The sequence below is a fragment of the Thalassotalea mangrovi genome (assembly GCF_005116735.1).
In the GTDB taxonomy this organism is placed as follows: Bacteria; Pseudomonadota; Gammaproteobacteria; order Enterobacterales; family Alteromonadaceae; genus Thalassotalea_A; species Thalassotalea_A mangrovi.
In genome coordinates this window covers 1-57,671 of sequence record NZ_SWDB01000029.1, presented here as the reverse complement: position 1 = coordinate 57,671, position 57,671 = coordinate 1, and the positions used below count along the sequence as shown (strand labels likewise).

The 57,671-nt window shown below is 45.6% G+C and carries 56 protein-coding genes (1 of these 56 running past the window's edge); 34 read left to right on the top strand and 22 right to left on the bottom strand.

The features are described from left to right. From E8M12_RS12080 to E8M12_RS12055, 6 genes are all read left to right on the top strand, one after another. On the top strand, positions 1-1,881 hold the 3' portion of the coding sequence (locus E8M12_RS12080; RefSeq protein WP_136736402.1) for a 2-oxoglutarate dehydrogenase E1 component. Its footprint begins 927 nt before the window's first position; the window shows 1,881 of its 2,808 coding nt (coding positions 928-2,808); its start codon lies beyond the left edge, outside the window; its stop codon occupies positions 1,879-1,881. A 25-nt stretch (positions 1,882-1,906) separates the two neighbouring features. Beyond that, positions 1,907-3,439 (top strand): 2-oxoglutarate dehydrogenase complex dihydrolipoyllysine-residue succinyltransferase, encoded by a 1,533-nt coding sequence (odhB, locus tag E8M12_RS12075; RefSeq protein WP_136736401.1) that lies wholly within the window; start codon positions 1,907-1,909, stop codon positions 3,437-3,439. A 134-nt stretch (positions 3,440-3,573) separates the two neighbouring features. Beyond that, on the top strand, positions 3,574-4,740 hold the full coding sequence (gene sucC / locus E8M12_RS12070) for an ADP-forming succinate--CoA ligase subunit beta (RefSeq protein ID WP_136736400.1): 1,167 nt from the start codon (positions 3,574-3,576) through the stop codon (positions 4,738-4,740). Beyond that, the gene (gene sucD, locus E8M12_RS12065) at positions 4,740-5,612 is read left to right on the top strand and encodes a succinate--CoA ligase subunit alpha (RefSeq protein ID WP_136736399.1); all 873 of its coding nucleotides are present in this window, start codon (positions 4,740-4,742) and stop codon (positions 5,610-5,612) included. Before sucC ends, sucD begins: the two co-directional genes overlap by 1 nt. A gap of 553 nt (positions 5,613-6,165) precedes the next feature. Continuing rightward, positions 6,166-6,522, top strand: a complete 357-nt coding sequence (locus E8M12_RS12060; RefSeq protein ID WP_136736398.1) for a VOC family protein — start codon at positions 6,166-6,168, stop codon at positions 6,520-6,522. Between the two features lie 87 nt (positions 6,523-6,609). Continuing rightward, positions 6,610-6,978, top strand: a complete 369-nt coding sequence (locus tag E8M12_RS12055) for an iron chaperone (RefSeq protein ID WP_368665695.1) — start codon at positions 6,610-6,612, stop codon at positions 6,976-6,978. Positions 6,979-7,095: 117 nt separating this feature from the next. Here the strand turns inward: E8M12_RS12055 and E8M12_RS12050 are convergent, their stop codons facing one another. After that, the gene (locus tag E8M12_RS12050; RefSeq protein ID WP_211245036.1) at positions 7,096-8,094 is read right to left on the bottom strand and encodes a D-cysteine desulfhydrase family protein; all 999 of its coding nucleotides are present in this window, start codon (positions 8,092-8,094) and stop codon (positions 7,096-7,098) included. Between the two features lie 165 nt (positions 8,095-8,259). Here E8M12_RS12050 and E8M12_RS12045 point away from each other — a divergent pair, with 165 nt between their 5' ends. Together E8M12_RS12045 and E8M12_RS12040 are read left to right on the top strand one after the other, a co-directional pair. Further along, positions 8,260-9,090, top strand: coding sequence for a class I SAM-dependent methyltransferase (locus E8M12_RS12045; RefSeq protein ID WP_136736395.1), 831 nt, complete (start codon positions 8,260-8,262; stop codon positions 9,088-9,090). Positions 9,091-9,173: 83 nt separating this feature from the next. Further along, positions 9,174-9,614, top strand: coding sequence for an SRPBCC family protein (locus tag E8M12_RS12040; RefSeq protein ID WP_136736394.1), 441 nt, complete (start codon positions 9,174-9,176; stop codon positions 9,612-9,614). 115 nt (positions 9,615-9,729) lie between these two features. On the opposite strand, the gene E8M12_RS12035 is transcribed toward E8M12_RS12040, so the two are convergent. Further along, positions 9,730-10,110: a hypothetical protein gene (locus E8M12_RS12035; RefSeq protein WP_136736393.1), complete on the bottom strand. Its 381-nt coding sequence runs from the start codon at positions 10,108-10,110 to the stop codon at positions 9,730-9,732. A gap of 148 nt (positions 10,111-10,258) precedes the next feature. Next, positions 10,259-12,727 (bottom strand): acyl-CoA dehydrogenase FadE, encoded by a 2,469-nt coding sequence (gene fadE / locus E8M12_RS12030; protein ID WP_136736392.1) that lies wholly within the window; start codon positions 12,725-12,727, stop codon positions 10,259-10,261. Positions 12,728-12,903: 176 nt separating this feature from the next. On the opposite strand from fadE, the gene E8M12_RS12025 reads away from it, so the two are divergent. Beyond that, positions 12,904-13,689, top strand: coding sequence for a class II glutamine amidotransferase (locus tag E8M12_RS12025; protein ID WP_136736391.1), 786 nt, complete (start codon positions 12,904-12,906; stop codon positions 13,687-13,689). Between the two features lie 38 nt (positions 13,690-13,727). Here the strand turns inward: E8M12_RS12025 and E8M12_RS12020 are convergent, their stop codons facing one another. The 3 genes from E8M12_RS12020 to purM all read right to left on the bottom strand — a co-directional run bounded on the left by E8M12_RS12020 (position 13,728) and on the right by purM (position 16,308). Continuing rightward, positions 13,728-14,531, bottom strand: a complete 804-nt coding sequence (locus E8M12_RS12020) for a DUF3108 domain-containing protein (protein WP_136736390.1) — start codon at positions 14,529-14,531, stop codon at positions 13,728-13,730. Positions 14,532-14,616: 85 nt separating this feature from the next. Continuing rightward, positions 14,617-15,267, bottom strand: a complete 651-nt coding sequence (gene purN / locus E8M12_RS12015; RefSeq protein WP_136736389.1) for a phosphoribosylglycinamide formyltransferase — start codon at positions 15,265-15,267, stop codon at positions 14,617-14,619. Beyond that, the gene (gene purM / locus E8M12_RS12010) at positions 15,268-16,308 is read right to left on the bottom strand and encodes a phosphoribosylformylglycinamidine cyclo-ligase (protein ID WP_136736388.1); all 1,041 of its coding nucleotides are present in this window, start codon (positions 16,306-16,308) and stop codon (positions 15,268-15,270) included. A 338-nt stretch (positions 16,309-16,646) separates the two neighbouring features. Between purM and E8M12_RS12005 the strand changes: the two genes are divergently transcribed. Both E8M12_RS12005 and hda read left to right on the top strand, forming a co-directional pair. After that, on the top strand, positions 16,647-17,741 hold the full coding sequence (locus E8M12_RS12005; RefSeq protein ID WP_136736387.1) for a DUF2066 domain-containing protein: 1,095 nt from the start codon (positions 16,647-16,649) through the stop codon (positions 17,739-17,741). After that, positions 17,741-18,445 (top strand): DnaA regulatory inactivator Hda, encoded by a 705-nt coding sequence (hda, locus tag E8M12_RS12000; protein ID WP_136736386.1) that lies wholly within the window; start codon positions 17,741-17,743, stop codon positions 18,443-18,445. Before E8M12_RS12005 ends, hda begins: the two co-directional genes overlap by 1 nt. A gap of 328 nt (positions 18,446-18,773) precedes the next feature. Here the strand turns inward: hda and E8M12_RS11995 are convergent, their stop codons facing one another. The 4 genes from E8M12_RS11995 to bepA form a co-directional block, all read right to left on the bottom strand. Beyond that, positions 18,774-20,663, bottom strand: coding sequence for a hypothetical protein (locus E8M12_RS11995; protein ID WP_136736385.1), 1,890 nt, complete (start codon positions 20,661-20,663; stop codon positions 18,774-18,776). Positions 20,664-20,680: 17 nt separating this feature from the next. Beyond that, the gene (locus E8M12_RS11990) at positions 20,681-21,079 is read right to left on the bottom strand and encodes a DUF2069 domain-containing protein (protein ID WP_136736384.1); all 399 of its coding nucleotides are present in this window, start codon (positions 21,077-21,079) and stop codon (positions 20,681-20,683) included. After that, complete coding sequence (gene arsC, locus E8M12_RS11985) at positions 21,079-21,438, bottom strand: arsenate reductase (glutaredoxin) (protein ID WP_136736383.1); 360 nt, start codon at positions 21,436-21,438, stop codon at positions 21,079-21,081. The genes E8M12_RS11990 and arsC overlap by 1 nt, the downstream gene beginning before the upstream one ends. Positions 21,439-21,562: 124 nt before the next feature. Next, the gene (gene bepA / locus E8M12_RS11980) at positions 21,563-23,029 is read right to left on the bottom strand and encodes a beta-barrel assembly-enhancing protease (protein WP_136736382.1); all 1,467 of its coding nucleotides are present in this window, start codon (positions 23,027-23,029) and stop codon (positions 21,563-21,565) included. Between the two features lie 160 nt (positions 23,030-23,189). Between bepA and E8M12_RS11975 the strand changes: the two genes are divergently transcribed. Together E8M12_RS11975 and E8M12_RS11970 are read left to right on the top strand one after the other, a co-directional pair. Next, complete coding sequence (locus tag E8M12_RS11975) at positions 23,190-23,513, top strand: sulfurtransferase TusA family protein (RefSeq protein ID WP_136736381.1); 324 nt, start codon at positions 23,190-23,192, stop codon at positions 23,511-23,513. Further along, positions 23,506-24,579: an AI-2E family transporter gene (locus tag E8M12_RS11970; RefSeq protein ID WP_136736380.1), complete on the top strand. Its 1,074-nt coding sequence runs from the start codon at positions 23,506-23,508 to the stop codon at positions 24,577-24,579. Before E8M12_RS11975 ends, E8M12_RS11970 begins: the two co-directional genes overlap by 8 nt. A gap of 85 nt (positions 24,580-24,664) precedes the next feature. Here the strand turns inward: E8M12_RS11970 and bcp are convergent, their stop codons facing one another. Together bcp and E8M12_RS11960 are read right to left on the bottom strand one after the other, a co-directional pair. Then, positions 24,665-25,135 (bottom strand): thioredoxin-dependent thiol peroxidase, encoded by a 471-nt coding sequence (gene bcp / locus E8M12_RS11965; RefSeq protein ID WP_136736379.1) that lies wholly within the window; start codon positions 25,133-25,135, stop codon positions 24,665-24,667. A gap of 24 nt (positions 25,136-25,159) precedes the next feature. Continuing rightward, positions 25,160-25,672: a glycine cleavage system transcriptional repressor gene (locus E8M12_RS11960; RefSeq protein WP_136736378.1), complete on the bottom strand. Its 513-nt coding sequence runs from the start codon at positions 25,670-25,672 to the stop codon at positions 25,160-25,162. A gap of 645 nt (positions 25,673-26,317) precedes the next feature. Here E8M12_RS11960 and bamC point away from each other — a divergent pair. After that, positions 26,318-27,382 (top strand): NlpB/DapX family lipoprotein, encoded by a 1,065-nt coding sequence (bamC, locus tag E8M12_RS11955; protein ID WP_136736377.1) that lies wholly within the window; start codon positions 26,318-26,320, stop codon positions 27,380-27,382. A gap of 98 nt (positions 27,383-27,480) precedes the next feature. Here the strand turns inward: bamC and E8M12_RS11950 are convergent, their stop codons facing one another. The 4 genes from E8M12_RS11950 to E8M12_RS11935 are packed head-to-tail and all read right to left on the bottom strand — an operon-like array spanning position 27,481 to position 29,831. Beyond that, entirely contained in the window at positions 27,481-27,657 is a 177-nt protein-coding gene (locus E8M12_RS11950; RefSeq protein ID WP_136736376.1) for a DUF2897 family protein, read from the bottom strand. A 21-nt stretch (positions 27,658-27,678) separates the two neighbouring features. After that, positions 27,679-28,341 carry a M15 family metallopeptidase gene (locus tag E8M12_RS11945; RefSeq protein ID WP_136736375.1) on the bottom strand — a complete coding sequence of 221 codons (663 nt, stop codon included), beginning with the start codon at positions 28,339-28,341 and terminating at the stop codon, positions 27,679-27,681. 1 nt (position 28,342) lies between these two features. Continuing rightward, on the bottom strand, positions 28,343-29,482 hold the full coding sequence (gene dapE, locus E8M12_RS11940) for a succinyl-diaminopimelate desuccinylase (RefSeq protein WP_136736374.1): 1,140 nt from the start codon (positions 29,480-29,482) through the stop codon (positions 28,343-28,345). Beyond that, complete coding sequence (locus tag E8M12_RS11935; RefSeq protein WP_136736373.1) at positions 29,475-29,831, bottom strand: ArsC family reductase; 357 nt, start codon at positions 29,829-29,831, stop codon at positions 29,475-29,477. The genes dapE and E8M12_RS11935 overlap by 8 nt, the downstream gene beginning before the upstream one ends. 246 nt (positions 29,832-30,077) lie before the next feature. Between E8M12_RS11935 and E8M12_RS11930 the strand changes: the two genes are divergently transcribed. Continuing rightward, entirely contained in the window at positions 30,078-31,094 is a 1,017-nt protein-coding gene (locus tag E8M12_RS11930; RefSeq protein ID WP_136736372.1) for a putative porin, read from the top strand. Between the two features lie 6 nt (positions 31,095-31,100). Here the strand turns inward: E8M12_RS11930 and E8M12_RS11925 are convergent, their stop codons facing one another. After that, positions 31,101-31,487 carry an ACT domain-containing protein gene (locus E8M12_RS11925; protein ID WP_136736371.1) on the bottom strand — a complete coding sequence of 129 codons (387 nt, stop codon included), beginning with the start codon at positions 31,485-31,487 and terminating at the stop codon, positions 31,101-31,103. Positions 31,488-31,885: 398 nt separating this feature from the next. Here E8M12_RS11925 and yfbV point away from each other — a divergent pair, with 398 nt between their 5' ends. After that, positions 31,886-32,320, top strand: a complete 435-nt coding sequence (gene yfbV, locus E8M12_RS11920; protein ID WP_136736370.1) for a terminus macrodomain insulation protein YfbV — start codon at positions 31,886-31,888, stop codon at positions 32,318-32,320. 45 nt (positions 32,321-32,365) lie between these two features. On the opposite strand, the gene rlmA is transcribed toward yfbV, so the two are convergent. Further along, positions 32,366-33,181: a 23S rRNA (guanine(745)-N(1))-methyltransferase gene (gene rlmA / locus E8M12_RS11915; RefSeq protein WP_136736369.1), complete on the bottom strand. Its 816-nt coding sequence runs from the start codon at positions 33,179-33,181 to the stop codon at positions 32,366-32,368. Between the two features lie 11 nt (positions 33,182-33,192). Continuing rightward, complete coding sequence (gene xthA / locus E8M12_RS11910; RefSeq protein WP_136736368.1) at positions 33,193-34,002, bottom strand: exodeoxyribonuclease III; 810 nt, start codon at positions 34,000-34,002, stop codon at positions 33,193-33,195. A 255-nt stretch (positions 34,003-34,257) separates the two neighbouring features. Here xthA and E8M12_RS11905 point away from each other — a divergent pair, with 255 nt between their 5' ends. The 15 genes from E8M12_RS11905 (at position 34,258) to E8M12_RS11835 (ending at position 53,010) form a co-directional block, all read left to right on the top strand. Continuing rightward, positions 34,258-35,886 carry a TldD/PmbA family protein gene (locus E8M12_RS11905; protein WP_136736367.1) on the top strand — a complete coding sequence of 543 codons (1,629 nt, stop codon included), beginning with the start codon at positions 34,258-34,260 and terminating at the stop codon, positions 35,884-35,886. 38 nt (positions 35,887-35,924) lie between these two features. Beyond that, positions 35,925-37,259, top strand: coding sequence for a TldD/PmbA family protein (locus tag E8M12_RS11900; RefSeq protein ID WP_136736366.1), 1,335 nt, complete (start codon positions 35,925-35,927; stop codon positions 37,257-37,259). Between the two features lie 59 nt (positions 37,260-37,318). Beyond that, positions 37,319-38,023, top strand: a complete 705-nt coding sequence (locus E8M12_RS11895; protein WP_136736365.1) for a DUF4159 domain-containing protein — start codon at positions 37,319-37,321, stop codon at positions 38,021-38,023. 31 nt (positions 38,024-38,054) lie between these two features. Beyond that, positions 38,055-39,083: an AAA family ATPase gene (locus E8M12_RS11890; RefSeq protein ID WP_136736364.1), complete on the top strand. Its 1,029-nt coding sequence runs from the start codon at positions 38,055-38,057 to the stop codon at positions 39,081-39,083. Positions 39,084-39,102: 19 nt separating this feature from the next. Beyond that, positions 39,103-39,999, top strand: a complete 897-nt coding sequence (locus E8M12_RS11885; protein WP_136736363.1) for a DUF58 domain-containing protein — start codon at positions 39,103-39,105, stop codon at positions 39,997-39,999. 3 nt (positions 40,000-40,002) lie between these two features. Further along, positions 40,003-41,658, top strand: coding sequence for a BatA domain-containing protein (locus E8M12_RS11880; RefSeq protein ID WP_136736362.1), 1,656 nt, complete (start codon positions 40,003-40,005; stop codon positions 41,656-41,658). After that, the gene (locus tag E8M12_RS11875; protein WP_136736361.1) at positions 41,645-44,236 is read left to right on the top strand and encodes a hypothetical protein; all 2,592 of its coding nucleotides are present in this window, start codon (positions 41,645-41,647) and stop codon (positions 44,234-44,236) included. Before E8M12_RS11880 ends, E8M12_RS11875 begins: the two co-directional genes overlap by 14 nt. Then, on the top strand, positions 44,236-46,335 hold the full coding sequence (locus tag E8M12_RS11870) for a hypothetical protein (RefSeq protein ID WP_136736360.1): 2,100 nt from the start codon (positions 44,236-44,238) through the stop codon (positions 46,333-46,335). The genes E8M12_RS11875 and E8M12_RS11870 overlap by 1 nt, the downstream gene beginning before the upstream one ends. 134 nt (positions 46,336-46,469) lie before the next feature. Beyond that, positions 46,470-47,186, top strand: a complete 717-nt coding sequence (locus tag E8M12_RS11865) for a winged helix-turn-helix domain-containing protein (protein WP_136736359.1) — start codon at positions 46,470-46,472, stop codon at positions 47,184-47,186. Positions 47,187-47,189: 3 nt separating this feature from the next. Further along, on the top strand, positions 47,190-48,506 hold the full coding sequence (locus E8M12_RS11860) for an ATP-binding protein (protein ID WP_136736358.1): 1,317 nt from the start codon (positions 47,190-47,192) through the stop codon (positions 48,504-48,506). Between the two features lie 3 nt (positions 48,507-48,509). Continuing rightward, the gene (yegS, locus tag E8M12_RS11855) at positions 48,510-49,421 is read left to right on the top strand and encodes a lipid kinase YegS (RefSeq protein WP_136736357.1); all 912 of its coding nucleotides are present in this window, start codon (positions 48,510-48,512) and stop codon (positions 49,419-49,421) included. A 166-nt stretch (positions 49,422-49,587) separates the two neighbouring features. Continuing rightward, positions 49,588-50,529 carry an HlyD family secretion protein gene (locus tag E8M12_RS11850; RefSeq protein WP_136736356.1) on the top strand — a complete coding sequence of 314 codons (942 nt, stop codon included), beginning with the start codon at positions 49,588-49,590 and terminating at the stop codon, positions 50,527-50,529. After that, positions 50,526-51,473: an ABC transporter ATP-binding protein gene (locus E8M12_RS11845; protein ID WP_136736355.1), complete on the top strand. Its 948-nt coding sequence runs from the start codon at positions 50,526-50,528 to the stop codon at positions 51,471-51,473. The genes E8M12_RS11850 and E8M12_RS11845 overlap by 4 nt, the downstream gene beginning before the upstream one ends. Beyond that, the gene (locus E8M12_RS11840; RefSeq protein ID WP_136736354.1) at positions 51,470-52,615 is read left to right on the top strand and encodes an ABC transporter permease; all 1,146 of its coding nucleotides are present in this window, start codon (positions 51,470-51,472) and stop codon (positions 52,613-52,615) included. Before E8M12_RS11845 ends, E8M12_RS11840 begins: the two co-directional genes overlap by 4 nt. A 185-nt stretch (positions 52,616-52,800) precedes the next feature. After that, positions 52,801-53,010 (top strand): hypothetical protein, encoded by a 210-nt coding sequence (locus E8M12_RS11835; protein WP_136736353.1) that lies wholly within the window; start codon positions 52,801-52,803, stop codon positions 53,008-53,010. A 183-nt stretch (positions 53,011-53,193) separates the two neighbouring features. Here E8M12_RS11835 and E8M12_RS11830 read toward each other — a convergent pair whose 3' ends face one another. Continuing rightward, positions 53,194-53,676, bottom strand: a complete 483-nt coding sequence (locus E8M12_RS11830; RefSeq protein WP_136736352.1) for a YchJ family protein — start codon at positions 53,674-53,676, stop codon at positions 53,194-53,196. A 113-nt stretch (positions 53,677-53,789) separates the two neighbouring features. Between E8M12_RS11830 and E8M12_RS11825 the strand changes: the two genes are divergently transcribed. From E8M12_RS11825 to E8M12_RS11815, 3 genes are read left to right on the top strand one after another with little or no spacing between them, the layout of a single operon-like run. Then, positions 53,790-54,284, top strand: coding sequence for a nuclear transport factor 2 family protein (locus tag E8M12_RS11825; protein WP_169303130.1), 495 nt, complete (start codon positions 53,790-53,792; stop codon positions 54,282-54,284). Continuing rightward, positions 54,274-54,588 carry an antibiotic biosynthesis monooxygenase family protein gene (locus E8M12_RS11820; RefSeq protein WP_136736350.1) on the top strand — a complete coding sequence of 105 codons (315 nt, stop codon included), beginning with the start codon at positions 54,274-54,276 and terminating at the stop codon, positions 54,586-54,588. Before E8M12_RS11825 ends, E8M12_RS11820 begins: the two co-directional genes overlap by 11 nt. A gap of 3 nt (positions 54,589-54,591) precedes the next feature. After that, a complete protein-coding gene (locus tag E8M12_RS11815; RefSeq protein WP_136736349.1) occupies positions 54,592-54,999 on the top strand; it encodes a VOC family protein in 408 nt (135 codons plus the stop codon). Between the two features lie 153 nt (positions 55,000-55,152). Here E8M12_RS11815 and E8M12_RS11810 read toward each other — a convergent pair whose 3' ends face one another. Next, on the bottom strand, positions 55,153-56,718 hold the full coding sequence (locus E8M12_RS11810) for an arylsulfatase (RefSeq protein ID WP_246034125.1): 1,566 nt from the start codon (positions 56,716-56,718) through the stop codon (positions 55,153-55,155). A gap of 264 nt (positions 56,719-56,982) precedes the next feature. Beyond that, positions 56,983-57,528 carry a hypothetical protein gene (locus E8M12_RS11805; RefSeq protein WP_136736348.1) on the bottom strand — a complete coding sequence of 182 codons (546 nt, stop codon included), beginning with the start codon at positions 57,526-57,528 and terminating at the stop codon, positions 56,983-56,985. Positions 57,529-57,671 lie beyond the last annotated feature (143 nt).

The following is a 57,671-nucleotide window of genomic DNA, read 5'->3' as shown; positions in this document are numbered from 1 at the left end:
AATGTGCATCTGGCCCTTGCGTTCAACCCATCTCACCTTGAAATTGTAAACCCGGTAGTCATGGGCTCAGTGCGCGCTCGTCTTGATCGTCGTGACTGTGACAAGGGTGACCTGGTTCTTCCTATCACTATTCACGGTGATAGTGCAATTGCTGGCCAGGGTGTGGTTCAGGAGACATTTAATATGTCTCAGGCGCGTGCTTATAAAGTTGGCGGTACCATTCGTATCGTCGTGAATAACCAGGTTGGTTTCACCACATCAAACCCTGATGATACCCGCTCAACGGAATACTGTACCGATATCGCGAAAATGGTTCAGGCACCAATCTTCCACGTTAATGGTGATGATCCGGAAGCGGTGGTACTGGCCACGCAAATCGCTTTGGATTTCCGTAACAAGTTTAAGCGCGATGTGGTTATCGATCTGGTGTGTTATCGTCGCCACGGTCATAACGAGGCGGATGAGCCAAATGCAACTCAGCCGTTGATGTACCAGAAAATTAAAAAACATAAAACACCTCGTCAGTTATTTGCCGATAAGATGATTGCCCAAAACCGTCTTACTGAGAGCAAGAACAAAGACATGGTGGAATACTATCGTAAGTTATTGGATGAAGGTCAGTGTACTGTAGAACAGTGGCGTCCAATGACTGAGCACAGTGTTGACTGGACGCCATATCTTGGTCATGACTGGGATGATGCGTATGATCACAAAATTGACCTTGAACACCTGAAATCCCTGGCCAAGAAAATTACCAGTTACCCAGCGGACCATAAGCTACAATCGCGCGTGAAAAAGATTTATGACGATCGTGTGAAAATGGCTAATGGTGAAAAATTGCTGGATTGGGGCTTCGCGGAAAACCTGGCTTATGCAACGATAGTCGACCGTGGTGAGCGAGTTCGTATTACCGGTCAGGATTCTGGTCGTGGTACGTTCTTCCACCGTCATTCGGTACTGCATAACCAGGAAGATGCCAGCACTTATTTGCCATTGCAGCATATTCGTGAAGGTCAGGGCCCGTTCGAGGTTTATGACTCGGTACTTTCTGAAGTAGCAGTATTGGCGTTCGAATATGGTTATACCACCGCAGAGCCGAGTGGCCTGACGATTTGGGAAGCGCAGTTTGGTGATTTCGCCAACGGTGCCCAGGTGGTATTTGATCAGTTCTTATCATCCGGTGAGCAAAAATGGGGCCGCTTGTGTGGTCTGACTGTGTTGTTGCCTCACGGTTATGAAGGGCAGGGTCCGGAGCACTCATCAGCTCGCTTAGAACGTTTCCTGCAGTTGTGTGCCGATCACAATATGCAGGTATGTGTGCCATCTACACCGGCACAGGTATTTAATATGTTACGCCGTCAAGTAGTGCGTCCAATGCGTCGCCCTCTGATTGTGATGTCACCTAAATCATTATTACGTCATCCTCTTGCCGTTTCTTCGTTGGAAGAACTTGCGTCTGGTGTTTATCAGAACGTTATTGATGAAGTGGATGAGCTGGATAAAAAGGCTGTTGAGCGTATCGTGATGTGTAGTGGTAAGGTTTACTACGAATTACTTGAACAACGTCGTAAGCAAGAACTGAACAATGTTGCGATTGTCCGTATCGAACAACTGTATCCGTTCCCGGAGAAAGAGTTGAAATCGATCATTGCCGAATATCCGAATGTTAAAGATTTCGTCTGGTGTCAGGAAGAGCCGCAAAACCAGGGTGCCTGGTATTGCAGTCAACACCATTTCTGGAATTCAATTCCACAAGGTGCTTCTCTGACATACGCCGGCAGAAAAGCTTCCGCCGCACCTGCTGTGGGTTATATGTCACTGCATGTGAAAGAACAGCAGGCGTTGGTTAACGATGCGCTAACGATAAAATCAGCCAAGTAAAGAATTGTGAGTAAGGAATAAATTAATGACAACTGAAATTAAGGTTCCCGTATTACCAGAGTCAGTAGCCGATGCAAGTGTTGCGACCTGGCAAGTAGAAGTGGGTGAATCCGTAAGCCGTGATCAGGTATTGGTAGAAATTGAAACTGATAAAGTAGTTTTAGAAGTTCCTGCGCCAGCTGATGGTGTGGTCACGGAAATCCTTGAGCAGGAAGGTGCAACCGTTCTGGGTGAGCAATTACTGGCGATTTTATCTGACGGTGACAGCAAAGCTGCACCTGCAGCCAAAGAAGAAGCAAAAAGCGAAACAAAAGCTGACGCACCAGCGCAAGCTGATGCGCCAAAAGCAGCAACTGCTTCTGGCAAAGTCATCGATATTAAAGTTCCGGTTCTGCCTGAGTCCGTTGCCGATGCAACTATCTCCACCTGGCATGTCGCTGAAGGCGAATCGGTAAGCCGTGACCAGAACCTGGTAGATATCGAAACTGACAAGGTGGTTTTAGAAGTTGTGGCTGAAGAAGATGGTGTAATCGGTAAGATTATCCACGGCGAAGGCGATACGGTATTAGGTGAGCAATTGATTGGCCAGTTAAACGCTGGTGCTTCATCTGCTCCGGTTGCTGCTGCAGATACAGAAGAGTCGACAGATGCTTCTGGTGATGAAATTGCCAGCCCGTCAGTACGCCGCATGCTAACTGAAAATGGCTTAACCGCTGCTCAGGTAAAAGGCACAGGCAAAGGCGGTCGCATCTCGAAAGAAGACGTAGAAGCTCATCTTGCTAAAGCAAAAGCACCAGCTAAGGCTTCGGCGGCAAAAGCATCTGAGTCAGCTGCACCAGTTACGGCCATTCAGGGTGAGCGCAGCCAGAAACGCGTGCCAATGACACGTCTGCGTAAGACGATTGCTAACCGTCTTCTGGAAGCGAAGAATTCAACGGCTATGTTGACCACGTTTAACGAAGTTAACATGAAGCCAATTATGGATTTACGTAAGCAGTACAAAGACGTGTTTGAAGAGCGTCACGGTGCTCGTTTAGGCTTTATGTCTTTCTACGTAAAAGCGGTAACTGAAGCGCTTAAGCGTTTCCCTTCAGTAAATGCATCAATTGATGGCGACGACATTGTTTATCACAATTTCTTCGACGTTTCGATTGCTGTATCGACACCACGTGGCCTGGTAACGCCAGTATTACGTGATGCTGACCAGTTAGGTATGGCGGGTATCGAGAAGGGCATTCGTGATTTAGCGATCAAAGGCCGTGACGGTAAATTAACCATGGACGAAATGCAGGGTGGTAACTTCACCATTACTAATGGTGGTGTATTTGGTTCATTGCTTTCTACACCTATCCTTAACCTTCCGCAAACCGCGATTCTTGGTATGCACAAAATCCAGGATCGTCCAATGGCGGTAAATGGTAAGGTTGAAATCCTGCCTATGATGTATCTGGCGCTATCTTATGACCACCGTTTAATCGATGGTAAAGAATCGGTTGGTTTCCTGGTAACCATCAAAGAGTTACTGGAAGATCCAACGCGTCTGTTGCTAGACATCTAAAATTTAGCCAAGGTTTGTTGGAATATTCTCTGCAGGGGGCTTTCGTTAGCGCCCTGCAGTGTTTATAATCGCAACAAATTTTTTACAGGGCAGCTTTGGCTGCTATTTTTCTATATTGATAATTGGAAAACACCATGAATTTGCATGAGTATCAAGCGAAGCAATTATTCGCAGAATATGGTTTACCAGTTTCAGAGGGTTTTGCTTGCGATACCCCTCAGGAAGCTGCTGAAGCTGCTGATAAGATCGGCGGCGATATGTGGGTTGTTAAAGCTCAGGTTCACGCTGGTGGCCGTGGTAAGGCTGGCGGTGTAAAGCTGGTTAAATCCAAAGAAGAAATTAAAGAATTTGCTCAACACTGGTTAGGTAAGAACTTAGTGACTTATCAAACAGACGCTAACGGTCAACCAGTTGCAAAAATTTTAGTTGAGAGCTGTACTGATATCGCTAACGAGTTGTACTTAGGTGCAGTTGTAGACCGTGGTACACGTCGCGTTGTATTCATGGCTTCTACTGAAGGTGGTGTTGACATCGAGACAGTTGCAGAAGAAACTCCGCACCTGATCCACAAAGCTGCGATCGATCCACTAGTAGGCCCTCAGGCATACCAGGCTCGTGAGCTAGGCTTCAAACTGGGTCTTAACCCGGTACAAATGAAGCAGTTTGTAAAGATCTTCCTGGGTCTTGGCAACATGTTCATCGATCATGATTTCGCGTTACTTGAAATCAACCCTCTGGTTATCACCGAAGCGGGTAACCTACACTGTCTTGACGGCAAAATCGGCGTAGATTCAAACGCACTTTACCGTCAGCCAAAAATCCGTGCAATGCACGATCCTTCACAGGAAGACGAGCGTGAAGCGCACGCAGCCCAGTGGGAACTGAACTACGTAGCACTAGACGGTAACGTTGGTTGTATGGTTAACGGTGCTGGCCTTGCAATGGGTACCATGGACATCGTAAACCTGCACGGTGGTAAGCCTGCAAACTTCCTTGACGTAGGTGGTGGCGCAACCAAAGAACGTGTTGCAGAAGCATTCAAAATCATCTTGTCTGACGACAACGTAAAAGCCGTACTGGTAAACATTTTCGGTGGTATCGTTCGTTGTGACATGATCGCTGAAGGTATCATCGGTGCCGTTAAAGAAGTTGGCGTAAACGTTCCAGTCGTTGTTCGTTTAGAAGGTACTAACGCAGAAGCTGGTCGTGAAGTACTGGCGAACTCTGACGTTGACGTAATCGCAGCTGAGTCTTTAACTGACGCTGCTGAGAAAGTTGTTGCTGCTGCGGAGGGCAAATAATGTCTGTATTAATTAACAAAGATACCAAGGTAATCTGTCAGGGTTTCACTGGTGGCCAGGGTACTTTCCACTCCGAGCAAGCCATTGCCTATGGTACGCAAATGGTTGGTGGTGTATCGCCAGGTAAAGGCGGTCAGACTCACTTAGGCCTGCCAGTATTCAATACCGTTCGTGAAGCGGTTGAAGCAACTGGTGCTACTGCAACAGTTATCTACGTTCCTGCACCTTTCTGTAAAGATGCAATCTTAGAAGCTATCGATGCTGGTATCGAGCTAATCGTTACCATCACTGAAGGTATCCCAACGCTAGACATGCTTGACGTTAAAGTTAAGCTTGAAGAAACTGGCGTTCGCATGATTGGTCCTAACTGCCCAGGTGTTATCACTCCAGGCGAATGTAAGATTGGTATCATGCCAGGTCACATCCACAAGCCAGGTAAAGTTGGTATCGTATCTCGTTCAGGTACTCTGACTTACGAAGCCGTTAAGCAAACGACAGATGCTGGTTTTGGTCAGTCTTCTTGTGTTGGTATCGGTGGTGATCCAATCCCAGGTACTAACTTCATCGACGTTTTAGAAATGTTCCAAAACGATCCGCAAACTGAAGCTATCGTTATGATCGGTGAGATCGGTGGTACTGCAGAAGAAGAAGCTGCTGAGTACATCAAGGCGAACGTGACCAAGCCAGTTGTTTCTTACATCGCTGGCGTTACTGCTCCTCCAGGTAAGCGTATGGGCCATGCTGGTGCTATCATCGCTGGTGGTAAAGGTACTGCCGATGAGAAATTTGCTGCTCTAGAAGCTGCAGGTGTTAAAACCGTTCGTTCACTAGCTGACATCGGTAAAGCACTAAAAGAGAAAACTGGTTGGTAATTTACCGCTAGTTTGATGAAAACGCCTCGTTACTTCGGTATCGGGGCGTTTTTTTATACAGGGATGTATTTATCCTCCCGCACCATGGATGGTAGCAAGGGAGGGTTATTACAAGGATGTAAGTATGCCCGGTTAGCAGGATGCGGTACGGGTATTGCTGCATGGATGTACTTAGTCGAGATATTACCATCCATGATATCTCGACATTCAATACATCCATGTATCTTTCCTCCCGTACCATGGATGGTAGCAAGGGAGGGTTATTACAAGGATGTAAGTATGCCCGGTTAGCAGGATACGGTACGGGTATTGCTGCAGGGAAGTATTTAGTCGAGATATTACCATCCATGTATCTTGTCGAGATATTGTCATCCTTGATATCTAGACATACCGTAAATCCCTTTACATATCCTCCCGTACCATGGATGTTAGCAAGGGAGGGCTTGGCGGTTAAATTCATTGTATTTGATGTTCGTTAAAAAATTGCTGATTTAATTACTCAGGTAATAGAATTAACTGCATTCGTGAGATAAACCTATATGGAGAATATTAAGTGAATAAACTCCCCAGGAATGGCGTGATAATATACGCCAGAGAAATAAACAGCCTTAGCCGCTTTTATGCGGAAATGTTTGATATGAATGTGCTAAGGGAAACAGCTGAGTTCATCAGTATCGGTAGTCAAGAATTTAATATCGTTGTTCATATCCCGCCAACAGAGATGCCTGATTATACGTTTAATCGGGTTAAAATGTTTATCACCGTAGATAACCTAGATAAAGCAAGAGATAGAGTAGTTGAATTGGGTGGCTCAACACTGGAAGGTGAGTGGTCAAATCCAGTATTTAGCGTTTGCAATGTTGTTGATCCGGAAGGTAATCATATTCAACTTAGAGAATTTAAGCGCTAACGTTATGAGTTTCCGGGGATATTTTAAAATTCGATTCGAAGCTTGCAAGGTTAGAATCAGGAGGAGTTCATTCATCGGTTTTAAACAATGAGTAATAGAGCAAATTCACTAGACGACTATATAAGCGGAAAATCACCCCTGGCAAGGCAAAGGCTATCTGAGCTCAGGTGTTATCTTATGTCAGTAGACGAGAAAGCCATTGAAGTACTAAAGTGGAATAAACCGGCGTTGGTTAATGGCGGTATTTTATTTGTTTACGCCGCTTACAAGGATCATATCAGCCTGCACCCGACCCCATCAGTGCTCAGGCAGTTGTCTGATCAGGTAGCAGATTATAAAACGTTAGAAAATACCATCCAGTTCCCAATCTCAGAGCCTTTACCTAAAGCACTAATTTTAAAAATCGCGAAATTACGGCTATACGAAAAAAATCAATTAGGAATTGGCTGGAAATAAAAATAACTCCCTATTGTAACCCATTGGCTAAAGTTCACATTTGTATCGGAAAGACACTAGTTTTTCGGCAAACATAACCTGCTCATACGATAATGACGAACTGGCAGCTTTTTGGTTTTATTTCATGAACAAATCTTTATAAGCGAATAATCCGACACTACCGCCAGTATGCAGAAATGCTACGTTTTGCTCCGCTGAAAACTCATTATTTTTCAGCATATCCAACATGCCGGCCATTGCCTTACCCGTGTAAACCGGATCGAGCAAAATTGCCTCCTGTCTCGCCAGGGTTTTGACGGCTTCTACCATTGACTCCGTTGGGATCCCGTAACCCTCACCATAATACTGGTCTTTGATTTCAATGCGTTTTATCGCTGATTGCAAATTGAAACCAAGAGCTTCACTCATAGGTTCTAACAAATTGATGATTAATTCCCGTTGCGCAGCTTCAGACTTGCTCACGCACACGCCGATAACTCGCGTATCAGAGCCCAAAAGCTCCATGCCGGCAATTAACCCTGCTTGCGTGCCAGCACTGCCTGTTGCGTGTATCAAAGCATCCAGTTTTACTTGCCGCTGTTTACACTGTTCCATTAACTCAAAAGCACATTCAACATACCCACAGGCACCAATAGGATCAGAACCGCCGACGGTAATAAAGTAGGGCACTTCACCTTGTTGCTTTAGCTGTTCAACCAGAGCTAAGGCATAGGTCAGGCAATCTTCTCCGTCAGGAACAATATGGGAATCGGCGCCCATGATGTTATCGAGCAACATATTGCCACTTTGCATATAATCGTCGCCACCGGTACCCGATACCTTTTCCAATACAAGAGCACACTTTAAATTGAATTTGTTTGCGGCCGCCACCGTCTGGCGAGCATGGTTGGACTGAATTCCACCAATCGTAACTAACACAGTCGCACTTTTAGCGAGTGCGTCAGCCAGCAGATATTCAAGCTTGCGGGTTTTGTTACCGCCAGTGGCAAGGCCTGTGCAATCGTCGCGTTTGATAAACAAATTCGCACAGCCATGCATGCCGGAAAGGTTTGTCAGTGGTTCAAACGGTGTTGGACCGCTGAAAAGGTTAACCTTGTTTATATTTATGCTGTTCATTAAAACCTTGTAATCCATGTTGAATGACTGAAATACTATACTATCGCTAACGTTGTAACGATTCGTGTCTCATATTGGTTTGCGGGATAGGGGTTTGTCAAATGCATATACGTTTAATAGGTAAGTTGTAGCGATATTCGTCAAGGCATTACGGAGGAAAAATTGATGCCCGATAAACACAAGGTTACCAGCCACTACACACACGGTAGCTTGCTCGCTGCTATACAAGCAGGCGTGGCGGCATTGGGAAAGTCGGTAGACACTATAGGTGTTAATGACTTAGCTCCGGTCGATGAATTTCATATTGGTGGCAGAGCAGCAACCCAGTCATTTCTTGACCAGCTTGATATCAAAAGTGAGCATAAGGTGTTAGATGTAGGATGCGGTTTAGGCGGAAGCAGTCGTTATCTGAGTCAGCAGTACGGTTGTAATGTGGTCGGCATTGATTTAACTGAAGAGTACATTGAAACGGGAAATGTACTGTGCGAATGGGTCGGACTGGACAAAAACGTTCAGCTTAAAACGGGTAATGCACTGGCCCTGGCTGAAGCGGATGCGAGCTTTGATCGGATTATTCTCTTGCATGTTGGGATGAATATCGCCGATAAAGCGTTACTGATCCGTGAGCTCCATCGGGTGTTAAAACCGGGTGGCACGTTAGGGATTTATGATGTAATGAAAACGGGAAATGGTGAGCTGACATTTCCGGTGCCCTGGGCGAGTGATTCGAGTGGTAGTGCTGTTGCGGCTCCGGATGAATATCAGGTAGCGCTGCAATCGGCCGGATTTACTGTGACCGGTTTAAGAAATCGTCGAGAATTTGCACTCCAGTTCTTTGCCGAACTGCGGGCTCGGGTGGCCAACGCTTCAGGTCCACCGCCATTGGGGCTGCATATTCTGATGGGCGACTCAGCACCCGTAAAAGTTAACAATATGATTGAAAACATTTCATTGGATCGAATTGCACCGGTTGAAATTATTGCCAGCAAGAACTGACGCCATCAACACGACTGCTCGCCGATTTGCGCTTTAACAAGCCTCAATTATAGTTAAGTCTTAATACTGAAAGGCTTAAAGGAATGAAATACACCTTAGAAATAGACATCGCACTTCCCATTGACCGGGTAATCGAACTGTTCGATAACCCTCATAACCTGAAAAAGTGGCAGCCAGATCTAATTAGCTTTGAAACCATTAGCGGTGCTCCGGGAGAAGAGGGAACCGAGTCACGATTATTGTATCGTATGGGCAATAAAGAAATTGCCATGACTGAAACGATCACCGTAAGGCAGTTACCGGAACAGTTTAGTGGTGTGTATGAGACTGATAATGTCTGGAATCTGGTGGATAACTCGTTTATTGCACTGTCTGAAAATCAGACCCGCTGGATCGTAAAAAACGAATTCAAATGCAGTGGTTTTGTAAAGTTGATGATGATGCTAATGCCAGGCACGTTTAAAAAGCAATCAAATCGCTATATGCAGCAGTTCAAAGAATTTGCGGAAACTCAGGTTGGTTAGTGATAAGAAGATGGTAGGTGGAAGCCGGCAGTGGAAGAGGAGGTGAAATTTATTGATTCTGCTACCTCATTGAATCTGCCATGGTCGAAACCGCTAGTGCCTTTTCTATTCAGGCTTAAATTCCATCAAAGTCGATCACATATGCACTAGCCTGGCAGCGCAATAATGCTGTGCAGTTTTGATAATTACTCTGTTTCTCGCAAACATCAAAAACAATTGCATTACCACCCAGTTTTTGTGTTTCTGATTTTAAATTTCTTTCCAAATGTTTAAAGGAGGGAGCTGGTTCAAATTTGTCGGTATGGCAGTATTCTTCATTTAAAGAAGCTAAATACCTGTGGTTGTAGGCCATCAACTCTTCGAATGTGTAAGATTCAACATTATTTGCCCTAAAACTGGTACCTACCAAATCGCCGAGATTGCCGGAAACCCTGATATTGGAACAACCGGTCAAAATTAGGATGCTGGCTAAAATTTGAATTGATATACGGCGCATGCCTGGTTTTTTTTATGGCTAGATTAGGAAGTCATAGTAACTAATTAAAACTATTAAAGAAAGTTGTAAACTTCTGTTGAGGTGAGATTTTTAAATTAGCATAAAAAAAGGCGCATGAAGCGCCTTTTGCAAAGACATAATGAAATGATTATGCCGCTTTCACCGAACTTTTACCTTCTTTGATTTTCAGGTGACGTTCTTTGTCTACCACTAAATCAATTGGGTCGAAGTCATCAACATTGATGGTTTGCAGACGACCTTCTTCGGTAACGCGAAGCTGTTGTGCTTCGGTTTCATCAATCCAACCTTTTTCAAGGGCTTCTTCAGCAAGTTTATCCAGGTTGATAAGCGGAATACGTTTACCGGCTTGCTTCGAAACTTTAGCGATAATCGCTTCACTCTTGATCACGTTTTCTAAAGTCAGCTCTAGCTTCCCTAAAATATTGCCGTCTTCTTTGTTCAGGTACTGGCCGGCGCCTAAGCGGTCACGGGCAGCCCCTGGAGTTTGCATGATTTTCGCAATTTTATGATCCAGCTTGTCTGAAGGTTTGGTTAAATGGCGACCAAACGGCAGTACAACCAAACGGAACAGGGCAGCGAACACCGGATTAGGGAAGTTGCTGATTAGCTCATCAATCGCTTGTTGAGTCTTGTACAGGCTGTCTTCCACCGCCCACATCATTAGAGCTTCGTCTTCACGCTGACGACCTTCGTCATTAAAACGCTTCAAGGTAGCCGATGCTAAGTACATGTAACTCAGGATATCACCAAGGCGTGCTGAGATACGCTCACGACGTTTCAAGTCTCCACCTAAAGCGGCCATTGAGAAGTCTGACAAAAATGCCATGTTGGAGCTAAATCTTGTTAGCAACTGGTAATAACGTTTGGTTTTGTCATTGTACGGTGATTTTTTCAAGCGTGCGCCAGTTAACGAGAACCAGATTGAACGAACCATATTGGAAATGGTGAAGCCAACATGCCCGAACAGCGCCTTATCGAAATCGTCCAGAGCCTTTTCGAAATCCGGATTGGCTGCGGCTTCCATTTCTGCCAGGACATAAGGATGACAACGAATTGCCCCTTGACCATAGATGATCATGTTACGGGTCAGGATATTGGCACCTTCTACCGTGATGGCAATTGGTGCCCCCTGGTAACCCCGCCCAAGATAGTTGTTTGGTCCTAAACAGACACCTTTACCACCATGGATATCCATAGCGTCGATTATGCTGTCGCGCATTTTTTCGGTCAGGTGATATTTACAGATCGCCGAGATAACCGATGGTTTTTCGCCTAAATCGATTGCCCCGGTAGACATGGTTGTTACCGCATCCATCAGGTAAGCGTTACCACCAATACGTGCCATTGCTTCTTCGATACCTTCCATTTTACCGATAGGCAGCTTGAACTGGCGACGGATGTGGGCATAAGCACCAGTGGCCAACGCTGCAGTTTTTACACCACCAGCGGAATTTGATGGCAGGGTGATTGCTCGACCTACTGACAAACATTCAACCAGCATGCGCCAACCCTGGCCAGCCATTTCTTTACCACCGATAATGAAATCTAGTGGTACAAATACGTCTTTACCCTGGGTCGGGCCATTTTGGAACGTCACGTTTAGCGGGAAATGACGACGACCGGTAACCACACCGTCAATATCGGTTGGGATCAGGGCACAGGTGATGCCTAAGTCTTCGGTATCGCCTAACAGGCCATCAGGATCGCGCAGTTTAAATGCCAGGCCCAGAATCGTTGCGACCGGCGCAAGGGTTATATAACGCTTGTTCCAGGTCAGGCGCATACCTAACACTTCTTTACCTTCGAATTCGCCTTTGCAGACAATCCCGAAATCCGGTATAGCACCCGCATCAGAACCGGCTTCCGGCGAAGTCAGGGCAAAACAGGGAATTTCTTCACCATTAACCAGGCGAGGTAAGTAATAATCTTGCTGCTCTTTCGTACCGTAGTGTTGTAGTAACTCACCCGGGCCCAAAGAGTTTGGTACACCGACAGTACTGGAAAGTACAGCAGATACACTGGAAAGCTTTTGCAATACACGAGACTGCGCATAAGCGCTAAATTCTAGGCCGCCGTATTGCTTTTTGATGATCATCGCGAAGAATTTATTGTCCTTCAGGTATTGCCAGACTTCTGGTGTAAGATCGGTTAATTCATGTGTGGTTTCCCAGTCGTCACACATGCGACATACTTCTTCAACTGGACCATCGAGAAAGGCTTGTTCTTCGGCGCTCAGGCGAGGCTGCGGGTAGTTGTGCATTTTCTGCCAGTCTGGATCACCTTTAAATAGATCGGCTTCGAACCAGGTTGTACCGGCATTGATTGCTTCACGTTCAGTGGAGGACATTTCCGGCATGATTTTACGGAATACCTTGAGAATTTTGCCACTGATAAGTTGCTTTCGAATACTCGTAACATTGAGGGGAACTGCTAACGCAGCAAAAATGATCCAGCTGGTTAAGCCGGTAATATCGGAAAAGCTGCCAACCAGCAGCAATACTGCGTAACCCAACGTAAACATCCCCAGGGATGCGCGGGTGTAAGCCAGATAGGTCGTGATTGCAGCAAACGCTGCCCACCAGATGAATAACTCCACAATAGCTCCTTAACTTGTCTAGAGGTCTGACCACTCAATTTAAGGATAATTATAAAACTTCTGCTTTTCAATGCTTATTTTACGCTTCTTTGCAAAAATAAGGATAAAAGTGTAAATGCATTGTTTACAGTGTTAACTTTTAGATAGCTTCGAATGATTTGCTTAAAGGGGTAAATATGTGCGAATTGTTGGCAATGAGTGCTAATGTACCGACTGATATTGTCTTCAGTTTTACTGGATTAATGGAACGTGGTGGCAAAACCGGGCCCCATAAGGATGGCTGGGGTATAACGTTTTATGAAGGTAAGGGCTGTCGTACCTTCCGCGATCCACTCCCCAGTGCCACCTCCAGAGTGGCGAGACTGGTAAAAGAGTATCCCATCAAAAGTGAAGCGGTGATTTGTCATATCCGCCAGGCAAACGTTGGTCCGGTATCGTTGGAAAATACCCATCCTTTTGTACGGCAATTGTGGGGACGAAATATTACTTTTGCCCACAATGGTCAACTCAAAGACTATAAGGAAGCGCTGGATACCTCTTGGCATGAATCGGTGGGGGAGAGTGATAGCGAACAGATATTTTGCTTTATCCTCGAACAATTGATGAATAAATTTGGCCGCAAAAAGCCGGAAACGCCGGTACTGTTCGAATTCTTAACCGCGCTGTGCAAACAGATTAATCAGTATGGTGTATTCAATACCATTATGTCCGATGGCGAGTTCCTGTTTTGCTATTGCGATACCAATTTGCATTGGATCACCCGTCGTGCGCCCTTTGGGCCGGCAAAACTCATTGATGCGGAAATGGCCGTGGACTTTAACGAAGAAACTACACCTGATGATGTGGTAACCGTTATCGCCACGCAGCCGCTGACCGATGACGAGTCCTGGCAAAAGATGGCGAAAGGAGAGGCGATATTATTTAAGCACGGTGAAGTGATTAAGCATCATCATAACGAATAAAAATCAACAAACCTGACCCCTTGATTTTTACGATGCTGTTAGGGTTCTTCGATTGGAGTGATGGCCTCATCCGCTTCTTGTTGCGATTGCTCAACACTGACCAGCTCAGCCTCAATCTGCTGGAAATCGCCTTCAATCTGGTGCAGCTTTACCAGCAGGTAGTTTAATTTTGGAGCAAACCAGGCGTAGGTGACTTTTTCATCATTCTTACGACGACGCAGTTTTACCGTATCTACCAGCCCATAGGGGAGCATCAGTTCTTCTGTACCTACGTATTCGAATTCGTATTCTCGAATTTTTCCGGAAGTAGAAAGAATTGGGAAGCGGTAACGTTCAACACCGTTGATTAGGTTGAAGCGAGATTGCAGGTGAAAGCTTAATTTACTTTGTAAGCCTTCCGGCCAATCAATATCGACAGTTTTGTCCTTTTTCAGGTCAGTTGCCTGAGAGTTTTGCTGATCGAACTGCCAGTGGTAATACTTGTCTTTACCCGTTCCTTCCCGAATTGACTCATAGGTCAGTGGTATTACTTTGCCATCAACTACTTTATTAGTGGTTATCTCTTTACGTTCGTCACTGAGAATTAACCACTTGATCTTAGTTTTATAACTGAATTCGACTGAGCCATCATCGTGATTGGTCAGGGCGCGGGTTGCCTTGCCGACAATGTCGCCGCCATGGACGATATTGTATTTAGCCACGAAATCGGGAATTTTACTGACGATGTTTTTGTCAGGTTCTGGCGATGCTTGTGAGTACGCAGAGAAGGAAAGGAGCACTACAGCAGACAAACAACTTAAAGCGGAACTTCGACCACGAGTTTGGGATGTCATCAATTTCATAGGTGCTCCTTAGCGTTATAGATATTCAGATACTACCAACAAAAAGAAGTTCAATTTTTATCGCAACGGATTGACGTAAATCGCCTTATTCTTCATTGGCATAGCCATTTTCGGCAAGGGGCTTACCATCAAGAATGGCACAATTTCCTGACATTGTTAAGCGATTCTGGCAAAACCAGTTTACCACCAGTGGGTAAATACGATGTTCCTGTTCATGAACCCGCGCAGCCAGGTCGGATGCTTCATCACCGTCGAATATGGGTACTTTAGCCTGTAAGATAACCGGACCACCATCCAGTTCTTCGGTAACGAAATGGACACTTACCCCATGAGTCTTATCACCTGCATCTATCGCGCGCTGATGAGTATTCAGGCCCTGATATTTTGGCAATAAAGAAGGGTGTATGTTAAGCAGTCTGCCCACATAATGCTGGACAAATTGTGGCGTTAAAATGCGCATAAATCCTGCGAGAACCACTAAATCAGGTTGGTAGGCATCAATGCATTTGATCAGGTTTTGATCATAGATTTCGCGGCTGGCAAATTCTTTGTGTGAAAGCACTTCGTTGGCGATACCAGCGTTTTCAGCGCGGGTTAAGCCAAATACGTCAGCGATGTTTGAGATAACCCCAACAACATCGCCATCGATTTTTTCAGCCTTGCAGGCATCAATGATTGCCTGCAAGTTGCTGCCACTGCCAGAAATCAGAACGACAATTCGTTTTTTTCCGGACATTTATTTGATTACCACCTGCTCGTCGCCTTCAGCTGCGTCTTCAATGGCACCGATGTGCCAGGCGTTTTCGCCGTGAGCTTTCAGGATTTCTAAGCTTTGCTCAAGCTTATCAGCCGGAACCGCCAGGATCATACCAACACCACAATTGAAGGTACGGTACATCTCATGTTCAGTGATGTTGCCTTTTTCCTGTAGCCAGTTGAAAATTTCCGGCCACTGCCAGCTTGAACCATCGATAACGGCTTTGCTACCGGCTGGTAACACACGAGGAATGTTTTCCCAGAAACCGCCACCGGTGATGTGGGACAGGGCATTCACTTTCACGTCTTTTAACAGGGCCAGCGTCGATTTAACGTAAATTTTAGTCGGCTCAAGTAAGTGTTCGGCAATCGATTTACCCGCCAGCATTTCACTGGTATCGGTATTATTGACTTCCAGCACCTTGCGAATCAAAGAGAAACCGTTTGAATGTGGGCCGGAGGAAGCAAGAGCAATTAGCTGATCACCAGCAGCCACGTTTTCGCCGGTGATTAATTCAGATTTCTCCGCAACACCAACACAGAAGCCGGCAATATCATAGTCACCGGCATGGTACATGCCCGGCATTTCAGCAGTTTCACCGCCTACCAGAGCACATCCTGACTGCACACAGCCTTCGGCAATGCCTGCTACTACATCGGATGCAACATCCACTTGGAGCTTACCGGTGGCGTAGTAATCAAGGAAGAAAAGAGGTTCAGCACCCTGAACAAGCAAATCGTTGACACACATAGCAACCAGGTCGATGCCGACGGTATCGTGTTTTTTCAGGTCGATGGCAAGGCGCAATTTGGTGCCAACACCGTCGGTACCGGAGATTAAAACCGGCTCTTTATAACCCGTAGGCAATTGACATACAGCGCCAAAGCCGCCCAGTCCGCCCATAACTTCAGGGCGTTGCGTGCGTTTTACCGCACCTTTAATGTTTTCAACCAAGGCATTACCCGCATCGATATCAACACCGGCGTCTTTATAGCTAAGAGATTGTTTCTGCTCGCTCACTTCGAACCCTTATATAATGTTTGTTCAGGTAGAGGAGTTGCACTTATTTTGTTTGTTCGCTGTAAAAGTGAACGGTTGCAAGCAAGGTATAAAAACATTGTTTGCAATTTTCACGAAAGTTCATACTATGCGTGTATATCCATTCGCGAAATACGATGAATTTTGTGTAAATCGCCGTCAGTTTGAAGTTAAAACAAACAACAAAGTTCAACAGCCCCCTTGTTACACTGGTAAAAATTGCGGTTATTCTACCAGTGCAGCGCACTGGTTAAAATCTCTGAGAGAAAATATTTTCTTTTCTTGGTTAAATTCTTGGTCTTTATGATAATATTCGCCCTATGAAAATGATAAAAATTTTGTGTAAGCGCGTTGCCATGGGTTTGGTGGCGGTTGGCCTAAATATAACCGCGGCAAATGCTGTCCAGGTTGATAATTTGTACCAGGGACAGGTAAGCGTGCCCAGTCAGTCCGCACAATCTCGTCAACAGGCAGTCGGTTCCGCATTTCGTCAGGTACTGGTTAAAATTGCCGGTAGTGAATCGGTAGCCAGTAACTCAACGCTGGCCACTGCATTGCGACGTCCAGATAATTACCTGAGTCAATATAGTTATACACAACAGGATCGGCAAATTTACCTGCTCGCTGATTTTGATCAGGACAAAGTCAACTTACTGCTGCAAAAAGCTGAAGTTGGTATTTGGGGGAAACATCGCCCTTTAATTACGGTCTGGTTGGTGGAAGAGCAGGGCAATCAACGCAATATTATTGCCGATTCATCCGCAGAAACCTTATTAGAAGACCTTAAGAAACAAGCTGCCATCTATGGTTTGCCAATCAATTTTCCGTTAATGGATTTAACCGATGCAATGGAAGTTTCCTCGGCTGATGTCTGGGGACGTTTTCAGCAACCATTGGAAAAGGCTTCGCAGCGTTATGGCTCAGAAGCAATAGCAGTGGTGCGATTATCTGATAGTTCTTTGCTTGATAATGCCGAGAAAGGTGGAAACACACAGCTTAAAGCCATTGACTGGACATTGTTTGTTAATGGCAATCGTACAGCGATGCGCTACAAAGGCAGTGATAACGAGGACTTGATTGCCAGCGCTGTTGGCGGTATTGCACAGTCTTTATATCAGCAAAACTCTTATAGCGTGACCGCGCAAGCGAACCATTCCACTCAAATTGAAATTGTTAATGTGGATTCTATGGCTGCCTTCAAACAGGTAAAGGAGTTTCTTGACAGCCTGACACAGGTTGCCAGCGTTCAGGTGGTCTCTGTTAAAGGCGAAACTATATTATTCAATCTGTCTTTATTATCCAGTGAGGCCGCGGTACGACAGGCATTAAAACTGGAAGGCAAACTGATTGAAAGCAATGATCCATTGGCGCCGGAATCCGAAGTTCAGGTAAGCCAGTTTATTTGGAAGGGTTAATGTCAAAATACAATCAGCTGCCATTGGCGGTTCATTTACCCGATGATGAAACCTTTAACAGCTTTTATTGTTCAAACCAGCAATCACTGATTGCTAACCTTAAGTCATTTGTTGAGGCCGATAACCGTGGCGCTCATGGTTATTATCTGTTCGGCAACAATGGCGTGGGGAAATCTCACCTGTTACATGCCAGTTGCGCTCATGCCAGTAAACTGGGTTTAAGCTCAGTGTGTCTGCCGATGGCCGAGCTGGTGGATATGCCGGTGGAAGTGCTGGCAGACCTCGAGCAGGTTGACTTAATATGCCTGGATGATTTGCAACTGATTGCTGATTCAAACTACTGGCAACGAGCCATATTCGACCTCTACAATCGTGTCATTGAAAACGATAAGAAAATCATTCTCAGTGGTAACGACAGTGCTGCCCAACTGGGAATAAGTTTGCCGGATCTGCTTTCTCGTATTACTTGGGGGATGGTGGATCAGGTAAAACCATTGAATGACACGGAAAAAACCGAGGCTCTGATCTTACGCGCAAAATTACGGGGTATAGACTTAAACGAAGAAACCGCTCGTTACCTGATTAATCGTTTATCCCGTGATATGAAGTCTTTGATTGATAGCCTGGATACGCTTGATAAAGCGTCAATTCGTGAACAACGCAAAATCACCATACCATTTATAAAAAGTGTGTTATTGAAGTAAGCCGTAAGCTTCAAGCGGTAAGCTGTAAGCCGTAAGATGCTTCTGATCGCTTCATGCTCATCTCTAGCGTCATTCCGGACTACGATCCGGAATCTGTGTTGGTTATAGCTGTAGGACGTAAGCTTTAAGCTGTAAGATGCTTGTTTCTGATACTTGTGAAGTTAGTCGTAAGCTTTAAGCATAAGCTGAGATACCGGGCGACTCCGTTATAACAATTTTTCCAGGTTATCTGTTTGGGACTCGGAGGGTGACGATCTTGTCTCTGACAACCGGTGACAAAAAAGCCCGCTGAGCAATTGCTGAGCGGGCTTTTCCATAAATGTTGTGGTTATTGCTTTGGTTCCGGGCGCAAATGTGGAGTATAGGTTTGTAACACCACAGGTTGTTTACCCGAGAATCCAGAAAATGCTTCAGGGCGGCTGCGCAACTGCTCGCCATTAGCCAAAGTTAAATCGAGATTATCAATCCATGATTGGCCAGGGGTCATTAATACTGGCGGCAGAAGGTCATCAGCGCGATTAGCGATATCAAATTCCGGTAATAATCGTTCGGTAACGAATATGGCGCGCGGTAGGATATCATTGACCGCAACCCGTCCCCGCTGTCCCCAGGTGACAATGTAATCCTCGCCGGTAATATCATCTCCCTGTGGGGCGTTGGTTACCGCAGTATCGCGACGAACGCCGTATCGTAAAGCCATCATCGTCTCTTCAAACAAAATGGCTAAATCTTCACGAGTTGTGGTGTAGTTGTAAAAGTCATTAGCCAGGTCGTTTTTGTAAAACTCAGCAACATCATCAGGCAAATAAGCACGCTGTATACTGTTTGCGGAAGCTCCCTGAAACCGGACCTGGGCAAGTCCGAGCATCTCCTGACTCAACAGAGGGTATAGATCATCGAGACGATCGGAGATCTCGACATTCTCGTTGGCGGCATCAAGTACCCGTTGCGACGCGGAAAAAGATGACCAGTCTGCAGGGCTGAGAAAGTCATTGGCATGACCCAGCTCATGGTACAACAGGTCTGCCAAATCATATTTGATGTCCAGCAATGGGCGTGAATCGCGCTCATTAGGATCTACATAAAAGCTGACGTACTCGTTGTCTTTGGTATAACGCCAGGGGATGACAAACTGAAGGTCACTACCGAAATCAGCACGATAGTCGGGAGCCTCATTAATCGTGTCGCGTTCATCGGGGGTTAGCCACAGCGAATTCGGATCCAGATAGATAGCGCCGGTGGCCGTCCAGTAAAACGATGGCCGGACATCGTATGAAATCACAATGGCAGTGGTGGCGCGCAACAGGTTTTTAAAATCGTCAAAGTTGTCGTAAGCCAGAAGGTACTCTTTGAACCGGTCGCCCATCCAACGATGGGAAACCACAACCCGGTCCATAATATCATCAATCGTTGGTGTCAGTGTATCTTGGGCTAATAACGGTAATTTTGACAGCTGACAAGAGCTGGTCAACTGATTGGAATAGACACAGTCGACCAGGTCGGCCTGATAAGGACTATTACTGTTATAAGGAAATACTTTTGCCAACGGCGCATCGTCAAAGTATGCATTATTGGCAATACCATCGGTATTTTCGACCAGCAGTGAAACGGTATCTGTATAGGTGGTGCCAGTTGCAGAATCCGTTACCTCGGCCTGCAATTCAATAACCGTATCCTGACTAACCTGAGGTACGTTAAATATTGCTACCCTGGAACTTTCATTACGGTTATCAAAGCTGATATTCGGCCCCTGGGTTTGTTGCCAGGATACCTCCTCCTGTTGCAGAGAGTTATCGACGAAAGCACGTAATGAAACGGCGCCACCTTCTACAACGCTGTGCCCGAGCCGGGCAACCAGAAGTGGACTGTCAGATGTTGCGGTAAAACTGATCGAATCCTGATAAGATTGACCATCACTTTGAAAGTTTACCTGAAAGCTGTATTCGCCGGCATCTGGTACGGTAAATGCCAACACCTTGCCTTCGTCATGAACTAAGTTTGCGGTCGGACCGCTTAACTGCTGCCAACGAATGTTGCTCAGCTCATCGCGATTAAGCAATAAAACCAATTCAACCGAGCTACCTTTGCTGATAACGGTATCATTAACAATGATGTTATCGCCGGTAATTGGATCCTGTGGTTTGGAATCTGATCCGCCACCACAGGCATACAGAGTTGCAGTAGTGGCAAAAAGTAGTGCCAATTGAGTCAGTTTCATTGCTGTTATTACCTCTGTTATTTCTTTTCTTTACGGTTTTTCTTTAACCCCAGTCCCAGTTCCTGACCTTTGTACTTTGAATAATAGGTACCAGCAAAGAACATCATGCAGGCAAATATAAGTTCGATGACTGCCAACCATCGCTCTTCAGGCGACACCCATAAGGTTGTCAGGGAGTGAAGAAAATAAATCATCACAATAAAATTTGCCCAGGCGAAAGTGTAGGGATTACCTTTTATCAGTCCCGGCAATGGAAATAGCAATGGAATCACAAACATCGCCACGGCAAGTACCGGTGATAAACCTTCACTGGGCGACAGATAGATCAGCCATACTGGCATAAATATCAGTAAACCAAAGTACCCGGCAAGGGCAATACGCTTTAACGTTGGTGTTGAAAAAGTTTGTTTACGCATCAGCCACACTGTTCAATCAAAGTTAATACGTTTTCCGGAGGACGACCGATACAGGCCTTATTTCCGCACACGACGATTGGTCTTTCCATCAGTTTTGGGGCTTTTTCCATGCCAGTGAGTAATTGTTCGTGGGTACTGTCTTTGCTTAGTCCCAGTTCTTTAAATTCTGCTTCTTTAGTACGCATCATCGCGATCGGTTCGACAGCGAGTAGTTGGCTAAGTTCGACAAGTTGCGCCTTGGTTAGCGGCGTTTTCAGATATTCAACGATATTGATGTCGACGTTTGCCTGTTCAAGAAGTTGCAGGGTCTGGCGGCTCTTTGAGCAGCGCGGGTTATGATAAATGGTGAATTGAATCATAGTTTTCTCATTAGTTATTTCGGTTCTCCGCAAATTGCCGCCTTCTACCTGGTCATGGATTACTTTCAGGCTCTGACGGCCAGGCAGCAATGTGCGAATCGTGATCGGCACGCCGATCGGGAAATTATAATCGTTTTAATTGGTTTTCACGTTCCTGAAACTGAACTATTCTCGCTTTAATACGCTTTTTCATCAAGGTCTGTTCACTGGCAAAATTATACGCGGTGTGTAATTCATCGATGGCTTTTGGGTAAAGGCCGAGCAGGGCATACACTTCAGCCTGGCTGGCGTGCATCTGTGACGGTTTTTCCTGCTTGCGATAGACCTCGGTCAATAAATCGTAAGCAATAAAATGATCCGGGTTCAGGATCAGGAAATCCTGCAGCAAATTCGTTGCTAGCTCATATTCTCCTGCATAAATGGCACTGTTGGCGTAATTCAGGGTAACTACCTGATTGTTTGGCATCAGTAAATTCAGGCGCTCGAGCATCGTCAGTGCCTGAGAATATTTCTTTTGCTCCAGGTAGGTATCGGTCATGGCATCGACGAAAAACAGGTTGTTAGGGTATTTTCCCAGCAAGCCGGTCAACAGAACTTCGGCTTCTGAATACTCTTCATTGGCGAAATACGATAACGCCAGACCATACTCACCGGCCTCACGATACTGAAATTGTTCTCGCTTTAACTCAGCTTTAAAGTTGGTGATATTGTCTTTTGCATCGCCCTGATAACGCGCGCGAAGCCTGGCTTTCGCTAACTCAAACTCTAAACTGGCTGGTAATAAACGACTTGGATAGGCTTGCGCCCGGTTTCGCGAGTCGGTGATCCGTGAATCGGGTAGGGGATGCGTCAATAACATTGCCGGTGGCTTAGAGGTATAACGATACTTGGCTGACATTTTCTTGAAAAAATCAGGAGCGCCATTGGGATCGAAACCACTGTTTACCAGGATAGACATACCAACCCGGTCCGCTTCTTTCTCATTACTACGTGTATAGTTTATTCCTGCCTGAGCACCGGCGGCATTCGCCGCAGAAAGAGCTGCCATACCGGCTTCCGGGTTTACCAGGGCCAGTAATACGCCGGTCACCATTCCAGCAAGCGTCCAGGGCATGGTTTTAGACTGTGCCTCAAGCTTACGAGCCAGGTGACGTTGGGTTACGTGAGCAATTTCGTGGGCAAGTACCGAAGCCAACTCACTTTCATTGTCTGCCATGGTTAACAGGCCAGAATGTACGCCGATGTGACCCCCAAAGAAGGCAAAGGCGTTAATTTCTTTGTTGTTTACTAAAAAGAAATCGAATTGATAGTTCACGTCTTCGGCATTGCGAACCAGTGAATTGCCCAAATGATTGATATATTCAATTAACACCGGATCCTGAATCAGCGGCATGCTGGCGCGAACCTGACGCATCATGGCATCACCGTAGATTCGCTCCTTGTCCAGAGACAGGGTGGAAGTGGCGGACGTGCCGATTTCCGGAAGGCGGTTTTTATTCTGCTGAGCCATTGAGTTCGCAGCGCCTGCCGCACAAAGGGCGACCAGTGCACAGGAGACAAGAATTCGCGGCTTCTTTACACTAAATTTCATCAATATCCTAACGACAGCATTGATTTGATTAAAAATCTTTAGAGTTTGAATTTCTTAGATAGTTCATTGAATGACCCATGATGAACACAAATCTGAGAATTTAACTTCATTTATATTCGCCGAAATGGTTTGCGATTACAAATAATAAACCAGCATTTTAATGACACCAGCAATGGTTGCTTTGAATATCAACAGCATGTTGATAATATTGGCGTTTCAAGGTAATGATAAATTCGAGGTAAGGTTGATTATCGCCCTGGAGCTTGACGCCAGACAGTGGAAGTGTCCACAACCGTTAATTGAGATGAAATTGGCGCTCAGGCGGCTGACACAGGGGCAGCGGTTGCGACTGCTTATTACCGATCCCGGCTCACAACGAGATATTCCACTATGGCTGCAACGCCAGGGATTTGAATTCGAAATGAAGCCTCACAGCCATGAGGTAATGGAAATTATTATTCTAAAGAGAGAGATTGATGTTTAATTATATCGCCGAGTGGTACCGTAAAAAATTTGCCGATCCGCACGCCGTTACCCTGTTTTTATTCCTGTCACTTTCATTTGCATTATTGTACTTTTTCTCTGATTTACTGATGCCTATTATGGTGGCGGTTGCGATTGCATTTTTGCTTGAGCAGCCCGTACAACGAGTCATTAAATTTGGATTGAATCGTAATGTATCCGTCATTTTAGTGATGATTCTGTTTTCCGTTGTCGCATTTTCTGCGGTGTTTGGACTGGTGCCGGTACTGTGGCAGCAAACCAGCAACCTGATTCAGGAAGTGCCCAACATGATCAGCAAAGGTAATAACTATTTGATGACCTTGCCGCAACAGTATCCGGAGATCGTGTCTGAATCTCAGATAGATGCATTAATTAATTCTTTGAAGGATAAGCTGTTGCAATGGGGCCAGGTGATTCTCGAAGTCTCGGTGAATTCACTGTCTAATATCGTTGCCCTGCTGGTTTACCTGATTCTGGTGCCGATCATGGTTTTCTTTTTCCTTAAGGATAAAGATGAGATGCTGAAAAACCTGATTCGTTTCTTACCCAAGGAGCGCCGCTTAACCGCTCAGGTTGGGGCAGAAATGCATCAACAGATTCACAATTACATTCGGGGTAAGGTGCTAGAAATTCTTATTATCGGCATCGCCGCAACGGCCGTATTTATGCTACTAGGCTTGCGCTATCCGGTGTTGCTGGGCTCGTTGGTGGGTTTATCCGTACTGGTGCCTTATGTTGGAGCTACCGTAGTCACCATTCCAGTCTGCCTGGTCGGCTTGTTCCAATGGGGGATTAGCCCGCAATTTGGTTACCTGTTGCTCTGGTACGGGATCATTCAGGCGGTGGATGGTAATATCCTGGTGCCATTCTTATTTTCAGAAGCCGTTAATTTGCATCCGGTTGCCATTATTATCGCGGTCATTTTGTTTGGCGGCTTGTGGGGCTTTTGGGGAGTATTCTTTGCAATCCCGCTGGCGACACTGGTTAAAGCAGTGATTAATGCCTGGCCATCTTCCTCACACACGGAAGAGTTATTGGTTGAATAATAATCTCAACCGGGGCTAGGCTAGCCACAGAAGTAACAATAGACGATAGTTTCAGGGGGCCATTGAGCCCCCTGATTTTTTTGGGTTAGGACTTGATACTGTCCAGTACAACCTGATGATGGTCTTTGGTTTTGAATTTATCAAACAAAGTTTCGATGTTGCCGTCTAAACCAATCAAAAAGGACATGCGGTGAATGCCGTCATATTCCCGTCCCATAAATTTCTTCAGGCCCCAGACGCCATAGTCTTCGGCGACTTTATGATCAACATCGGAGAGCAGGGTGAAGTTTAATTCATCACGCTGACAAAATTTATCCAGGCGTTTGACTTCATCCGGGCTGATACCAAAAACGACCGTATCTAGCTTGTCAAATTCGTCTTTATGATTACGTAATTCCTGTGCCTGAACAGTACAACCCGGGGTCATTGCCTTCGGGTAAAAGTAAATCAGTACTTTCTTTTTTCCGATGAAATCGGCCAGTGACACGGGATTGTTGTTTTGGTCGGGCAAAGTAAACAAAGGCGCTTTGGCACCTGCTTTTAATGGACTTACCATAATGTCTTCCTTTAAAAATAGTTGTCAGGTGTGAATAAATTTTCCGCTGATGGATAATCGTTCACACAATTGATTAAAGTCAGGTTGTAAATTATCCCAGTTACAGTCTTCATTGGATTTGAAGATTAACTGTGAGGAGATCTGTTCCGTTAACCTGTCGGCTTTGGAACGAAGAGAAATGAGATCCAGATCACGGCGAGCAAAAAACTCAGTCACTTCTTTTAATATTCCCGGGGCATCTTTACCGCTGAATTCCACCGTGACCTGATTTGGACTAAGTTCCATCTCCTGAGCCTGGGTACGCTGAATGATTGTCAGTAACTGCATGGAGTGGGCAAGCAGAGGTAGTCTCGCTTCTAATTGATTAATGGCAGAACGGGAACCGGAAATCAGCATAATAATTGAAAACTGATCGCCAAATATACCCATTCGGCTGTCATCAATGTTGCAACCAAATTGCCAGATCAATTTTGTCAGTTCACTGACAATGCCAGTTTTGTCTTTGCCAGTGGCAGTGAAAACCAGGCTTTGATTCATGGTCGCTCTAAATCCTTTAACTCATTAATATTTGGTAAATATTAACACATTAACGGCGTGACGTTAGCCCCAATACTCGCGTACCGCGATAATTCATCAGGATAGCCATTAGTACAGGCTTTAGGAGTGGCCTTATTATGTCCCTTTAAAAAACCTTTTACCAACCACTTACAATATTTTTGTCCATGGTTTGAACAAAAGCTGACATTGAGGGTCAATAGAACGTTGATGAGTGTGTAACAGCGCAGATTAATTTTTATACCAACTCCACTAAGCGTTTTCCCACTCAGTGAGAATTTAAAGGCTTTCAGGCAAGGCGTTGATTGTCGAGAATGGTCGTTTTCCATTGTCAAAATCAGTAACGCAATATAAACGCCTTTAAAACTCACCCGTTGGGAGTTGATCAGAGGCTCATTTAAGGCCCTAGATTTCATTAATATAGAATGCCTATATCAATGAAATCTATGTTGTAAATAAACCTCCGCCCTAACTCTGAGTTGTGCAAAAACTTAATGGAATTGGTATTACTTATTTGTCTGGGGCTTTCACTTAGCGTCGATTGTGGTAAAGTAAGCAGCCTATACCGATGGTAGCTAATTCCAATAACAAGCAAATGATTGCAGGCTTTATTCATCAGGAGTATTAATGAATCGCCGAACTTTATATCTTTCACTACTGGCGTTGACCGTAAGTGCGTGTAGCACGGTAGAAACTCGCAAACAGGCAAAAGGCGAATTTGATTATGTTAATCAGGAAGTACCTGATGCGTTAGTCGTTCCGGCACACCTGAACAATCCAGAACGTCCCTCCGAGTATGAGGTTCCACCATTACAGGGTACAGCTGGCCCTGTTGGAGAAGAATTAGATATTCGCGCACCAGCCCTGGTTTTAGCGCTTGCTTCCGGAAGTCGTATTGATGAATTTGATCAAACTGCCCAGATTTGGTTTGACAAAATTGATGATGATAGTGACCTGTATGCCGTCGTTGTTGGTGCCATTGAAAATTATCTGCAGGAAGAGGGTGTAGAGCTGACGTCAAAGCAGGGGACGGAATTAAAGTCCGATTGGTTCCATCAGCAAACCACCAGCGGTTTTTGGTTATGGGAAGATGTCAGCACTTCAGAAAGCTGGCGTTTTAAGTATTCACTGGTCACTAAGCCACACGGGCGCAGCATTGGCTTAAATGTGGACCTGATCGATTATAAATCTGCAGATGGCTCTTCTCAGATCGATCCAATCGAGCAACAGCGTGTAGAAATGGCGATGATTAATGCCGTATCAGCCCAGCTTGATTACGAATATCGTCTGAACCTTCGCGACCAACGCCTGGCCAAAGCGAATCGTAAAGTGGTTGCGATGGGCAGTGACGAACAGGGGCAATCTGCATACCTGGTCGATTACCCGAGACAGGAGTTCTGGGATATGCTGCCGCAATTCTTTGAAAAATATAATTTCTCGGTAACTGATTTAAACGAATCTAAGTACGTTTATATGGTCAATTATGAACGCAATGACCCAAGCCTTTGGGAAGGTATCTGGGGTGATGCGGTTGATGTGATTGATCTTGATGATGGCAGTTATGAGTTCCATCTGGTTGCTAAAGATAAGAAAACCTTGCTAAAGATCTATAATGACCAGAAGCAACTATTGTCGGAAACCGAATTGGAATCAAATTTCGATATCATGTCGAGTGCGTTATCGTTTAATTAATTCGCTAACGTGAATAAACAAAAAGCCGATCTTAGATCGGCTTTTTTCGTATTTGACGAAGCAAAATTTGCTTGCTGTTCGGTTTAATTTACATCGCGCTATTTTTTGGGGCGAGGTTGCTGAGCTCGTTTATCGCCAGCGCGTGGTAAGGTTTCTTCAAGTTCATTAAGGCTTTTGCGGCGAATTGGCCGGGCACTTTTTTGTAACATCGATAAGTTACCAATGATAATGGCCAAACCCAAAACGATGATCAATACGATTAACCAGGTATTCATACTATGCTCTTGTCTCGGTTATTAGCCGGTTATTTTAACATACCTTGTCAGGATCGAAGGTAATAACTTTGCAACGATATTGCTGGCAACTGTTGGCTTGCGCCTTAAACACTGGGTTAACACATTGATGTCTAGTTGCCGTTCAAAGCTCTCTGCCAGAGGTCGATAGGACAAATGCCATGGTTCGGGTGCTATGCCACCCTGAAACGATTGATAAGGTCGATAAAAATCAAATTGATGGCAATTGTTTTCCAGCCATTGGTTTAATGGTGCCATTGGGCCACCAGTGTCATATTCCCAGGGTTCAAGTTGCAGTTTTTTACCCGCCAATAAATCAGGATCGAAAACGTCAATGTCGGTACCCCAATGATGACGACTGGCCCCGGGGAGGGCGGAGTAAAGCAAAATCGCATGAATCTGCTCTTCGGTGGCAAGGTTTTGCATATCAACGGGTTGATTGTTGATGTCGAGCACCGGGCGCTGACCTTCGAACTTGGCATTGAATATACCAAGCTGTCGGTCGTAGGAACGAAAACCGCTGACAATCTGCAGGTTAAAGCCATCATCCATGGCTGCCTGCTGCATGGCTTGCCAGGGTTGTACCACTTGTTTATGCAAGCCAATGTTGTCAGCGATATACTCGATGTGATCCTGTATCTGCCCGGTGAGTTGTTCTGGAGTCATATTATTTTGCCAATAAATTTACCAGGGTATGGTAATACATGTCGGTAAGCTGTATTAACTCGTCGCATTTAACCTGTTCATTTACCTTGTGAATAGTGGCGTTACAGGGACCTAACTCAACCACCTGGGCACCGGTTGGTGCAATAAAGCGACCATCAGAAGTTCCACCTGCGGTCGAAGGTGTGGTGTGCAGACCATTAGCAGTTTTGATGGCATTGGTTACTGCACTGAGTAGCTTACCTTCACCAGTTAAGAATGGCTTGCCGTTAAAAGTCCAGTGCAAATCGTAATCCAGCTGATGTTGATCTAATGTCTTCGTTACCCGATCGATGATTTGCTGATCATTGATTTCGGTGGAATAACGTAAATTGAATATTGCATGAAGCTCACCAGGAACGACATTGGTAGCTCCGGTGCCAGAATTTAAATTGGACAGTTGAAAACTGGTCGGTGGAAAATATTCATTGCCATGATCCCAAACGGTCTGGCTGAGCTCGGCTAAAGCGGGAGCAGCCTGATGAATTGGATTTTGTACCAGTTCCGGATAAGCCACATGACCTTGCACTCCATGTACGGTAAGATCGCCGGTGATAGAACCACGGCGGCCGTTTTTAACGATGTCACCAACCTCATTGGTACTTGAAGGTTCGCCAACAATGCACCAGTCTATTTTCTCATTCCGCGCTTCTAAGGTATCGATGACTCGTGTGGTGCCATTAATAAATGGACCTTCTTCATCACTGGTAATTAAAAAGGCAATTGAGCCCTTGTGATCCGGATAATCTTTTACGAAGCGCTCAGTGGCGACAACCATGGCCGCAAGTGATCCCTTCATATCCGCCGCACCGCGACCATATAAAATGCCATCTTTAATGGTTGGTTCAAACGGAGGGGTGTTCCACTTTTCTAACGGGCCTGTCGGTACAACATCGGTGTGACCGGCGAAACAAAATACCGGCGCTTCGCTGCCACGGCGTGACCACAAATTGGTGGTATCTTCGAACACCATGGATTCGTTGTTAAATCCCACAGCCCCTAATCGATTTGCCATAAGCTCCTGGCAACCAGCGTCTTCTGGAGTTACCGACTCCCGGGAAATGAGATCGCAGGCCAATTCAATAACTTCAGGTAATTTACTCATTGGTGAAAATATCTTGATATTGATCGGCCTTGAAGCCCAGGTAAAACTGACCGTGGGTTTTTAATAAAGGTCTTTTCAGTAACGTCGGGTGGTCCACTAAAGCGCTACAACCATCTCTGGTTTCCAATTGTTGTTTCAGGCTTTCATCAAGCTGACGATAGGTTGTACTGCGTTTATTCACGAGCTTGTTCCAATCGGTGTTGGTAACAAATTCGTTAATTAAGTCGGCATTAATGCCGTCTTTGCGCAAATCGTGAAATTGATAATCAATACCGTTTTGTTCAAGCCATTTTCGTGCTTTTTTCACGGTGTCGCAGTTGTGGATACCATAAACAACAGGTTGAGTCATTTTGCTTTTGTGCTCTTTTTGTTAAATGAAATTGCCTTTATTAAATCACATTATTATTGCTTTATCAGTAGCAAGTGCAGGTTTATCAACAGATAGGAGATGATCTCAACGGCAAATAGTTAAAATGTAAAATTTTCGTAAAGTAAAAAAGGGGTAATATCAGGATTATTATGATTTAATCAATGTCCTTATTAAGGATTTCGTAATCCATTGTATAAAAACAAAAATTAGTAAAAGGAGTTTACCATGCGACAGTTGAATCCTGGCGTCCTATTGCTGGCAGGAATGAGCGCTTTAGTGGCGGTTGTCCATGCTGATGATTCGATATCTCAGCAAGTTGACGGATTTCAACATCAAGTAGATTATCGATATGGTCTGAATGATAGTGATAGTCAGGATCATGCGCTGAGTTACCGTTATTATCTTGACGAGGTCCAGTTCACAGGTCCAATTGCCTTAACCAATGAACTGGCACAAACCAGTTATATTCAAGCTGGTTTTATCCGACAGGAACCCGATTCTTTTTCGTGGACATACCCCAAAACCGACACCTATACGGTAAGCGGAGAATGGATTTTTGAACAGAATTGGTTCATTGGCGGTCAGTACAATCATTATGATTTGGAAAATCGGGATGTCGGCGGATATCAACTATCCGCGGGATACTATTTAACAGAAACAACGCGTTTTTTTGTGTCCTATGATTATGCGGACGATGATGGTTATCAGCAATCATTTTTCTATCGGGATCAACCAGAAGAATCGGCTAGTTTTGGTCAATGGTTAATGTATTATCCATCCCCCATTTATGCAGCAAACCTGCCAACTTCGAATCGCGTACCGGGTAGTATACAAGTAGGCTTATTCCAGGAAAACGAGGCTCCAAAAGGCAGCCTTGAAAGTACGATATTTACCCTTGGAGGAAGTCATTATTTGCCATTCGCCGAAAATCAGGGGTTATATCTCAGCGGTTATTATAAAAAGTATGATATTGAAGCTAAGGGTAATGCTCTGTTACAACACTATGTAGATTTCAGTGCGGACGAAATTTTATTGCAGGCAGACTGGTTTATTACCGAACGCTGGAATATTGGTGCCAAATACAATCGAATAGATTTTGATGTTATCGACGAAAGTGAGTATTCAGCCAATACCACTTACACCTATGAGTTTTCTAATGGACTTTATATTGGCGCAGGCTATCAATATTTTATTGAAGCATCGGCTAACCTGTTTAATCTGCGCCTGGGATGGCGCTTTTAATTAGAATTATGGCTGGATAACCATATAGCCGTCAGTGCGCAACGCATTGATGGCGAGTTGGACTTTATCTTGTTTTATGAGGATATAGTCGGTATCAAAAGTCGATATCGCAAAGATGCTTATCTGTTGTGCGGCAAGTACACCTGAAATCTGAGACATAATACCCGTCAGGGAGAATCCCAACGGTCCTAACACTTCCAACGCTCGCCAGTCACTTTCTACCTCCTGGCTTGTTAACGCCACCGTATTTGGCACAACAACAGAAAGCTCTTCATAAGTTTTGGCAATGAAAAACACCGATGCGGAAAATACTTCAGCCGGAATCGGGGAGTCCTGCTCGAAACTATGAATATTAAATAACTCATCGAGCAATTGTAGCGTTTGTTTAGTCATCAAATTTTATCGTTATCGGTTATCGGCAAATGCTTACCTAATTGTTTCTTGATTAAATCCGAAATGCAAATCACCCAGTTTTTTAAACTCTTCTCAATTTATCCACACCGACTGTGGGTAGCCTTGTGAATAAGCTTTGCTAAGCTCTTTAACACCCTGCTTTTATTAACTATTTTCGTTTGAACGTAATTCGTACAAATTTTTACATTTAGCTAACACATGCCCGGCTTTTTTGGGGTAAGCTGTGATCCGAATTCCTGAATTGAGCATAGAATAGAAGTTGGACAGGTATTCAGGAACTATTTATCAACTTTATCCGACAAATCATGTACTATTAAAGGTAGCGGCTGTTTTGTCTAGGCAGGCGGTTATCATTCTGGCTTTCGTGACTGAGTAAAATGAAATCTTCTCTGATACAGCAATTGAAACTGGGTAATGAATATGTGAATCTCTGGCCAGAGAGGGTGGAGCTGAGTCGTTATTTTGCTCAATATCAGGCAGTAGTTGCCTGTCGGTTTAGTAAAAAGTACTGTCTACCACTTGCACTGCTGGTTTTGTTCGTACCGATTATGGCATATGGTAGTGCTTATCTGAATACGACGTCCGTGTATGCGCTGTTCATTGCCTCGTTACCGGCACAGGCGCTGCTATTTATGGCAAAACAATCGAAACAGTCTTTGCCTCCTTCACTGGCATCCTGGTATAAACAGGGCGTCGAGCGTATTCAGCAGCACGGAGCTTCATCTCCTGATGTGAAATTCACGTTGACCAAACCCAGCTTTATGGATCTCGCCAAACTTTTGGATTATTCCTACCGAACCATGAAGCACTGAGCTTGATATAGCCTGGTGCTCCCAAGGCCCTGACAGCAAGTTCGTTTATTGACGTTTGAACAGGCGAATGACAAAGTCAGTTTCACACTCAAATCGTTCTTCGTTTTCCAGTGCCTGACGCAAGGCATCCGAGGTCTTAAAGGCAAACGGCGTCATTGATAACAGATTAAACTTATCTGCTGTTGTTAATAAATCCATTTCATAGGCGAGGCGGTGTTGCTCGACCAACTCAAATCCCGGCATTTCTGGCAGGGTCTCATCATGTTCCTGAGGGGTGCGATATATCAACGATTTGAGTTGCCACAAATGCCTTTTCCCCGGGGATACCGTAAGCAGATAACCGTCTTGTTTGATTACCCGCTGGAATTCCGCGACTTTGATTGGCGCATAAATCGAATACCCCCAGTCAACGGTGTTATCGGCAAACGGAAGTTGCGCGACGGAACCAACACTGAAGTGACACGACTGGTATTTTTTAGCGGCAATTCGAATGGCATTTTTAGCAATATCGATTCCATAAACCTGGTTGTAATTATCCTTGTGGGCGCACGTGTAGTATCCTTCTCCGCAGCCGATATCGAGCACATTGGTATTGCTATCAGGACAGTATTGGCGATAAATGGCGACCAACTTATCGCGTAATGGCAGGTAGTAGCCTTGCTCTAAAAATCCGCGCCGCGCCGTTACCATCTGTTTATTATCGCCAGGATCTTTAGAATGTTTAAACTGTACAGGTAACAGATTGACGTAACCTTCTTTGGCCTCGTCAAAGCTATGATTGTTACTGCACTTATAGGTTTTCCCCTGTAAGTGCAGAGGCGTCCTGCACAGTGGGCAAAGGTACTCGGGGTCAGGTCGCATAACCGTTTCCTTTAGCTTTTAAACGTTGCCCAAATAGGGGCATGGTCGGATGGTTTTTCAATGCCACGCAATTCGTAATCGATGTCTGATTCGATACATTGTCCGGCTAAAGATGGCGTTGCCAGAATCACGTCGATGCGCAGCCCACGATTATCATCAAAGCCACGAGAGCGGTAATCAAACCAGGAGTATTTGTCTGTGGCATCCGGTGTTAACGCGCGGAAAGTATCGACAAAGCCCCAATCTAATAGTGTTGCCAGCCATTCTCTCTCTTCTGGCTGAAAGCTACATTTCCCGGTTTTCAGCCAGCGCTTGCGGTTTGCCTCGCCAATGCCAATATCCAGATCGGTCGGTGAGATATTGATATCGCCCATAACCACAATTTGTTCGGTGTTTTCATGATGCTCGTTTAAATGGGTCATTAGATCCTTATAAAACTGGCGTTTATATGGAAATTTGGTTTCATGGCTGATGTTATCACCCTGAGGAAAATAACCATTCATTACCGTTACGTCATTGCCCTGATTGTCTTCGATGGTCACAGTGATCATCCGACGCTGAGACTCATCGGTGTCGGTAGCAAAGCCTTTCTGGACTCTTTTGGCAGGCTGCTTACATAACATGGCGACACCATAATGGGCTTTTTGGCCATGAAAATATACGTGATATCCCATAGCCTCTACGTCTTCAACCGGGAACGCTTCATCATGCACCTTAATTTCCTGCAGACCAATAACGTCTGGTTGATGCTTTTCAATCAGAGCCTGTAACTGATGCAGTCGTGCGCGCAGGCCATTGATATTGAACGAAACGATTTTCATATGATTTTTTCCTTAAAACTCCGGTATTTTTATCGGCGCAATCATAGCATGTGACCCGCCGCAACTGAAGATGTAAGCGTTATAGCCAGGCATATGTAGATCCGGTTAAATTGTTACATTCGGTTACAAAGTTGAAAAAATAGTATTAATGGCATGTAACATTTTGCTATAAAGTATTGGCTAAAAAATATCTTTGTGGTTCCAATAGCAACCGACCTAAAGGTAATAAAAACATACAGATCAGAGGATGAATTGATGCAAAGACGTGACTTTATAAAGCTTGGCGGCGTCGGTATGGGGGCTTTAACCCTGCCACTGTCAGGTGTTGCCGTGTCAGCGGAACAATTATTAGATAAACCCATGGATGTGGCATATAAAAAGAAGCTTGCCGATATCGCACTCAATGCAGCAAAAGCGAAAGGTGCGACATACGCAGATGCGCGCATCGGCCGATATTTGAATCAGTTCGTCACCACTCAGGAACGCGTAGTTGACAATATTGTTAACACGGAATCTGCAGGTATTGGTATTCGCGTTATTGCCAATGGCACCTGGGGTTTTGCGTCCACATCGAACATGACACCCGATGGTATCGCCAAAACGGCGGAGCAGGCGGTTGCCGTTGCCAAAGCAAATTCGAAGTTTCAGACCGCGCCAGTGCAATTAGCGCCGGTTAAAGGTGTCGGCGACGTTAGCTGGCAAACGCCAATCAAGAAAAATGCCTTCGAAGTGCCGATAAAGGACAAAGTAGACTTATTGCTCTCGGTTAATGATGCAGCCCTGAGTAATGGCGCAAACTACATTCGTTCTATTTTGTTTTTAGTTAATGAGCAAAAATACTTTGCCTCTACGGATGGTTCGTATATCGATCAGGATGTGCATCGTTTATGGGCGCCATTTTTTGCCACCGCTGTTGGCGCCAATGGCTTTAAACAACGATCTGCTCTGGGTAACCCGGTTGGTATGGGCTTTGAGTACCTTGATGGTCGTGAAGAAGACAAGATTAAAATCGCTGGTGCCGGTATTGGTTATAAAAACTCTTATGACATGGTTGAAGATGCCGCCGCTGCCGGTAAACAGTTACAGGCTAAATTGAAAGCACGTTCGGTAGAGCCTGGTAAGTATGATTTGGTACTGGATCCTGCCCACCTTATGCTGACCATCCACGAATCGGTAGGTCATCCATTAGAGTTGGATCGGGTACTGGGGTATGAAGCGAATTATGCAGGTACCAGTTTCGCGACATTGGACAAATGGCGCAGCGGGAAATTTCAGTATGGCTCTGACATTGTCAATCTGTTTGCCGATAAAACCCAGCAGGGTTCATTAGGTCATGTGGCTTACGATGATGAAGGCGTGAAGACCAAAGAGTGGGATCTGGTGAAAGACGGTGTCTTAGTCAACTATCAGGCAACCCGGGATCAGGTACATATGATCGACCAGAAAGAATCTCATGGTTGCTGTTACTCGCAAAGCTGGCGCGATGTCCAGTTTCAGCGGATGCCAAATGTATCATTGAAGCCCAATGAAAAAGATTTATCGGCAGATGATGTAATTAAAGATGTAGAAAATGGCATCTTTATCGCTGGCCGTGGCTCTTATTCCATCGATCAGCAACGGTATAATTTCCAGTTTGGTGGTCAGTTATTCTTCGAAATTAAAGACGGTAAGATTACTGAGCAGATTGAAGATGTCGCCTATCAGTCAAATACCCAGCAATTCTGGAATTCATGTGCCCAGCTCGCAGGTAAATCCGATTATCGTCTTGGTGGTTCATTCTTTGATGGCAAGGGACAACCGTCTCAGGTCAGCGCCGTATCGCACGGTTGCCCGACAACTCGGTTCAATAACATCAATGTAATTAACACGGCCCGTAACGTTTAATTTCGGTCCTGACGACGAATACTGTAAGGAATATGTCCATGACAATATTATCAGAACAAAAAGCAAAAGAATTGCTAACCAAAGTCATCGGGTTCTCCAAGGCCGATGAAGTTGAATGTAACCTGGATGGTCAGGTCGGCGGTAATATTCGCTACGCCCGAAATACCGTTTCTACCGCTGGTGAACAAAGCGATTTGGTTTTAGCGGTACAATCGACTTTCGGCAAACGTACCGGGGTTGCTACCATAAACGAATTTGACGATGCATCGCTGCAAAAAGTGGTAGAACGCTCTGAAGAGCTGGCAAAACTGGCTCCGGAAAATCCGGAATACATGCCATTATTTGGTAAGCAAAAGTACCTGGATACCAAGACCTACTTTGATTCTACTGCCAAAGTGAGTCCCGCTGATCGCGCCCAGGCGGCGGATGATTCGATCAAACCATCGATCAAAAATGAGCTTACCGCATCAGGTTTCCTGGAAGAGACCGTTGGTTTTACCGCGATCATGAACAATAAGGGGTTATTTGCCTATAACAAGTCTTCGAATGTGGATTTTACCGCCACCATTCGTACCAATGATGGTAAGGGATCTGGTTGGGTTACCCGCGATTATTCGGACTACAGCCTGCTGGATACCAAAAAAGCCTCCGCAATTGCCATGCAAAAAGCCATGGATTCCGTTGAGGCGAAAGAATTGGAGCCAGGCAAGTATACGGTGATCCTTGAACCTGCGGCCAGCGTTGGTTTGCTCGGCAATATGATGAATGCCTTTGATCAGCGCAGTGCCGATGAAGGGCGAAGCTTTCTGAGTAACAAATTAAAAGACGGTGAGACAGGTCCGAAGAATAAGCTAGGTCAGAAGATGTTTGATGAACGTGTCAATATCTATTCTGATCCTCAGCATCAATTGGCACCATCGGCGCCGTTCGCTGGCAATGGGCATGCATTAACTAAAATGGACTGGGTTAAAGATGGGGTGATAGCCAATATGCCGAATACTCCATTTTGGGCGAAGAAAAGCGAAACCGATTATATCCCGCGTCCCAATGCCTACGTAATGGAAGGTGGCGATCAGTCGTTAGAGGATATGATTAAAAATACCCGTCGAGGCATCCTGGTGACTCGTCTTTGGTATATTCGTTCGTTAGACCCGCAGACATTGCTATATACCGGCCTCACTCGTGATGGAACCTTCTATATTGAAAACGGCAAGATAAAGTATCCTATTAAAAATTTCCGTTTTAATGAAAGTCCGATTGTGATGCTGAACAATATCGAGGCCCTGGGTAAGCCAGAGCGTATCAATGGTAGCATGGTGCCACCAATGAAAATTCGTGACTTTACCTTTAGCAGCCTGTCCGATGCGGTATAGGCATTTCGGATAAACCAAAGGTAGTGGCGTCGGTTTCGACCGGCGCCTGTTTATTTGTTATGAACCGACGCCAATTTCTGTTATCCATCTCTTCACTAGCGACTGCACTGGCGCTACCCAATGTCGCTGTTGGCAACGTCGAGGCTAACGATTATGACTTTTTCTTCACCCGGTTAAGCTATGAGTCTGGCGATTGGGAAGTGGATGAACGGATGCCAGCCAATGTCCTTAATTCACTGATCGAATATACCAGCCTGCGCGTGGATTTACGTGAACGGGTGATTCCATTGTCTGATCCGCAGATGTTGCAATCGCCGTTTTGTTATCTCGCCGGGCATCGACTGGTACAGTTTACAGCGCAGGAAGCGGATAATTTCAAACGTTATGTGGAGCAGGGCGGCTTTGTCTTTGTTGATGATTGTAATCACGATATTGATGGCATGTTTGCCCGCAGTTTTGAACGTCAAATGGCGGAATTATTTGGCGAAGATGCATTACAGAAAATAGCCAACGACCACCCGATTTATTCCAGCTTTTTTGAATTCGACGGCCCGCCACGTACTTCCGTAGAGCTCAACGGTTGGGGTGATGATTTAGTGCACAATTACCTGAAAGCGATTGTCATTAATGGTCGCATTGGCGTGTTGTATTCTAACAAAGATTTTGGCTGTGAATGGGATTATGATTTTCGCAATAAGCGTTGGTTGCGGGTTGATAACACCCGATTCGCAGTCAATATCGTCATCTATGCGATGACTGCATAAGCAAACATTTAGAACGGGAAATATGAAAGGGATGAGCACAGACACTGCTGACTTACTCGACAATGTTAATGAACAGCAAATCAATCAAACACTGGGAAAACTTGTTCAGTTAAAACAACAATTGGGGAAAGTGATTGTTGGTCAGCATCAGGTCATTGATCAGGTGTTGATCGCCTTGTTGGCCCAGGGACACTGTTTACTGGAAGGGGTTCCTGGCCTCGCCAAGACCTTGTTGATTTCTACCCTGGCAAAAACCATGGATTTGGATTTTAACCGGGTGCAGTTTACGCCGGATTTAATGCCTTCCGATATTATCGGGACGGAGATCCTGGAAACCGATCATGCCAGTGGTGACCGCTTTTTTAAATTCCAGCAGGGACCGATATTTACACAGATACTGCTTGCCGATGAAATTAACCGTACGCCCCCGAAAACCCAGTCGGCATTATTAGAAGCGATGCAGGAGCGCAGTATCTCGTTTGCGGGTAAACACTATGAGTTGCCGAAACCTTTTTTTGTGCTGGCGACACAAAATCCAGTGGAGCAGGCAGGGACCTATAGTTTGCCTGAGGCGCAATTAGACCGGTTTTTATTGTTTGTCCAGGTTGCTTACCCCAATTTTAATGAAGAGCTGGAGATTCTAAAACGCACCACCGGCAGCCTGAATGCGGATGTAGAATCGGTTATCAATCAGCAGGATATTTTGTTGTTACAGGCGGTGACACGAGCTGTGAATATCTCTGATGCGTTATTGTCTTACGTCGCATCTCTGGTACAGGGCTCTCGTCCACAATCCACTTCGATTAACGAAGTTAACCAATATGTCAGTTGGGGCGCAGGTCCTCGAGCGAGCCAGGCGTTAGTCTTGTGTGCCAAAGCTCATGCTATCCTGCGCGGTGAATTTTCCGTTACTATGCAGGACATCATGGCTGTGATTCATCCGGTGTTAAGGCACCGACTGCTATTAAATTTCCAGGCAGAAGCGCAGCGCATTAACGGTGACGAGATCATTCAGATTATTGTCGATAATACGTCGCAACCAACCGCTGCTCTGAATTAAGTTACGTGATCGCCACCTTATGTCGACGCTGCTAGATCCAAACATCCTGTCAAAACTTGCCGATTTGCCTTTGATCGCCAGGCGCTTGGCGCATGGTTTGCTGCAAGGCCCACACACCAGCATGATGCGTGGGACCGGAATTGAGTTCAGTCAATATCGGGCTTATGAGCCTGGGGATGATCTTGCCCGGCTGGATTGGAAACTGTTTGCCCGTTCCGACAAGTATTTTATCCGCCAGGCCGAGCGGGAGTCAGATATCAAGGTGCAGTTTATCTGTGATAGCAGCGCCTCCATGTCTATTAGCGGAAAATCGGCAAACACGTCCGCGACGCTTACTAAGATTGAATACGCACGCATGCTGATTGCGACGTTAGCGTATCTGGCGCAGCAACAGGGTGACAGTGTTAGTTTATCGGCGCAAAGCTCGACCGTGCAGATTGATACCTCGATGCATAATGGCCAACGTCACCTGCAACGACTTATGGTCAACCTGGCTCAAATCGAATGCCATGGTATTTTCCCAGGGCAACAACGTCAGGATTTGGCCAGGATCCTCAGTGCAAATATGGTTGTCCTGGTTACCGATTTCAGTCAGCAGGATGATGAAATTTTTGAATTTATTGAAAGCCTTGCCGGCCAGAACCGGGAAGTCATTGTCTTTCAGTTGCAAAGTTTGCAAGAGCTTAATTTCAGCTATCAAGGCCTGATACGGTTTATCGACCCAGAAACCGGGGAGGATAAGATAGTTAATGCCGAGCAAATCAAAACCGATGTTTTGACTCGACAACAGGCTTATATGCAGCAGGTGAAACAACGGATGAACAAACTTGGCATTGAGCTTTACTCCTGCATCATCGAACAACCTTTAGATGATGCCCTGCGACACTTTTTACAGAATCGCATGAAGCTGAGGTAGTTTGTGTTGTTTAGTTCTCAGTTTCTCACCATTGTCTGGCCTTATTTTTTACTTGCCTTGCTGGCGTTGGCTATTCCTGTCTGGATCCATTGGTTTACCCGGCAAAAACCTGAGCCGTTACACTTCGCCCAGCTAAACCTGTTGCCAGATACAAAGCCTTTTGCCAGGAAACATATCCAGTTACAGGAAAAGCGGTTGTTTATCATTCGCAGCCTGATGGTGTTGGTTAGCGTATTGCTGTTAGTCGGTTTGATGGTTAACAATGATGATAATCGCGCCAGACAAGCAAATGCAATCAATCTGCTGAGTATCGATTATCTCGAACTCATTAGTGTGAACGATTTAGAACGCATCGCTGAGCGAGCGCAACAATCATCCAGTTTGTCGTTTTTACTGGTGCCTGGCTACCCGCAGTTCAACGATGAAGATTTTAGCCAATTGATAACGGCAAAAGGGCAAGGCAAAGAACGCATCTGGCTGACCGAATATTGCAATGAGTCTGACGGTGATGATAGCTTACCGGCAAACCAGTGGCATGGAATTGTCAATTTTATTGAATACCTGCAAAGCCAACAGGCATACCAGGATGATTTGCCATTGAACCTCTATGTTAGCCGGCAATTAAAATACTATGCGTTACAGTTAAACCCGGTTCCAATTGAGCCGGAACTTAACTGGCATTTTCCTACCACTGAATCTGCAGTGATTAACGATGGTTTAACATCAGGATTGAATGATATCGCGATTTTAATCATTGCCAATGAGTCCAGGCATAGCCATGCCCTGCAATTACAAGCGGCAATACAGCAAATTAACCTGGCTGGACTGGCTAAGGTAAACACAGAAGTTATTCTTCCATCGCAGTTAAAAGCCGATGTAAGCAAATTAACATCGACCACCGGCGTTATTTTGTTAACCGATAATGAGACGCCTACTACCGTGATTGAATCAGTCATTGATTCGTTACCTGGTAACAGCTTTTTCGTGATTGAAGATGCAATTGCGGTTACTGAAAAGGAAAAAATTGCAGCGCGCGAGCTTAACCTTGGACAACAGGGCGGCCAATTTGCAGGAATGTTGCTGGAGCCAGTGTTGTTCAGAAAACGGTTGAATCAAAACGACAAGGCTTCAGCCTTTAGCAATAAGCAATGGCCGATATTGTCGCAACAGGATGTTTGGACACAGGGTAATACGCCGTTATTAAGAGTCAGCCAGATTCAACCGAACAACGAGTCTGAAGCTATCCGGTTATGGCAATTAAATAGCCGTTTTCACCCGCAATGGTCGGATTTACTGGAACAGCGGCAATTACCGCATTTACTGTATTTTTTAATATTCTCAAATCAACTCAACAATACATTTAGTGAAAAATATTTATTGCCGCAATCCTGGTTAAAACGATTAAATCCGGTCGATGATAGCAACGGTAACATTGGTACAGATGCTAAGCACAAGGTAACGGCAAGACCAATGCTGGCAAAAGCCATTGCCAGGCAAAAAACGCAACAGCTAAGTCAACATCAGAAACAGCAATATAATCACTGGCAGGAAATCTTTGCCTGGCTGCTATGCCTGTTGTTCATCGCCGAGCGTCTGTTAAGTGAGTTGCAATCACGGCCACATCGACAATCCAGGGAAGGTGATCATGAGGCTTCTTAGGATATTGGACTATTGGCGTGGCAAGGATCTAAACGTCGATCGCTTGCACCGGTTAAGCGATTTAGGATTTGAGGATTGTGCTGAGATCGCATGGCTTTTGCGCCGTTTTCGTCGCCAGCGATTTTTACTGGCCTTTAGCTTTTCATTAATTCTCGGCTTTTGTTGTTATTTGGGCCTTGTATGGCTTGTGCAATTCCTGGCAGATGAAAACCCGCAGCAATTCAATGCCGTTGCAAACCCGGTTTTATCTGTTTTCGTCGCATCAATGACCTTGATTTATTTGTTGAAAAAATCGCGTTGGACTGAGGTAAGTTTTGAACACTGGCTTGATTACCTTGATAATCATTATGCCGGGATGAATCGCAGTGGTGCCTTGCTTGCTAAAGCCTCTGACGAGCTAAACCCAATAGAGAAATTGCAAAAGCAAAGAACTGTGAAATTCGTCAGTCGCTTGCTAAACACACCCCAGTATTCGCTTTTACCCCAGATTTTTAATTATCCGAAAAGATACCAGTTAATTGTCCTTGTTATTGGTGCTATGTTGTTGGGTTTCGCTTATACACTGCGAGGTTCAGCGGTGCTTGAGGTAACGGTTGATGACGATTTTCGGCATCAGAGCGAAAGCCCAGTCGAGCCTCTAAACATAGAAAAGTTAGAGGTTAAAATTGACGCCCCCGAGTATACCGGGATTGGCCACTATATCAGTCAGTCGCCGCAGATACAGGCCATTTCCGGCTCTTCTATCACCTGGACGTTATCACTCAATCAGGAAGTAAACAGAGCAATCATCCAGTTAAGCGACGATAGTGAGGTGAACTTTACCGCAAAAGGTAATGGGGTTTACGAGGCTAAGCAGGTAGTCAATCAGACCCTGACCTATCGTTTTGTCTTTTCACAAACGGTTGAACAACAGTCTCCTATGGTTGTCACCGATAGCCAATACACGATCGAAGCGATTAACGACAGAGCACCCGTTGTAAGGGTTTCCAACCCCAAAAAGACCATTACCGAACTGGATAGGAATAGCGAGCCGACGATATCACTGGCGGTAGAGGTATTTGATGATTTTGGCTTGCAGGATGCACACATTCTCGCCTCAATTGCCAAGGGTAGTGGCGAGGCGGTGAAATTTCGAGATTTGCAACTTGGGTTCGATGAAACCGGTGCAATGCAACCTGGCAAAGATTATCAGGGATTAGACTTTAGCTGGTTTAACGAAGCACTTGCTGCAGGAAATGTTAATTCAATGGCGGGTGCTGAGCGTATAGCACAGAGCGGCTCTGGTGATATGCAGATACCTCGTTATCAACTTAGCAAACGATTTGATTTATCGACGCTTGCCATGGAGCCGGGTGATGAGCTGTATTTTACCGTTGTGGCTATCGATAATCGATTACCGCAGGCAGCCGAAACCCGTTCGCGCACCTATATCCTGCGCTGGTTGGATGAAGACAATAGCGTGATTCTTGCCGATGGCATGGTGTTAGAATTACTGCCCGAATATTTTAAAAGTCAGCGGCAAATTATCATTGAAACCAAACAGTTAATAGCAGAATCCCAGTTGTTGTCTGAACAAGAATTTAATCACACTTCAAAGCAACTGGGTTTTGCGCAAAGTGATCTGAAAGTTAAATACGGACAATATCTCGGCGATGAACATGAAGGCGTTAACGCTAGTACCAGTTCTAATCATGTGGAATCGGCAGAGGAAAATGATGGGCATGATCACGATGCGAATCAACAGGGAGAGGATGACCATGAATCCGGTACAAGCGAGCCATTTGATTTAACCGGCCCAGGAGTTGAGCATGGACAGCAACCCATTGCCGCTGGCGACGGGGGGCATAGTCACGAAAGCCTTGACCAAGGCGGCCCGGGGATTGAGCGGGATTTATCCGGAGCAAACGATCTCATCAATACCTTCGGCCATGCCCATGAGGACGTTGATGTTGGTGTCTATAATGCCCTGGATCCCAAGGCGTTGATGAAAATGGCACTGTCTTTTATGTGGCAAGCGGAACTGGAGTTGATGTTGCATCGCCCAGATAAGGCGTTGCCCCATGAAGAGCAAGCGTTAGCTTATTTAACCCGTGCCCAGAAAGCGGATCGTATCTATGTCAAACGCCTGGGATTTGAGCCACCACCGGTTAGCGAAGAACGACGTTATCAGGGAGATATGTCTGAGATCAATCACATCAATGAAAAGCAGGTCATTAACGTCAGTGACGATGAATTGCTCGGTATTTATCAACAAATGCAGAGCCTGTCGCTTAGCCACTGGAGTGATAAAAACACAAACCTTATCGAGCAGGTTCTGCAGGTTTTTAATCAGCGCCTGCAAGATCAGCCAGAGCTAATTCAATTTGTCTCGAAGAGCCAGCAATTGCATGCGCAACAATCAATGCTTCCCGAGAATTGCCAAACCTGCTGGCAGGAGATTAAAAGTCAGGTCTATCGAATGTTACCGGAATTGGATAAAAGCATGCATCGGCGCCAGAGTTTTTTGCTGCCAGATTTATTGCTGCCCAATAAAAATACCCCGGCTAGCGCCAGCGAACAACACAGGCAGCAGCCCTAATGGAAATGCGAATAGAGCTTACCACTGCAACAGAGCAGCAACTTGAAATTATTCTGACTAACCAGCAGGTTCTGTTGGCGGCACTCTTATTTTTGACGCTTTGTTGTACTGCATGGGGTATCGTTCGCCATCGGCGTCAGCATTGGCTTAAAAAAGCCACGTTGTTAGTTCTCAATACCTTGGCTTTTACATCGGTATTGACGTTGATTATGCCAATCAACCTGGATAAAGCGGAGCAAATTTCTGTTAATCACCTGTATACACAAGGCGTCTCTCCAGCACAGTTAGACCGATCTTTGCAGGCGGCACCGAACGATAGTCACTGGCTCACCCAGGGTCTAGTCGAACAGTGGCAGCAACAACAAATTCCGGTTAAGCCGGTAAGTAGCGATGGCCGATTACAGCAGGCACTCGTCAGGGACTTAAGCCACTGGTACTGGCTTAATGAAAATTCAGGCCCGCTGGTGGTACATGGTCACGGATTTAATCAGCAACAGTATCAACAGGCAAACATTGATCAGATTGAGCACCGCCCTGGAGCATGGCAATCGGTTGGGTTTAAGAAATTGCAATGGCCTAAGCAAGTCTATCAGGGTCAAAGCTGGACTCTGAGTGGACAGATACAGGGGCATAAACAAGTTTCATATGACCTGCAGGTTACCGATCCCGGTGGTATAATAATCGCCCAGCTAACCGGGCTTAGTGATCAACAGTCATTTTCACTGCAACTTCCGGCCGATGTGGCGGGCACCACCTTATATCAGCTAAGCCTGATTTCAGGTGCCGTGAATGGGGTTAAATCTGCAGGAGCGGACACCAGGCACCAGCATGTAAAGCCGCAAACGGTTGGTACGGAACCATTTGAAAACGTATCGCGTGTTGAACAGCTTGCGGTGTCCGTTATTGAAGCACCGGCGATGACGGTAATGATAATGCAGTCGGCACCATCATTTGAGACCCGGCATTTAAAGAACCTGCTCCAACAGCAAGGACATGGTGTTATGGTTCGCACGCGTATTAGTCAGGACAAGTACCTGTTGCAATACAGTAACCTGGGGAAGTCGGCTATCGCTGATTCGACACTGTCAGCAGATAGCAAACTGCTGGAAACAGAATTCTTAGCAACGATTGATGTATTGCTGCTTGATGGCCGAACGCTGGTTGAATTATCAAATGCTGAACGACAATCGCTATTCGAAGCGGTGAATTCAGGCCTCGGCGTTATTGTGATGATGGATAATAGCGTGACTAACGGCGTTTTATCACAAATCTCAGGCCTGGCGATAGCAAATGTCGAAGTTACCAACAAGCCAGTTAGTGCCAATGCCAGTGAGTTGTTTTTTTCTTTGGCCAATGGCCGTCAGTTGGCATTTCTTAGCCATCAGGCTAATCGCCTGCAATTCATTGCCGGCGAAACCCTGATTAAGAATCCTGCAGGGCAACAGGTAGCGATGTATGCACAGCAAGGGGAGGGACGATTGACGATAACCAGCTTGAACCATAGTTATCAATGGCAACTTTCCTCCAACCGCGATGACTATCAAAGATACTGGCAATATTTGCTGCAAACCACCGCTCGGGTGCGTATTGAGTCGCAGTTTTTTCCCCAGTCCGACGATGATTTTTTATCAATACATGACGGCGAACCCTTGTGTGTATTCATCAAGGATAGCCAATCTGAGGGCAGGGATTTGGCGAGTAGCCCCGAAAACTATTCTTTGCGGGCTACCTGGATTACCGGCGACCACCTTGATATTCCGTTGTTGAAAAAGCAACCTCATTTACCGCAATATTGCGGTGTGATTTTTCCCCGGCAAACCGGTTGGATGAAAGTGTCTCTGCTGCACGCAGACGAACATATTGCAGGGCAATGGCGCTACGTTTATTCGTCAACAGATTTTATCGCGTACCGTAATCACAAAAAACAATTGGCAAGTGCAAATATCAATGTTGATAGTGAGAAAGGGAATGCTATATCCATGGCCAAAGGTAGCGGTGACGTAAATTATCAACCATTGAATAAAATATGGATTTGGCTGAGCTTGATCCTGTTAATTGGATACTTATGGTATGAACGAAAGAAGTATTTGCACCCTTAACAAATGCCGCTGAAACTATAATTTCCTACTAAACTAAGACTTTATCTCAACCTGTCAATTATGTATGGTGTTGTATCCATGACAGGGTATTCATCAAGACTGGTCGAATTCGAGCCGGTTTCAGGAGAAAGGGTATGTCTGAAAGTCCAGCCAATCTAACCAAAATACTACTTGTTGAGGACGATCGTCAGTTATCGGATCTTATCAAAGATTTTCTGGTCGCCGAAGATTTTCATGTTAAACAAGAGTTTCGCGGCGATACCGTAGAGAAGGTGGTGGAAACCTTTTCACCGGATCTTATCGTTCTTGACGTAATGCTACCGGGCAAAGACGGTTTTACCGTGTGCCGGGATTTGCGTATGTCTTATCAAAACCCTATTTTAATGCTAACGGCAAAGAGCACCGATTTTGACCAGGTATTAGGCCTGGAAATTGGTGCCGATGATTATGTTGCAAAACCCGTAGAGCCGAGGGTGTTACTAGCGCGCATTCACGCGTTGTTAAGACGAGGTCGAATGGCGAAAGGGGCACAGGATAAAGGGGAAGTAACCTGTGGAAAATTATACGTCAATAAAAATTCCCGACAGGTGATTCTTGATGGCGAGAACATTGAACTGACGTCCCAGGAGTTTGATTTATTGTGGCTGTTAGCCAATCGTGCCGGTGAAGTGCAAAATCGCGATTATATCTACAAAGCCGTCGTTGGCCGTGAATACGACGGTATGGATCGCAGTGTCGATGTACGAATCTCACGATTACGGAAAAAACTGCACGACTCGAATGAAAGCCCGTTTCGTATAAAAACGATCTGGGGGCAGGGATATCTGTTTGTGGCTGATGCATGGGATTAGCCCGTGAATTTAGGTCGTTCGTTTTTCGCTCTATTTTGCCTGATTATTCTTGGTTTAGGGATCCTCAACTGGATTCTCGACGAATTCTGGAGCATGCAGGTCGAGCAGGATGAGGAATCGTATACCGGTTACCGGACCGTGTTGCGCGCGGTCGAGGAAGATCTGCTTGAGCAACCGGTTTATCAATGGGCCAATATTGTTGAGCAGGCTTCATTGCGCTATGCCTTGCCGTTGAAGGTCGAGGATCGGGAAAACATCCATCTGATAGCTCCGGACTCCAATCACATTGTCTTTGATAATATCAGCGTCTATTACGATGATAAAAATGTCACCATGTTTCATGTGATGGAGCAGGAAGATAAAGTGCTTGTCCTGGGCCCAGTGAAGTCGCCAACCCGTCCGCGGACGGCCGCAATCATCCGCCTGGTCGTTGTCCTGGCGCTGGGATTAGTGTTACTGGTCTGGATTTGGCCTATTTCCCGGGATTTGAGCAAATTCGATCGGGCTTTGCAGCAATTTAAGCAGGGAAATTATAACGCAAAGGTGCTCAACACCCATTCTTCTGTGATCGGTCCAATCGCCCAGACATTCAATAAAATGGCAGGTCGTATCAACTCACTGGTTACCTCACACAAAGAGCTGACCAACGCCGTTGCCCATGAATTGCGGACACCACTGGCACGAAGTCGTTTTTCCCTGGAAGTACTTAAGGCAGCACGTGAAGACACAGATCGGGAAAAATACCTGGAAAACATAACCAATGACATTACCGAACTGGAAGTGTTGGTTAAAGAGATGCTGGTATACGCGTCATTTGAAAATGAGCAACCTAATTTAAGTTTTTCGATGGGTAATTTAACTGAGCTGTTGCGCCATCAAGTGCACAGTGCCTCGCTTCACTATGATGGTTCGATCGAGTTGAAACCGACAGAATCGGAACTGTTAATTGAATATGACCCTCACTTTCTTAATCGAGCCGTTGCTAATTTGCTGGAAAATGCGGTTCGATATACCAAAGATCGTATTCTGGTATCAGTAACTGCGGACCAGAAACTTTGCCAAATCTGTGTTGAAGATAATGGAGAAGGTGTCGATGATGAATTTAAGAAAGTTATTTTTGACGCGTTTTCCCGGTTTGATCCCAGTCGCCATAAGGATACTGGTGGCTTAGGCCTGGGCCTGGCAATCACCAATAAAATCATGGTTTGGCATCATGGCAGCGCCAGTGTTGAAGATTCCGCAGAATTGGGCGGTGCCAAATTCGTCATCGCCTGGCCTCGTCGGCAACAGGGAACGTTTGCTAGCGACGAGGAAAATTAGATAATGGCAGGTGCGGTCAGAGTACTGTTAAATGGAAAAAAGGCTGGATTGGAGGAAGTACGTGCGGCTATTGATACAGGCCGTGAGCAATGGCCAGTTGAGGTTCGTGTCACCTATGAAAGTGGAGATATTGAGCGTTTTGTAAAAGAGGCGAGTGAACAAGGTGTAAGGCGGATTGTTGCTGCTGGCGGTGATGGTACGCTTAACGAAGCGGTTAGCGCGATGATGCTGCTCGACAAAGATAAACGTCCCGAGTTAGGGATCATGCCATTGGGCACCGCCAATGATTTTGCCGTTTCCGCCGGGATCCCAGAAAATTTGACTCAAGCACTTAATTTGGCCATTACCGGTGAGTCACATTGGGTTGACGTGGCGAAAGCCAACCAGCATTTCTACATCAATGTTGCCAGTGGAGGCTTTGGCGCCCAGGTGACCTCATCAACCCCAACCGCTTTAAAAAACTTTTTAGGTGGTGGTGCATATACCTTAACAGGCTTGTTGCAGGCGATAAACTTTACCCCGTTTCCCGGTGTAGTCGAAATCGATGGGGCTAAGGAAGATATTAATGTTATCGTTGCCGCCGTATGCAATGGCCGCCAGGCCGGAGGAGGACAACAATTGGCTCCTGGTGCCGTCATTGATGACGGTTTATTGGACCTGGTGGCAATCAGTGAATTTACCCCACAAGCCATATCTGAGGTATTAAGCGAATTATTGGAAATTCAGGACAGCACCCAAGCAACGGGCAACTTTGTCAAACGGATTCAGGCGAAATCCATTCGCTGGCGCGTCGACGATCCGATGCCGATAAACCTGGATGGTGAGCCCATTTCTGCCAAAGATATTGAGTTTAGCGTCGTAGGTAAGCAAATCGCCTTGGTGCTACCCAACCAATGTCCATTGCTTAGCTCGTGATCACTGCTTTATTGCCTTTACCAGAGTCGGTGCGGATGCGGCGCAGACTGATACCTCAACGTCCGGAGAAATGTGAATGGTATAAATAGCCAATCTTAAATTTCTTGCGATTCTTTCTTTGCTACCCCATGATGTGATAACACTCTGATAAATTTAAGGGTTTGGGGTGAAATCATTACCACTTATATTGCTCTTACTGGTGTTGGCTGGCTGTGAACAACGGCAAACTCAGGTAGCTCTGGGTACCCTGGAAAGGGATCGTATAGCCCATACCGCTACCATTAACGAAGTACTAGTTTCATTACCGATTTCTCAGGGCAGCCCGGTTAAAAAAGGCATGGTGTTAGCACAACTGGATGACACGGCACAAAAAGCGGAAGTTGCCAAGGCACATGCGGAAGTGGCTGAGGCCATGGCGAATTTAGAAAAACTGAGAAATGGTGCCCGGGAAGAAGAGGTGGCGGCTGCCAGTGCCAAAGTGGCAGGTGCTCGCGCCGCATTGGTTGACAGTCAGGCTAATTATCAGCGAGCCGAAGAACTTGCCGCGCAGAACCTGATGTCCAAGGCCAATTTATCGAGGGCGTTAGCCACCCGGGATTCGGATCAGGCAGCACTGGATTCTGCCGAAGAAGAACTCAGGGAACTCACAAATGGCTCGCGACCTGAAGATATTCAGATGGCGGAAGCCCATTTGGACGCTGCTAATGCGGTGTTATCTGCCCAGCAAAAAAAACTAGCCGATTTAACCATTCGTGCAACCCGCAACGGAATTTTAGACAATCTACCCTGGAACCTTGGTGAACGGGTGACCCTTGGCAGTCCGGTTGCTATCGTGATGGCAGGCGATGCGCCTTATGCCCGGGTATATGTGCCCGAACCCTATCGGATCAAAATTCATGTCGGAGACAAGCTAAACCTGCATGTTGATGGATTAGACGCTGGCATCGAAGGTACGGTTCGCTGGATCTCCAATGAACCCGCATTTACTCCTTATTATGCCCTCAATCAAGATGAACGCGCGCGGTTAATGTACCTGGCAGAAATACAGCTCTCCAGTCAACACCAGCAGTTAGCCAGCGGTGTACCGGTCCAGGTAGATCTGCCATGAGCATTGCTACGAGGGACACAAACGAATTGGTGATTCGATCCCGGGGGATGGCAAAGAATTTTGGTTCGGTTAAGGCGGTGCAAAATCTCGACTTAGACATTGAACGTGGCAAAATCTATGGATTCCTTGGCCCCAACGGTTGTGGCAAAACCACCTCCATTCGTATGCTGACCGGATTACTGACACCTTCTGAAGGTCAGGTGGATGTGCTTGGCATGAGATTGCCGGAGCAGGCCAGTAAACTCAGGTATCACATTGGCTATATGACCCAGGTTTTTTCGATGTATCGAGATTTGACGGTTCGTGAAAACCTGAGTTTTGTCGCCAAAATATATGGTATTCATGGGACAGCCCAGAGCACCCGTATTGATGAACTGCTGCAATTGTATAACCTTGAGGAGCTCGCCAATCATTTTGCCGGGCTAATGAGCGGTGGCCAGCGCCAACGTCTCGCTTTGGCAGCGGCGGTTTTACACAAGCCACAACTGTTGTTTCTGGATGAACCAACGTCTGCGGTTGATCCGGAGTCACGCCGTGATTTTTGGGAAAAGTTGTTTGATTTAAGTGAAGCTGGCACCACCATACTGGTTTCCACCCATTACATGGATGAAGCAGAGCGGTGTCACGCCCTGGCGATATTAGAACACGGCATTAAACGTGCTGATGGCAGTCCACAGGCATTGATGGAAGAGATGAATGCTCATGTGGTCGAACTACAAAGTGACAATAACAGACAAGTGAAACAAGCATTGATCTCCCACCCTGAAGTGATCAGTGCCGCTCAGTTAGGCACCCGTTTAAGGGTTTTGGTTGATAAAACCATTGAGCAACCGGATACCTGGCTACAAAACCAGTTACCCAGCGAAGATTACCGCAGTTTAAAACGAGTCCGCCCCAGTCTGGAAGATGTATTTGTCACTTGCACAGGGAAGGGGCAAGGGTGAATTTTTATTATCGAATTCAGGCGATTTTTTATAAGGAACTGATGCAATTAAAGCGAGATCGGATGACCTTTGGCATGGTAGTGATGATCCCGCTTATTCAATTGTTGTTGTTCGGCTTCGCCATTAATACCAATGTTCGCTATATCCCGGTGGGGCTGGTAGATCAGAGCCAGACGGCACTAAGTCGAATCTTGGTACAAACAGTATCAGCGACTCAGGTGGTTAGTTTTAAAAGCCAGTATGCCACGGTGCCAGAGGCTGAACAGGCGATAGCCCGGCAGGAAGTCAGGGCCGTGTTAATCATTCCTGAAGATGTCAGTCAACGCCTGGTCCGCCATGGTACGGTTGGTTTGGCAACTCCGCCGGCAACCGATGAGGAAACCTCACGTCCTATTGCGCAATGGTTAACCGATGGTTCCGATACGATGGTCGCATCCAGCATTAAAAGCCTGCGAAACATGCCGTTAGCAGAGTTATTAAGTAAGCCAGCGAACCGCAGCATCCCCACGTTTGAAGTTACCCTGCTGTATAATCCGGAGCAACGAACCGTGGTTAATATTGTTCCTGGCCTTGTCGCAGTGATCCTGACGATGACCATGATTATGTTCACATCCGCCGCCATCGTTCGCGAACGAGAGCATGGCAATCTCGAGTTATTGATTAATACACCGCTAAAATCCATTGAGTTGATGCTCGGTAAGATCATTCCGTATATTTTTATTGGCCTGATACAGGTGAGTTTGATCCTGTGCCTTGGATACTTTATTTTCCATGTGCCGCTAAACGGCAGTTTAGCCGCCCTTGCCGCGATTACCTTATTATTTATTGCTGCTTCATTAGTGTTGGGGCTGGTCATCTCAACGATTGCCAAAAGCCAGTTGCAATCCATGCAAATGACGGTATTTGTGTTACTGCCATCGATATTGTTATCCGGCTTTATGTTTCCTTACGAGGGAATGCCAAAGGTCGCACAGTCGATCGCCGAGGCCTTGCCAGCGACCCATTTCATGCGTCTTATCCGAGGCGTTGTATTGCGTGATGTCGACATCTCAAGTATGAGTTTCGATTTGATTTGGTTAGCGGTCTTTACGGTGCTGGGACTGATGGTCGCCGCTTTTCGATTTAAAAAACGCCTGGATTAGCGGTTGTTGGTCGATAAAGTGCAGCAGCCCTTTAATTTGTTAGTGTTTTACGGATTGATTAGTTGAGCTGATTACAGTAGGTTAGCATTAAATAAAAAAACAATATAAGCGCTGCTATGAGCATCCCTTCCTGGTTGAAAAACTTTGCCTTTTTACTCGTCGTTTTTTGTATCGCGGCACTTTTCATGTCGGTTAAATCCGACGCTGCAACGCCCAAAGAATTATCATCGCCGTTAGCGGGGACATGGAAGCTTATTGATGGTGAATATATCGATGAAAAAGGGGATTTAATGCAGTATCGGGATGTGAAGATGACGGCGTTGAAAGTTATGGACGATGGCAAGTTCTGGGCATCGGGAGCAGGGACTTACAAAATTGACAAGAACCGATACTAGGAAACCCTGAGTCTGGCCTCATTTACCCATGAACCGAATCAGCGTTATGTTTTCAGCTATCGAATCGAAGGAGATACCTGGATTGTCGAACGTTTTAACGAGCAGGGAACAAGAGTAGAACTCGAGCGTTGGCAACGACAGTAGAGCCCTTTTTTGTGTCGAAAAGCGGTGTTAATAATGGTATCAGGCATTTAGCAACATATGACACTTTTTGAATTTTTTACCGCTACCACAGGGGCAGGGGTCGTTGCGTTTTATCTCTGCCAGCAACTGGTGTTCCTTGACGTCGCCGTCTAAATAACGCCATAGACCGTCTTCCCGACAAAAACGTGATTTTTCCTGCATTAGCCAACGCTTGCCCTGATGCAGATACTGAGCGCTAAATTCAACAAAATGAAAATCATTAGCGGTGTAATCGGTAGCAAGGATCTCCAGTTTTAGCCAGGCGGTCTGCTCTGCCCACTGCTGAATGTCAGCAAGGGAGTTATTTACTCGCTCTGCCTGAGCCCAGGTCTGTTCTAGATATGGCCCCAGTTTCAGGGCGTAGGCACTATACCGAGAACGCATCAATTGTTCTGCGGTTTCGGCGGTTTTTAACCCCTGATGCAATGGCTGACAACAATCAGAATACGTAAGAGCGGAGCCGCAAGGGCATATTTGGGACATGGGTAACTTACCGAAACTATCTGTTGATGCCGATTGTAACGGCTTTGCCAAATACAGTAAATTTTAATCACCGGTTGTGTTTAAAAGGTATCAGCAAACTAAGAAGGAAAACGATGAAGAATATCTATAAAGTGATGCTGGTAATGTGGTTAGCCTCGCCGCCTTTGTCATGCTCTTATGCTAATCCAACGGCTCAGCAGGCAATTGATTTCAGTCAGCAGGTGGATCCAGAATTAGCCAAAGTGATATTTGCCGAGGACCAAGCGTTCTTTACTGCCTTTAACCAGGGAAATAAGGACGTTGTTAATCATTACTTTACCCCCGAGCTTGAGTTTTATCACGATATGGGTGGACTGAGTAATTATCAGCAGAATGTTGAGAACACAAACAACTTATTGAGTCGGGCCGACAGGCCTACCAGACGCCTGATTACGGAAGATTTTGAAGTGCACCCGGTTAAAGGTTTTGGTGCAATTCAAACTGGCAGCCATGAGTTTTGTCATATGGAAAACGATCACCTCGATTGTGGTACGTTTAAATTTTTACATATCTGGAAGCAAACCAAGGCGGGTTGGAAACTGCATAGGATAGTCAGTTATGGCCACTAACAAGCCTGCATTCGCGGTGATATTTTCCGCAACCCTTCGCCAAACAGACGATCAATATTTGCAAATGGCTGAGCGATTGCGGGAGTTGGCGCTGTCTGAGTTTGGCTGCCTTGAGTTTAAAAGCATTAGCGAGGGCAATCAGGAAATAGCCATTTCTTATTGGCCATCGGAGCAACACATTCTTGCGTGGAAACAACACCCATTGCATAAGCAGGCGCAAAAAATTGGACAGCAAAAATGGTATGCAGATTATCGGGTACAAGTGGTAAAAGTCGAACGGGAATATCGTTCGCCAGAGGAATAGATAATGATTAACCCCTTTCACTATGCGTTTAAAGTTAAAGACCTGGCCAGTACACGAGCCTTTTATATGGATATTCTTGGTTGTAAAGAAGGGCGCTCAACGGATACCTGGGTCGACTTTGATTTATTCGGTAATCAATTGTCAGCACACCTGGGAAGTGTCGAACCGCTCGATTTTTGCGGCCAGGTCGATGGCGTGTCGGTACCAATTCCACATTTTGGTTGTCTGCTCAGCCCGGTACAGTTTTCATCACTGGCAACAAGGATGGAACAAGCGAACGTTGAATTTATCATCAAACCCCAGCGTCGCTATCAGGGTAAACGTGGCCAGCAACAAACCATGTTCGTCCTCGATTTCAGTGGAAACCCACTGGAGTTCAAATCTTTTGATGATGCGGCCGAGGTGTTTTAACGGGTAATTGTCACAATCAATTTACCGAAGCCAGTAAACCAAAACTCTCCACATTAAATCAAAGGGGAGTGAGCTGGCCGCAGAGCCCAGTAAAAAGAGGCGAAGAGCGCGGGTTACCACGCTCTGAATATGTGCATCAGCAAGCAATCTTTCTTAACGATTCACCGCCTGGGAATTAATGTATTTACTGACTTCAGAAACCTGTGCTGAGAAACTCGCCTGAGTCGGAGGGAATTCTTCAAAGCTTTTGACGAATTGTACTATTTGGGCGCCTGCAGGACCGAGAGTCCAGGAACGATTTTCTGCCCATTCGTCATAGCCACGTGCTTCGATAAAGCGCTCAAACGGATCCAGTTTTAAGTTGATAATGTAGGGGGTTGTCATTGTTTCTTGAGTGGCTCGGAACCATTCGTGTTGGTCAATAAACAGGAATTTCCAGTCACCGTAACGCATGCCATGGAAGGTGGTTTCGGTGAAGTAGTAAAACTCTTTACGTTTCGATGGCCCTTTATTGAACAGAATATCGGTTTGATCGTAACCGTCGAGATGAGATTTTTGCTTTTTACCGGCGATTTTCAAGCCGTCGAGCAACTCCTCTTTGATATCCTTCTCACCGACAATTGACATGATGGTCGGAACCCAGTCTTCCATCGTCATGAATTCACCGGTGTGCGTGCCAGCGGGAATTTTACCCGGCCATTTGACCAACATTGGAACGCGAAAACCGCCTTCCCAGCCGCCAACACCTTTTTCACCGTGAAATGGTTGGTTACCACCATCGGGCCAAGAGTTAGAAGCAGCACCATTGTCGGTGGAGAACATCACCAGGGTATTGTCTGCTACGTCGAGCTCTTCAAGCAACTCTAGCAGTTCGCCGACATCATCATCCAACTCCATCATCCCGTCGGCATACAAACCATAACCGCTTTTACCTTCGTATTCCTTGGTTAAATTAGTGCGATAGTGCATTCGGGTTGTGTTGTGCCAGACAAAAAATGGCTTTTCGTCTTTTACCGCATCGCTAATAAAGCGTTTTGACTGCTCAAGTACATCCTGATCTATGTTGCGTTGCACCTCGCGGCCCCACGGGCCAAGATCTTTGATATCCTGGCCACCATCGGAAAGGGCTTTGGAGTGAATAATACCGCGCATTTTAAGGTTAAAGCGCTCCTGAGTTTTATCGTCTTTCGGGTAGTCATATTGTTCCGAATACTCGCCGGCGTTCAGGTGATAGAGGATGCCATAGAACTCATCAAAGCCGTGGTTGGTGGGCAAGTGTTCATCCCGATCGCCCAGGTGATTTTTACCAAACTGACCGGTGGTGTATCCTTGGTCTTTTAACATCTCAGCCAAAGTCGGGACGTTTTCCTGTAGCCCTTGTTTTGCACCGGGTAAACCGACGGTACTAAGACCAATACGGATTGGATACTGGCCAGTGATAAACGCCGCCCGACCGGCGGTGCACGAGGCCTGTGCGTAATGATCCATAAAGATCATCCCTTCATTGGCAATCTTATCAATATTGGGAGTACTGCCTCCCATCATGCCGCGGTGATAGGCACTGATGTTCCACATACCGACATCATCACCCCAGATCACCAGGATATTGGGTTTATCTGCTGCTTTAGCAGTGACAGTTAGTATGGAACCGATGACCAACACCGCGAACATGTGAATCAAAAAACGCCTTAGCAGGTTAGAGCCGATAGGGAAGTTCATTGTCAAGCCTCTGGTTTTGTTACGAATCATTTAGTATTAAATCGTAGTCCAGATACAGCCAACTACCAAAAGGCTATGCGCTTTTTAGCGAAACAAAACGTTTGTATTATCGAGTCAATCGAATATGTAAGTATGCGTAAAGAGGGGAAAGCGAATGTGGACGTTGTTGATAAAAACCAGAAAATCCTGCGGTGTGATTTATTTAACCTTGACTCGTGTATAGTAAATTATTGGGACCAGAGAGGCCAATGGTCCCTGTTCAGGTTACTTTTCAGTCTCAGCCAGTTTTTCTTCATAGGCGACTTTAGCTTTTTCCAACTTTAACAGTTTTTCCAGAAGCTCAGGGTGTTGTTCGATGATTTTTGTTATTTCAGCGTAAGCCTGTTCTTTTTTACGCACTACCAAAGCATCTATTTGTGCTGACGTTGGATTGGGACGGCCAGATAACATAGCCTCCTGTGTTTCCTGAGCCATGCGATTGCGAAAATAGTTGGGTAAACAGTAAGTTTGTTTGATCCGTAACGATGTACTGCCAATTTCCTGTCGCCTTTCACGTCTGCAGGTTACCTGATACTCAGGGTTTTCAATTAACGGGTTTAACGAGTCGTAAAAATCCAGTTCAGCCATTTTGACCTGGTCTAATAAAAATGTCAGGGGTTTCTCGCCATATACCTGAATCACTTCCAAGTTTTCGTCTGCTTTGACTTTTTTTTGTTCAGCCAGAACAGGTTGAGCCGATAACGTGCTAGCCAGCAATAAATAAGAAATCACTAATTTGGTATTTATTTGTCTCAATTTGAAAATGCTCATCTGGTGTTCCCTCGTTATGCACGATTTCTAACGTTCTCTGCATTCGTTAAGAACAATACCGTGAGGACTGAATCGCCACCAATAACTTAGACACTTCTGAGTTGTTCTTGATAGCGTGTTTCATACTCTACTGGAGATAGTAG

Excerpts from the sequence above, each read along its gene's own strand:
- odhB (WP_136736401.1), top strand. The coding sequence starts at position 1,907 with ATGACAACTGAAATTAAGGTTCCCGTATTACCAGAGTCAGTAGCCGAT.
- sucC (WP_136736400.1), top strand. The coding sequence starts at position 3,574 with ATGAATTTGCATGAGTATCAAGCGAAGCAATTATTCGCAGAATATGGT.
- sucD (WP_136736399.1), top strand. The coding sequence starts at position 4,740 with ATGTCTGTATTAATTAACAAAGATACCAAGGTAATCTGTCAGGGTTTC.
- E8M12_RS12055 (WP_368665695.1), top strand. The coding sequence starts at position 6,610 with ATGAGTAATAGAGCAAATTCACTAGACGACTATATAAGCGGAAAATCA.
- E8M12_RS12050 (WP_211245036.1), bottom strand. The coding sequence starts at position 8,094 with ATGAACAGCATAAATATAAACAAGGTTAACCTTTTCAGCGGTCCAACA.
- E8M12_RS12045 (WP_136736395.1), top strand. The coding sequence starts at position 8,260 with ATGCCCGATAAACACAAGGTTACCAGCCACTACACACACGGTAGCTTG.
- E8M12_RS12040 (WP_136736394.1), top strand. The coding sequence starts at position 9,174 with ATGAAATACACCTTAGAAATAGACATCGCACTTCCCATTGACCGGGTA.
- E8M12_RS12035 (WP_136736393.1), bottom strand. The coding sequence starts at position 10,110 with ATGCGCCGTATATCAATTCAAATTTTAGCCAGCATCCTAATTTTGACC.
- E8M12_RS12025 (WP_136736391.1), top strand. The coding sequence starts at position 12,904 with ATGTGCGAATTGTTGGCAATGAGTGCTAATGTACCGACTGATATTGTC.
- E8M12_RS12020 (WP_136736390.1), bottom strand. The coding sequence starts at position 14,531 with ATGAAATTGATGACATCCCAAACTCGTGGTCGAAGTTCCGCTTTAAGT.
- purN (WP_136736389.1), bottom strand. The coding sequence starts at position 15,267 with ATGTCCGGAAAAAAACGAATTGTCGTTCTGATTTCTGGCAGTGGCAGC.
- E8M12_RS12005 (WP_136736387.1), top strand. The coding sequence starts at position 16,647 with ATGAAAATGATAAAAATTTTGTGTAAGCGCGTTGCCATGGGTTTGGTG.
- hda (WP_136736386.1), top strand. The coding sequence starts at position 17,741 with ATGTCAAAATACAATCAGCTGCCATTGGCGGTTCATTTACCCGATGAT.
- E8M12_RS11995 (WP_136736385.1), bottom strand. The coding sequence starts at position 20,663 with ATGAAACTGACTCAATTGGCACTACTTTTTGCCACTACTGCAACTCTG.
- E8M12_RS11990 (WP_136736384.1), bottom strand. The coding sequence starts at position 21,079 with ATGCGTAAACAAACTTTTTCAACACCAACGTTAAAGCGTATTGCCCTT.
- arsC (WP_136736383.1), bottom strand. The coding sequence starts at position 21,438 with ATGATTCAATTCACCATTTATCATAACCCGCGCTGCTCAAAGAGCCGC.
- bepA (WP_136736382.1), bottom strand. The coding sequence starts at position 23,029 with ATGAAATTTAGTGTAAAGAAGCCGCGAATTCTTGTCTCCTGTGCACTG.
- E8M12_RS11975 (WP_136736381.1), top strand. The coding sequence starts at position 23,190 with ATGACACCAGCAATGGTTGCTTTGAATATCAACAGCATGTTGATAATA.
- E8M12_RS11970 (WP_136736380.1), top strand. The coding sequence starts at position 23,506 with ATGTTTAATTATATCGCCGAGTGGTACCGTAAAAAATTTGCCGATCCG.
- bcp (WP_136736379.1), bottom strand. The coding sequence starts at position 25,135 with ATGGTAAGTCCATTAAAAGCAGGTGCCAAAGCGCCTTTGTTTACTTTG.
- E8M12_RS11960 (WP_136736378.1), bottom strand. The coding sequence starts at position 25,672 with ATGAATCAAAGCCTGGTTTTCACTGCCACTGGCAAAGACAAAACTGGC.
- bamC (WP_136736377.1), top strand. The coding sequence starts at position 26,318 with ATGAATCGCCGAACTTTATATCTTTCACTACTGGCGTTGACCGTAAGT.
- E8M12_RS11950 (WP_136736376.1), bottom strand. The coding sequence starts at position 27,657 with ATGAATACCTGGTTAATCGTATTGATCATCGTTTTGGGTTTGGCCATT.
- E8M12_RS11945 (WP_136736375.1), bottom strand. The coding sequence starts at position 28,341 with ATGACTCCAGAACAACTCACCGGGCAGATACAGGATCACATCGAGTAT.
- dapE (WP_136736374.1), bottom strand. The coding sequence starts at position 29,482 with ATGAGTAAATTACCTGAAGTTATTGAATTGGCCTGCGATCTCATTTCC.
- E8M12_RS11935 (WP_136736373.1), bottom strand. The coding sequence starts at position 29,831 with ATGACTCAACCTGTTGTTTATGGTATCCACAACTGCGACACCGTGAAA.
- E8M12_RS11930 (WP_136736372.1), top strand. The coding sequence starts at position 30,078 with ATGCGACAGTTGAATCCTGGCGTCCTATTGCTGGCAGGAATGAGCGCT.
- E8M12_RS11925 (WP_136736371.1), bottom strand. The coding sequence starts at position 31,487 with ATGACTAAACAAACGCTACAATTGCTCGATGAGTTATTTAATATTCAT.
- yfbV (WP_136736370.1), top strand. The coding sequence starts at position 31,886 with ATGAAATCTTCTCTGATACAGCAATTGAAACTGGGTAATGAATATGTG.
- rlmA (WP_136736369.1), bottom strand. The coding sequence starts at position 33,181 with ATGCGACCTGACCCCGAGTACCTTTGCCCACTGTGCAGGACGCCTCTG.
- xthA (WP_136736368.1), bottom strand. The coding sequence starts at position 34,002 with ATGAAAATCGTTTCGTTCAATATCAATGGCCTGCGCGCACGACTGCAT.
- E8M12_RS11905 (WP_136736367.1), top strand. The coding sequence starts at position 34,258 with ATGCAAAGACGTGACTTTATAAAGCTTGGCGGCGTCGGTATGGGGGCT.
- E8M12_RS11900 (WP_136736366.1), top strand. The coding sequence starts at position 35,925 with ATGACAATATTATCAGAACAAAAAGCAAAAGAATTGCTAACCAAAGTC.
- E8M12_RS11895 (WP_136736365.1), top strand. The coding sequence starts at position 37,319 with ATGAACCGACGCCAATTTCTGTTATCCATCTCTTCACTAGCGACTGCA.
- E8M12_RS11890 (WP_136736364.1), top strand. The coding sequence starts at position 38,055 with ATGAGCACAGACACTGCTGACTTACTCGACAATGTTAATGAACAGCAA.
- E8M12_RS11885 (WP_136736363.1), top strand. The coding sequence starts at position 39,103 with ATGTCGACGCTGCTAGATCCAAACATCCTGTCAAAACTTGCCGATTTG.
- E8M12_RS11875 (WP_136736361.1), top strand. The coding sequence starts at position 41,645 with ATGAGGCTTCTTAGGATATTGGACTATTGGCGTGGCAAGGATCTAAAC.
- E8M12_RS11870 (WP_136736360.1), top strand. The coding sequence starts at position 44,236 with ATGGAAATGCGAATAGAGCTTACCACTGCAACAGAGCAGCAACTTGAA.
- E8M12_RS11865 (WP_136736359.1), top strand. The coding sequence starts at position 46,470 with ATGTCTGAAAGTCCAGCCAATCTAACCAAAATACTACTTGTTGAGGAC.
- yegS (WP_136736357.1), top strand. The coding sequence starts at position 48,510 with ATGGCAGGTGCGGTCAGAGTACTGTTAAATGGAAAAAAGGCTGGATTG.
- E8M12_RS11845 (WP_136736355.1), top strand. The coding sequence starts at position 50,526 with ATGAGCATTGCTACGAGGGACACAAACGAATTGGTGATTCGATCCCGG.
- E8M12_RS11835 (WP_136736353.1), top strand. The coding sequence starts at position 52,801 with ATGTCGGTTAAATCCGACGCTGCAACGCCCAAAGAATTATCATCGCCG.
- E8M12_RS11830 (WP_136736352.1), bottom strand. The coding sequence starts at position 53,676 with ATGTCCCAAATATGCCCTTGCGGCTCCGCTCTTACGTATTCTGATTGT.
- E8M12_RS11825 (WP_169303130.1), top strand. The coding sequence starts at position 53,790 with ATGAAGAATATCTATAAAGTGATGCTGGTAATGTGGTTAGCCTCGCCG.
- E8M12_RS11820 (WP_136736350.1), top strand. The coding sequence starts at position 54,274 with ATGGCCACTAACAAGCCTGCATTCGCGGTGATATTTTCCGCAACCCTT.
- E8M12_RS11815 (WP_136736349.1), top strand. The coding sequence starts at position 54,592 with ATGATTAACCCCTTTCACTATGCGTTTAAAGTTAAAGACCTGGCCAGT.
- E8M12_RS11810 (WP_246034125.1), bottom strand. The coding sequence starts at position 56,718 with ATGAACTTCCCTATCGGCTCTAACCTGCTAAGGCGTTTTTTGATTCAC.
- E8M12_RS11805 (WP_136736348.1), bottom strand. The coding sequence starts at position 57,528 with ATGAGCATTTTCAAATTGAGACAAATAAATACCAAATTAGTGATTTCT.